Genomic DNA, 45,871 nt, shown 5'->3' with positions numbered 1-45,871 from the left:
CGACTGCCGATGAGCCCGCGGGCCGCCGCACCCGGTGGCCGGTTCGCGACCGCGCCGCCCACACGGTGACCCGTGGAGAGCCGGCGGTGAGCCCCACCTCACCGCCGGCTCTCGCCGTCCGGCAACCCGCAGCGCAACGGCCGGTCCCGCGAGCACCGGCGGGTCCCGCGAGCGCCCGTGGGACTCCCGGCCTCCTCGCCCCGCCGGCCCCGGCACCCGAATCCGGTACCGGGATCCGCACCGCAGTGCGAGAGTGTGCCGATGGATCAAGCCTGGGAAGACCGCGCCGCCGCCGCATGGGCCCGCTTCGACGACTACCCCGAGGACGAGGCGGCCGCGTTCCGCGCGGTGATCGACGCGCTCGTGGCGGAACTGCCCGAGGACAGCCCGCTCGGCCCCTTCGAGCAGGCCTGCGCCTGGGACTCGACCGGCCACTCGGACAAGGCCGTGCCGCTGTACCGGGAGGCGCTGGCCCGCGGGTTGGCCGGCTACCGCGGCAGGCGTGCCCGGATCCAGCTGTCCAGCTCGCTCAGGAACATCGGGCGGGCGGAGGAGGGCGTCGCCCTGCTGACGCCCGAACTGGACGGCCCGTCCGACGAACTGGACGACGCGGTGCGCGCCTGCCTGGCGCTGTGCCTGTCCAGCCTGGGGCGCGACCGGGAGGGCCTGTCGCTGGTGCTCGGCGCGCTGGCGCCCCACCTGCCCCGGTACCAGCGGTCGATGGCGAACTACGCCCGGCAGCTGGTCGAGCCGGAGGGCTGAGCGGGAGGGCGACCGCCCTCGAGGGCGGTGACCTCAGGAGAGTTCGCTCGTTCTGCTGAACGTGCAGTCACAGGATGTCGCCCCGCGCCCCCCGGCCTCCGCGGCCGGTCCCGTCGTCGACGTCGAGCAGGCCGAGGCCGCGCTCGTCGAGCACTACCCGCGACTGGTCCGGCTCGCCTACCTGGTGCTGCCGCCGGGCCCGGGGCGCGGCAGGCGGGTGATGACCGCGCACGCACTGGTCCAGCGGGCCCTGCCCCGGGGCCGGGCTTCGACCCCCGCGATTCCGGCCCAGTCGGCCGGACAGAACGACGACCCCGGCTACGCCCTGGTGCGCCTCCAGGTGGTGCGGGCGGCGCTGGAGGCCGGACTGCCGCTGCGCCGCCGGGCCTGGCCGCGCCGGGCCCAACTGCCGTCGGCGCTGCCCCGGGTGTGGGGCCTGAAGCTGTTCCCGCACTCGGGAGGCGCGGACGAACCGGCCCTGGAGCAGGAGCTGTCGGCCCTGACCGGACCGGCTCGCGCCGCCTACGTGCTGCGCGGGCTGGACGGGCTGGGGGACGCCGAGGTGCGCAGGGTCCTCACCGCCGCCGGGGTCGCCGACCCGGCGGCGGCGCTGCGTGAGGCGGACGGCGTCCCGGAGCGTCACCGGCTGCTGCAGTCCGCCGAATTCGACGCCTGCGCACTGCAGGCGAGGCCCACCGATCTGCTGCGCCGGCGCCAGCACACACGGGCGGCACTGGCCGCGGCGGCGGCTCTCGCGGTGTGCGGGGCGCTGGTCGCGCTGCCGGGTGGCGGCTGGGGCCGGGACGGCGCGGCCGCGCCGGTGTACGCGCAGAACCCGGCCGCCGAGGCCGCCCTGGACCCCGGGAAGCTGGTCCGGGTGGGTCCGGCCGCCTGGAAGTCCGCGACCCGCACCGGGTTCGCGGTGTGGCCGGCGCGCGGTGACCGCCTCGGCGACACGGCCCTGCTGCGGCGCGCGCTCGCGGTCTGGGCGCGCCCGGGCGAGAAGGTGCGCGTCTCGGTGACCCCGGGGACCGCAGCCGGCGGCCCGCCCGGCCCGCCCCAGCTGCTGTACGCGGGCACGGTGGACAACGCGCGCGTGGTCATCCTCTACGACGGTCTGCGCATCGCCCGGTACGCGGAGCCCAAGGAGAGCACCGCGGGTGCCGTGCTCGACCTGGCGCGGGTCGACGGGGCGACGGGTGCCGGGGCGGCCGCGGTCGTCCTGGGCCGCTCCGACGGCAACGTCCGCTATCTGACCGCGCCGTGGGTGAAGAGGACGGCGGAGCGGGACCTGCTGGAGCCGGACTCCGGGGCGATGGACCTGACGGTGACCGACGGGATCACCGCCCCGCTGGCGGGCCCGGCGGCCGGCGGGGCCTGCACGTCCTGGAACGTGCTCCAGGTGACCGACTCCTCGGGCACGCACCTGCTGTCCGACCTGGGGGAGCTGGTGCCGGCCCGGCTGACCGCGGGGAGCCCCGGGGACCCCCGGGAGGTGGCCGGGTCCCGGGCCCTGCACGACTGGGCCCCGTACGCCTGCTCGCTGGGCGCCGTGCGCGCGCGGGGGGTGCGGTCGGTGAACGCCTGGCGGTTCGCCGAGCAGCCGCTTCCCGGGGGTGCGGGGACGGCCGACTGGGTGTGCACCCGTGCCGAGACCTGGCGGGGTGACGGGACGCGTGCACTGGCGCAGATCCGTACGCCGGGCGGGCGGTTCGCGTCGATCGCGGCCAAGGCGGACGACGCGCCGGCCTGCGGGCCGCGTGATCCGCACGCGCTGGCCGGGGTGCTGTGGAAGGCGAAGTCGGGATCCTGGTACCTGCTCGCGGCCGGTGACGGGGACACGGCGTCGATCCGTGCCACGGGCGGGGTCGAGGCCACCGCCTCGGGTCACCTGCTGTCCGCCCGGGCGAAGCAGGGCGCGCAGGCCGAGCTGGCGGGCACGCTGAAGGACGGGCGGTCGGTGCAGGGACTGCACTGAACGGACGGGCGGTCGATGCGGGGACCGCACTGAACGGACGGGCGGTCGATGCGGGGACTACGCCGGGCGGCCACCGGCACGAAGGGGTTCCCCCGACGCGTACCCGTCAGTATATTGACGCCATGTCTAACAAGCAGGCCGCTCGGGCGCCCCAGCCGGTCGATGCCGAGCGGACGCCGCTCACGGCGCGCAAGGTGTCCTTCTCCTGGGAGGACACCCCGCTCCACTGGGTGCCGGACGATCCCTTCACCACGCACACCATCAACGTGCTGCACCTGCTGCTGCCCGCAGGTGAGCGGTGGTTCGTGCACGTCTACAAGCAGGTGCTGCCCCTGATCCGGGACGAGCGGCTGCGCGAGGACGTCATCGGGTTCATCGGCCAGGAGGCCATGCACTCCCAGGCCCACGACGAGGTCCTGCCGCACCTGAGGGAGCAGGGGCTCGACCCGACGCCCTACACCGCCCAGGTCGACTGGATGTTCGAGAAGATGCTCGGGGACCGCACTCCCCCGCTGCTCGGCAGGCGGATGCGGCGCTGGTGGCTGCTGGAGCGCGTCGCGCTGATCGCGGCGATCGAGCACTACACCGCCTTCCTCGGCGACTGGGTGCTCAACGCCGGGGAGCTGGACCGGCGCGGCGCCGACCCCACCATGCTGGACCTGCTGCGCTGGCACGGCGCCGAGGAGGTCGAGCACCGGTCCGTCGCCTTCGACCTGTTCACCCACCTCGACGGCGGCTACCGGCGCCGCGCCCGGACCTGGGCGACGGCGTTCACCGCCCTGGTGTTCCTGTGGCAGCGGGGGATCCGCTTCTTCATGGCGAACGACCCGACGGTCCGGCACGGCAGGGCCACCTTCCGGGACTTCCACCGGCGCGGGCGGCGCGGCCTGCTGCCCTCCACCTCAGCGGTGCTGCGGTCCGCGCCGCGCTACCTCAGCCGCGCCTACCACCCCTCGCAGGAGGGCTCGACCGCCCAGGCCGTCGCCTATCTCGCCGCCTCCCCCGCGGCGCGCGCCGCGGAGCGGAGGGCCGGCTGATGCCCGCGCCGGGACTGCGTACCGTGGCCGCCGCCGCGGGTGCGGCGCTGCTCGCCCGGCGGGCGCTGCGCCGCCGGATCCAGGCCGCCCCGCTGTGGCCGATGCCCGCACTGGCGGAGCCGATCTCCGGGCGCCCCCGGTCGCGTGCGCCGCGGCTGCTGGTGACCGCGCACGAGGAGATCGCCGACGGTGTCGTCCGGGTCCGGCTGGAGGGGCACGGCCTGCCCCGCTGGGAGCCGGGCGCCCACCTGGACGTAGTGCTCCCCTCCGGACTGGTGCGGCAGTACTCGCTGTGCGGCGACCCCGAGGACGGCTCCTCGTACACCTTCGCCGCCCGGCTGGTCGAGGACGGCCGCGGCGGCTCGCGCGAGGTGCACGAGCGGCTGCGGGAGGGCACGGAGGTGCGGGTGCGCGGCCCGCGCAACCGGTTCCCGCTCGTCGGGGCCGCGTCGTACGCGTTCGTCGCCGGGGGCATCGGCGTCACACCGCTGCTGCCGATGGTGCGCGCGCTCACCGGGCGGGGCGCGGAGTGGCGGCTGCTGTACGGCGGCCGCACCCGGGCCTCGATGCCTTTCCTGGAGGAGCTGGAGAAGCTGGACGGGGGGCGGGGCCGGGTCACCGTCGCCGCCGAGGACGCGGTGGGCCGACCGGATCTGGACACCTGGCTGGCCGGGGTGCCGGAGGGCGCCGCGGTGTACTGCTGCGGTCCCGAGGGGCTGATGGCGGCCGTGGAGGAGCGGGTGCCCGGGGTGCGGACCGAGCGGTTCGCGCCACGGGCCGCGGCCGGCGGGGACGGCGCCTTCGAGGTCGAGCTGCGGCGCAGCGCCCGGACGGTGACGGTGCCGGCGGACTCGACCGTGCTGGACGCGGTGCGCGCCGAACTGCCCGACACGGCCTACTCCTGCGCGCAGGGTTTCTGCGGAACCTGCCAGCAGCGGGTGCTGGAGGGCGAGGTGGACCACCGCGACGAGCTGCTGACGGACGCGGAACGCGCGGACTCGATGCTGATCTGCGTGTCCCGGGCGCGCGGGGACCGGCTGGTGCTCGACATGTGAGGGAACGGTGCGAACACCGTGGGCGGCCCGACAGGTTCACGGCCGGAATCGATCGGTAAGGTGTTCGCATGAGTACCGGGGTTCGCCGCAGAATGGGAGTCGACGAGCGACGGCAGCAGTTGATCGGCGTCGCCCTCGAACTGTTCAGCCGCCGCTCCCCCGACGAGGTCTCCATCGACGAGATAGCCTCCGCCGCGGGGATCTCGCGGCCGCTGGTCTACCACTACTTCCCCGGCAAACTCAGCCTGTACGAGGCGGCGTTGCAGCGCGCCTCGGACGACCTGGCGGCCCGGTTCAGCGAACCGCACGAGGGTCCGCTGGGGGCGCGGCTGCTCCGGGTGATGCGCCGCTTCTTCGACTTCGTGGACGAGCACGGGCCCGGCTTCTCGGCCCTGATGCGCGGCGGTCCCGCGGTGGGCTCCTCGACCACGAACGCGCTCATCGACTCGGTGCGGCAGGCCGCCTACGAGCAGATCCTGGCGCATCTGGGCGTGTCGGAGGCGCCCGCGCGGCTGGAACTGGTCGTCCGGTCCTGGATCTCGCTGGCCGAGTCGACCGCGCTGATCTGGCTGGACGGGCGGCGCATCCCGCGCGAGGAGCTGGAGGTGCAGCTGGTGCGCGACTTCGCCGCGCTGGCCGCGGTCAGTGCCGCCTACGACGAGGAGATGGCCGGGGTGCTGCGCCGGATGGCCGAGAACGAGCCGGCCGACGGCCCCTTCGCGGAGCTCGCCGGCCGGCTGCTGTCCCTGGCGCCCTGAGCGGGCCTCCTTCCCGAACGGGCGCTCGGACTAGCGCTCGAACTTCCGGTACGACGCGTCGAGGTCGCGGACCTCGGCGGAGGCGTGCAGCACGAAGTCCCCTTCCGGCGTGCAGTCGCGCAGCAGTTCCAGCGTCGCCTCCGCCAGCCGTGCCTTGGCCTCCTCGCTCCGACCGGCGAGGAGCCCGATCGTCACATGGACGACGATGTGCTCCTCGCCGTCGGAGTCCGGCAAGCCGACCAGGGTGCCCTCGCTGGCCCGGAACTGCGTCTTGCAGGTCTCCGACTTCGCTCCCGCGATCTCGACGGCCGCCTCGTGCAGTGCGTGGGCGAAGCTCCCGGCGTCGAAGCCGGAGTCCAGCAACTCGTCGGTGTAGTCGACGGTGATCTGCGGCATGAGCACTCCTGTTCTACGGCTGCGGAGGCCTCACCCTAGTCCGCCGCCCGGGTGAACACGGCGACGGTCCGTGCCGGGACGGTGAAGGTGCCCGAACCGGCCGCGTAGGAGGAGGTCTTCACCACCGGGTCCGCGCCGCAGGCTTGTACCGGGTGCAGCCGGTACCGGCTGCCGGCGAGGGCGGCGACGCGCTGCTCCTGCTGCTGCGGGGTGGCGTTGAAGACGACGACCAGGTCTCCCAGGCGCATGGTGATCACGCCGGGCGTCTCGTCCTTCCCCGACAGCGGGAAGGACAGCCGATCCTGCACCTGCCCGGCCGTGCCGAGGGAGAACGCGCCTTCCGTGGTGCGGATCCTCAGCAGGTCGCGGTAGGCGGCCGAGGTGGCGTCGATCTGCGGGCAGCCGACCCGGACCGAGTCCAGCAGCGGCTTGGCGTAGTCCCACTTGGACCGGTTGTCCGCGGCCATCGGCAGTCCGCGTCCGAAGCCGTTGCCGTCGGCGCAGTTCCAGTGGATGGCGTTGAACCAGTCGCCGCTGTCGAAGGAGTTGCGGTCCAGAGACTTCGAGCGCAGCAGGTCGGTGCCCGCCTGCGACAGGGACGGTCCCTGCGACAGGGCGGCCGTGGCCATCGCCAGTACCTGCATGCGGGCCCGGTCGGCGGGGCTCGTCGACACCGGCAGCTTGTAGGTGAGGGCGTCGAACAGGGACTCGTTGTCGTGCGCGTCGGCGTAGGCGAGGGCGTCGCCGGGGGCGTCCGCGTAGCCCGCCGGGGAGCCGTTGTAGTCGATCTCGGCGCCGGTGACCTCCTTGCCGTCGCTGTCGGTGAAGCGGTACTTCGCCAGGTTGCCGGTCAGCCCCACCTTGATGAGGTCCTGGTAGTGCAGCAGGCGGGCCTTCTGCTCGGCGCGCGTGCCGTTGGCGGTGGAGCCGTTGGGGTCGGTGTAGAGGCCGGAGGCGAAGCCCTGGATGCCGGGGTCGGCGTCGAAGGGACTGCCGCCGCGCACCGCGTCGCGGGCGCGGTCGGAGAAGGTCGCGATGCCGGTGCCGGCCATGTTCTTCTGGGTGGCCTGCACGAAGCGGGCGTCGTTGGCGACCTCGCCGAAGTTCCAGCCCTCCCCGTAGAGGATGATCTTCTTGCCGTCGACGCCGTCCTTCTCCGGGGTGAGCGCGTCGAGTGCCTTGCGGACGGCGAGGATGTTGGCCTTGGGGTGGTGGCCCATGAGGTCGAAGCGGAAGCCGTCGACCTTGTACTCCTTGGCCCAGGTGACGATCGAGTCGACGACCAGCTTGCCCATCATCGCGTTCTCCGGCGCGGTGTTGGCGCAGCAGGTGCTGTTGGCGACCGAGCCGTCGGCCAGCAGGCGCTGGTAGTAGCCCGGTACGACCTGGTCGAGCACGCTGGTGTCCGCCTCACCGGCGGCCGCGGTGTGGTTGTAGACCACGTCCATGACGACCCGGAGGCCGTCGCCGTTGAGCGCCTGGACCATCCTGCGGAACTCGACGGTGCGGGCGGTGCCGTCCGGGTCGGTGGCGTAGGAGCCCTCCGGGACCGTGTAGTGGTACGGGTCGTAGCCCCAGTTGTAGGCGTCCTTCGCGGCGACGTCGGCCACGCACTGCTGCTGCCGGTCGGAGTCGGCGGCGTAGGAGGCGAGGTCGCAGTCGGTGCGTTCCTGGTCGGCCTTCTTCTCGGGGATGGTGGCGATGTCGAACGCCGGGAGCAGGTGGACGTAGGAGGTGCCGGCCGCGGCCAGTTCGCGCAGGTGCCGGGAGCCGTCGCTGTTCTTGTCGGTGAAGGCCAGGTAGGTGCCCGGGTGCTTCGAGGTCGGGTCCGCCGCGGAGAAGTCGCGGATGTGCAGTTCCTGGATCTCGGCGTCCTTCAGCGGCACCGCCTTCGGCTTGGCCAGGTTCTTCCAGCCCTTCGGCGCGAGGGACCGGTCGTCGAGGTCGACGACGAGGCTGCGCTTGGAGTCGGCGGTGAGGGCGAGGGAGTAGGGGTCGGTGACCCTGTTGGTGACGATCTTGCGGACGCTGGGCGCCCACACCTTCACCACGTACCGGTAGGGCTTGTTCCTCCAGGAGGCCGGCCCGGTGACGGACCAGACCCCGGTGGCGGCGTCGCGGTGCATGCCGACGGTGCGGCGGCCGATCTCCAGGCGTACCGACTGCGCGGTGGGCGCCCAGACGGAGAGGGTGGGACGGCGGTGGTGGAAGACCGGGCCGAGCTGCGCCTCGGTGGCGCCGGGGTACAGGTCGTCCAGCACGCCGGCGATCTGCACGCCGGTCGCGGTCAGCACGGCGCCGTTGGCGGCGAGCTGGGTGGCGACGAGCTGGCCGCGCAGCGCCTGGCGGACGCGGTCGCGGTCCCGGGGGTCGACGGACCAGGCGGTGTAGTCCTTCAGGTGCGGGAACTTCGCCTTCTGCGCGTCGGTGAGCGAGGTCTTCGTCAGCCGCAGCCAGCGTTCGTCGTCACTGCTCAGCACGCCGTCCTCGGCGGTGATGGAGCCGTCGTGGGAGTAGCGCAGCTGGGTGGAGGCGGCGCCGTCGGCGCCGTTGAGGGCGACGGTGTCCCGGTCGATCCAGATCGCCTTGGAGGTGGTCAGGTCGACCGCGGCGGCGGAGCCCGCGGGCTGCGGCAGCAGGTACTCCTCCTGGCCGCTCAACAGCCACACCTCGTGCCCGTCGGCGGTGAGGTCGAGGGACTGGTCGGTGGGCAGGTCCTTCTCGTCGCCCTTGTGGACGATGTAGCTGAGACTGGTGGCACCGTCGCTGAGCGGCACCTCGAAAACCGCGCCATAGGAGTCGATCCTGACCGGCTGCAGCGGGTTCGACCAGTCGGTGGGCCGGGCGGCGCCGGTCCACACGTGCAGGCCCCAGCCGGTGTAGTCGCCGTCGGCGCGGTGGTAGTGCAGGACCGCCTTGCCGGGGTCCGGGGCGGGATAGGCGGGCCTCTGGGTCAGCACGTCGGGCTTGCCCTGCTCGATCCACACCTCACCGGTCCGGGTGACGTCGATGGTGCGGTCGGCGGAGACGTCCTTGTTGCCGTCGTGGTCGATGACGAGGAAGCCCACGCTGGAGGCGCCCGGCTTGAGCTTGACGTAGGCGAAGGCGCCGTAGGCGTCGCGGCCGGTGAAGGGGTGGCTGGCGGGCCAGGTGGTGGACTCGCCGTCGGCGAGGTCGCCCCAGGCGTACAGGCCCCAGTCGGCGTAGTCGCCGTCGGTGCGCTTGTAGTGCACGACCGCGTAGTCGCGGGAGGAGGCGGTGGGGACCTCGGGCGCGGGCGGGGTGCCGGTGGTGCCGGCCGCCAGGGCGCTCGCGGTGTGCCCGGCGGAGTCGGTGACGACGGCCTTGTAGCGCAGCGCGGTGCCGGCCGGCACGTCCGCGCCGATGGTCTGGGTGACCTTGTAGGGGGCGTGGTCGGCGGAGCCGAGCACGCGCCACTTCGCGTTGCCGACCTGCGCGGCGAAGACGACCCGGTCGAGCTGTCCGCCGCCCGTGACGTCGGCGGAGAGCGTGACGGTGCCGGTGGCGCCGGCGTCGGGGGCGTGCAGGGTGACGGTCGGGGCGGTCGCGGGCCGGGCGAGCGGGCCGGCGGCCTTCAGGACGATCGCGGACTCGGCCGGCACGGTGACGGTGGTCTTCCCGCCGGCGTCGGAGGTGACGGTGGCGTCGGTGCCGTGGATGCCGGTGTAGGCCATGTCCGCGGAGCCGGCGGCGAACGTCGCGGTCCTGGCCTGGCCGGCGTTGTTCAGGGCGACGACGTACTCGGTGCCGGTGCGGGCGTCGGTGCGGGAGAAGGCGTACACGCCGGGACCGTCGTCGGCGTAGCGCTCGGTCTGCACGCCGTCGGTCAGGGCGGGGTTGGCGCGGCGCAGCCGGGCGAGGTCGCTGATCTGCCGGTAGAGGGGTGCGGCGGTGTCGTAGGAGTCGCTCGCGTGGGTGCGGTCGGTGCCGATCTCGTCGTCGTCGAGGTAGTCGGCGACCTTCGAGGCGAACATCGTCTGGCGGGCGTCCTTGTCGCCGCCGGAGCCGGTGAAGCCCTGCTCGTCGCCGTAGTAGACGACCGGGTTGCCGCGGCTGAGGAACATCAGCTCGTTGGCGAACTCGTCCTTCTTCAGCAGCTCGGCGTCGGTGGCCTTCGGGTTGTCCTGCTTCAGGAAGTACCCGATGCGGCCCATGTCGTGGTTACCGAGGAAGGTGACCTGCTCGTAGGCGTTGGCCTTGTCGGTCGTGTACTTGTAGTCGTCGCCGAAGACGGCCGCGAGCTTGGCGGCGCTGCCGCCCTGGGAGGCGTACTCCCTGGCCGCCTCCTGGAAGGGGAAGTCGAGGGTGGCGTCCAGGCGTCCCCGGGTGACGTACGGGGACGTGATCGAGGTGTCGGCGGAGTACACCTCGCCGAACATGAAGAAGTTCCTGCGGCCGTGCCGTGCGGCGTACTTGTCCAGCGCGGTGGCCCACTGGGTCCAGAACGGCATGTCCACGTGCTTGACGGTGTCGATGCGGAAGCCGTCGACGTCGAAGTCCCGCACCCAGCGCTGGTAGATCTTCTCCATGCCCTTGACGACCTCGGGACGCTCGGTCCACAGGTCGTCGAGGCCGGAGAAGTCGCCGTAGGTGGCCGATTCGCCGGCGTAGGTGGAGTCGCCCCGGTTGTGGTACATCGTCGGGTCGTTGAGCCAGGCCGGGACCTTGCTGTCGCTGGTGACCGTCGGAGTGCGGGGGAAGGAGTCGGCGTCGACGGCGGGGAAGCGGTGCCGGCCGTCGGCGTAGTCGGCGTCGTCGAAGGGCCTGCCGTCCTTCGTCAGGTACGGGAAGGCGCCCTTGGAGAGGTAGTCGTAGGACTTCTCCCGGTAGTCGACGAGGTCGGCGGTGTGGTTGGTGATGACGTCGAAGAAGACCTTCATGCCCTTGGCGTGCGCCTTGGAGATGAGGGTCTTCAGGTCCTTGTTGGTGCCGAAGTGCGGGTCGACCTGGGTGAAGTCGGTGATCCAGTAGCCGTGGTAGCCGGCCGAGGCGTCCGCTCCGGTGCCCTGCACGGGGCGGTTCTTGAAGATGGGCGCCATCCAGATCGCGGTGGTGCCCAGGCCCTTGATGTAGTCGAGCCTGTCGGTCAGCCCCTTGAGGTCGCCGCCCTGGTAGAAGCCCTTGTCGGTGGGGTCGTAGCCGGTGCTGAGGCGGGAACCGGTGAGCCCGCCGCGGTTGTTGGACGGGTCGCCGTCGGCGAAGCGGTCCGGCATGACGAAGTAGAACTGCTCACGCGTGTCGTCGTGCCGGGCGGGCTGGGCGGCCAGCCTGGCGTCCGACGGAGGCGGGGGCGGGGAGGCCGCCTGCGCGGCGAGTGGCTGGATGAGCGCGGCGGCCAGGGCGAAGGCCGCGACGGCGGCGCTTCTTCCGCGGTGCGCGGGACGGCGTGTGCGGCGCGCCGTCCCTCTCGGTATCAGGTCCACAGGCGTGAACTCCTTGCTGAAACGGCTCGAAAGGGCCTTCCGCAGGCCCGTTGGGTCCGACCCCTGCGCCGCGGCACGGCTTCGCCGCCGGGCGCCCGCGTGACCGTATCGCCGACGAAACGATTACAGCAAGAGTCTTGAAAGCATCAGCAAGAACTTTCAACCAGTGTCTTGACGTTGCCGGGCCGGCTGCTCCACCCTCCTCGGAGGGAGGGGTGAACTCCGCTGCCCGGGGCCGCAGATGGCCGACTCCTCGGCCCGCTCCCCGCAGTCGGCGCCGTTCTGCGACCCCGGCCGCCGGCGCCGTCCGACCGCGCCCCGGTCGTCACTCGGCAGCGGTGTCACCGGGAGGGCCGGCGGCGGTGATGCGGGTCAGGAGTGCGCGGGCCGTCCCGGTCCGCGGATGGGAAGGATGCAGCGACCGCTCGCAGTCGGTCAGCGCCAGCCGGGCCGCCGCCTCCGCCTCGGCCCGTCGTCCCAGCCCGTGCAGGGCCCTGGCCCCGGCCTCGGCCGCTTCGAAGTCACCGTCGGCGACGAGCTGGTTGAGGCGTTTCAGCTCGGCCACCCGCCGGGCCCGCCACCAGGGTATCCATGTGATCTTCACGGTGCGCGAGGGTACGCGGGCGCCGGAAGGGCAGCCGGTGCGGGTGTAAGGCGGCGGCCCGCCGCCCGTTGCGGGCGGCGGGCCGCAGTCCGCTGGAGAAGGGCCGCGGTCAGGCCGTGGTCCACCACACGGTGGTGTCCGCGGGCAGCTTCGCCTCGCCGCCGGCCTCGGTCACCTCACCGCTGGCGAGCAGCACCCGGCCGTACGCCGGCGTGGTCACCGACTCCCCCGTGGTGTTCGCCACGCACACGAACGCCCCGCGCCGGAAGGCCAGGACGCCCTCGGGGGCGCGCAGCCACTCCACCGAGGAGCCCGCGCCAAGGTCCGGGTGGGCGCGGCGGGCGGCGAGCGCGGAGCGGTACATCTCCAGGGTGGAGCCGGCGACGCCGGTCTGCGCCTCGACGCTCAGCTCGCCCCAGCTGTCCGGCTGAGGAAGCCAGCTGCCGCCGCCGCCGAAGCCGTACGAGGATCCCGTGCGCGTCCACGGGATCGGCACCCGGCAGCCGTCGCGGAAGCCGTCCTGGCCCTCGCCGCGGAAGTAGGCCGGGTCCTGGCGGACCTCGTCGGGCAGGTCGACGACGTCCGGCAGTCCGAGCTCCTCGCCCTGGTAGACGTAGGCCGAGCCGGGGAGCGCCAGCATCAGCAGCGTCGCCGCGCGGGCCCGCCGCAGGCCGAGCTCGCGGTCGCCGGCCAGGCGGATCTGGGTGCCGAGGCCGGGCGGGTTGGCGAAGCGGGTGGCGTGCCGGGTGACGTCGTGGTTGGAGAGCACCCAGGTGGCGGGGGCGCCGACCGGGCGCATGGCGTCCAGGGTGCGGTCGACGACCTCGCGCAGTTCCGCGGCGTCCCAGGCGGTCCCCAGGTACTGGAAGTTGAAGGCCTGGTGGAGTTCGTCCGGGCGGACGTAGTTGGCGGTGCGCTCGATGGTCGGCGTCCACGCCTCGGCGACGAAGATGCGCTCCCCGGCGTACTCGTCGAGCACCGTGCGCCACTGCCGGTAGACCGCGTGCACGCCGTCCTGGTCGAAGAACGGCATGACATCGTTGCCCAGCAGTTTCACCTGGTCGTGCGAGCCCAGGTCCGGCAGGCCCTCCGCCTTCACCAGGCCGTGGGCCACGTCGATGCGGAAGCCGTCCACGCCCATGTCCAGCCAGAAGCGGAGGATGGAGCGGAACTCGTCGGCGACGGCCGGGTGCTCCCAGTTGAAGTCGGGCTGCTCGGGCGCGAAGAGGTGCAGGTACCACTCGCCGGGCGTGCCGTCGGGTTCGGTGACGCGGGTCCAGGACGGGCCGCCGAAGATGGACTCCCAGTCGTTGGGCGGGAGTTCACCGTTCTCGCCCTTGCCGGGGCGGAAGTGGTACCGGTCGCGCAGCGGCGAGCCGGGGCCCTCGGCCAGGGCGCGCTTGAACCACTCGTGCTGGTCGGAGGAGTGGTTGGGCACGAGGTCGACGATGACGCGCAGGCCGTTCTGGTGCGCGTCGCGGATCAGCGCGTCGGCGTCCAGCAGGTTGCCGAACATCGGGTCGACGGCGCGGTAGTCGGCGACGTCGTAGCCGGCGTCGGCCTGCGGGGAGGCGTAGAACGGGCTCAGCCACACGGCGTCCACGCCGAGTTCGCGCAGGTAGGGAAGGCGGGAACGGACGCCTTCGAGGTCGCCCATGCCGTCGCCGTTGTCGTCGGCGAAGCTGCGCGGATAGACCTGGTAGATGACCGCGTCCCGCCACCAGTCGCGGTGCTGGGCGACGGTGGCGAGGGCGGAGTGCGATGCCGGGTCGGCGGCGGAGTGCTGGGTCATGGCGTCCTTGATGCGGTTGGTCCCCCTGCTCGAACGACGCCGAGTGTGGGGGATCGGATGCGGTCGTCAGGTCGTGCTGCGCGGCGGTGTTTGCCAGGGCGGCCGCGGTGCCGGCGGGGTCGGATGGACACCGCGGCCGCCCACCCGCGCGGGACAGGCGCGCGGGAGCCGTGGGTCGGCGGGCGGGGCTCAGCCCTTGGTGCCGCCGGCGGTGAGGCCGGTCACCAGGTTCTTCTGCACGAGGTAGAAGAAGACCGAGACCGGTATCGCGATGAGCACCGCGGTGGCGGCCATCAGGTTGCGCTGGGCGTCGTGCTCGCTGATGAAGCTCTGCAGGCCGACCGCGAGCGTGTACTTCTGGTCGTCCAGCATGAACGTGGTGGCGAAGGCGACCTCGCCGAAGGCGGTGATGAAGCTGTAGAAGCCGGCGACCGCCAGGCCCGGTCGGGCCAGCGGCAGGATCAGCCGGGCGAAGGTGCCGAACGGGCTGAGCCCGTCGACGCGTCCGGCCTCGTCGATCTCGAACGGGATGGTGTCGAAGTAGCCCTTGAGCAGCCAGGCGCAGTACGGCACCGCGGTCGAGCAGTAGATGAGGACGAGGCCGAGGTAGCTGTCGATGAGCTGCAGCTCGGACAGGATCTGGTACATCGGCACCATCAGCACGGCCACCGGGAACATCTGGGTGACCAGCAGCACCCACATGAACTTGCGGTAGGCCGGGAAGCGCATGCGGGAGACCGCGTAGCCGGTGGTGGCGGCGATCATCACGCCGAGGAACGTGGTGCCGAGCGAGACGATCAGCGAGCTCTTCAGCCAGTCGAAGAAGTTGGTGTGCTGGATGACGAAGGAGTAGTTGTCCAGCGTCATCTTCCCCCAGATCTTCCCGGGGTGCAGGTAGTCGTTCTTGTCCGGGCCGAGGGACAGGAAGACCAGCCAGGCGACCGGGAAGAAGGCGATGACGCTCGCGGTGATCAGCAGGGCGTGGGAGGTCAGGGCGACGCCGGGGCGCGGCCGGCCGCGGCCGCGCGCCTTGCCCGGGAGGGCCGCCGCCGGGGTCCGGTCGGGCGCCGCGGCGGAGTTCTCGACGGTGGTGGTACTCATGGGGACTCCTGCCTCAGATCGCGAGCTGCTGCTCGTTGCGGTTCAGCCAGCGGCGGTAGAAGGAGGTGAAGACGATCAGGATGGCCAGCAGGAGGATGCCGTAGGCCGCGGACTGCGCGAAGTCGCGCGGCTGCTGTCCGAAGCCGAGGTAGTAGGCCCAGGTGACGAGGATCTGGGCGTCCGGCGCGGAGTTCTTGCCGAACAGCAGGAAGATCACGGCGAACTGGTTGAAGGTCCAGATGATACCGAGGAGCACGACGGTCGAGCTGACCGTGCGCAGTCCGGGAAGGGTGACGTAGCGGAACCGCTGCCAGGCGGTGGCGCCGTCCATCTCGGCGGCCTCGTAGAGGGTGGAGTCGATCGACTGCAGTCCGCCGAGCAGGGAGACCATCATGAACGGCACCCCGCACCAGGTGTTGACCATGATCGCGGAGAAGCGCTGCCAGAAGGTGTCCTCCAGCCAGGCGGGCGAGGGCAGGTGCAGCGAGTGCAGCAGGGAGTTGACGACGCCGCCGTCGGAGAGCATGATCCGCCAGCCGAAGACGGTCACGAAGGTGGGCACGGCCCAGGGCACGATCAGCACCAGGCGGTACAGGGTGCGGCCGCGCAGCTTCTGGTTGAGCAGCAGGGCGAGGCCGAGGCCGATGCCGTAGTGCAGGGCCACGCAGCCCGCGGTCCACGCGATCGTCCAGACGAAGTGCGACCAGAAGCGGTCGTAGGACGTCGGGCCGAACAGGATGTCCTTGTAGTTGTCGAGCCCGACGAACTTGTAGGTGGCGTCGATGTGGTTGGCGCCGATGGTGCGGGCCGTGTTGAGGCTGTCGGCGTCGGTGAGGGTGAGGTAGAGGCCGTACACCAGCGGATACAGCACGAGGACGCCGAGCACGACGACCACCGGCGCGATCATCGCGTACGCGTACCAGTGCTTCTGGAAGCTCTGCTTCAGGCGCTGCCCCGGCCCTGGCCGTGGGGCGCGGTCACCGCGGCGCTTGCCCGTCGCGCGGTCGATGGCGACTGTCATGGTTCGACAACCTTCGTGAGGTCCTGAGGATCAGCGGATGAAGGGGTACGGCACACGGCCGGTGGCCGCCGGGCCCCCGCCCCGCGGGGACGGGACGGCCCGGCGGCCACTCGGGCTCACTTGCTGAAGTCCGGCACCAGCTTCTGGATGGCCAGCTCGGCGTTGCTCAGGCCCTTGTCCAGGGACTCCTTGCCACCGGCGATCTTGGGCAGCTCGGTGTCGAGCGGACCCCACAGGGAGCTGTACTCCGGCAGCGCCGGGCGCGGCTGGGCGGCGGGCAGGACGCCCTGGTAGCCGGCGATGCCCGGGTCGGCCTTGACCTCGGCGGTGTAGGCGTCGTCACGGGTGGGCAGCGTGGAGTTCTTCAGCGCGATGGTCTCCTGCGACTTCGCGGAGGTCATGAAGTGGACGAACTTCAGCGCGGCCTTCTGGTGGGCGGAGTCCGAGCCGGCGTACACCGCCAGGTTGTGGCCGCCGGTCGGGGCGCCGGCCTTGCCGGCGGAGCCGGCCGGGACGGTGGCGATGCCCAGGTTGTTCTTGTCCTGGAAGGCCGAGCCCTTGTAGATGTTGGTGATCTCCCAGGGGCCCTGGATGATCGCGGCGACCTTGCCGTTGACGAAGGCGTCCTCGATGTGGGCGTAGGCGTCGGCGGTGGTGTCCGCCTTGTGCAGGCCCTTGCCGTCGAACAGGCTCAGCCAGGTGCCGTAGCCCTTCTTGGCGGCGGCCGAGTCGATGGTGATCTTCTTGGCGGAGGCGTCGACGGTGTCGGTGCCCGCGCCGTACAGGAACGGCTGCGCGAAGTACGCCTGGGTGGAGCCCCAGTAGCCGTCGACGCCGGTCTTGTCCTTGACGGTGGCGGCGTCGGCCTTCAGCTCGTCCCAGGTCTTGGGGGCCTCGGTGATGCCGGCCTTCTGGAACAGCGCCTTGTTGTAGACCAGGGCCAGGGTGTCGGTGACCAGCGGCACGCCGTAGGTCTTGCCCTCGTACTGGGCCTGGGTGATCAGGTTGGGCTGGAACTTGTCCTTGTCGGCCAGGGCCTCGGTGCCGTCCAGCGGCAGGAAGTAGCCCTTCTTGGCGAAGGCGGGCGTCCAGCCGACCTCGGAGCGCAGCACGTCGGGGGCGCCCTTGGAGCCGGCGGCGGTGTCGAACTTGTTCTGCGCCTGGTCGAACTGGACGTTGACGTACTTGACCTTGATGCCCTTGTTGGCGGCCTCGAAGTCCTTGATCAGGGCCTGGTACGTCGGCGCCTCGTTCGTGGCGTTGGACGTGTCCCACCACGTGATGGTGACCGGACCGTCGGCCTTGCCGCCGCTGTCGCTGCTGTCGCCGCTTCCGCCGCAGGCCGTCGCCGCGAGGGCGACGGACGCCACCAGCGCGGTGGCCGCTATGCCACGCCGCATGAGATCTCCTTGAGGGTGAAGCCCGTGTGGTGCAGGGGGCGGTCCCGTTCGCCGTCCTGCCGACTTGCCGACCGCGTCGAGTGGGGGCCCTCCCTCTCGGTCGGAGCCGAGAGTGGGGAACGCCGCCGGGCGACAGGGAACGTAACAGCGATGCAATCAGCGCGAAAGACCTTGCAGAAAAAAAGTGCAAGACATCTCCGAAGTTATCCGGGCGTGACCTGTCGTCGACCGCCGCGAGACCGCTCGATGACGCCGCATGACCCGCTGTTTGCGGGAACGGGGCAGCAGGGGGCAGGCTTGTGCAAGACTCTGCAAGCTCTTGCCATCGGTTTTCCGCGCGGTCATCATCCGTTGCGGACCGGACGCCCGACAGATTCACGAGGGAACGCGATGACGCAGCAGCGCGCCGGGGGCCGCAGAACGGTCCGCCAACGGCGTCCCATTGGTGTGCAGGGCGAGGTCAGACCGGTACAGTCCATTGCTGTGACCACACGGCTTGCCGATATCGCCGCGCAAGCGGGGGTGAGCGAAGCGACCGTCAGCCGGGTCCTCAACGGGAAGCCGGGCGTCGCCGCCACCACCCGCCAGTCGGTGCTGGCCGCCCTCGACGTGCTCGGCTACGAGCGCCCCGTGCGGCTCCGCCAGCGCAGCGCGGGCCTGGTCGGCCTGATCACCCCTGAGCTGGAGAACCCCATCTTCCCGGCCCTGGCGCAGGTCATCGGGCAGGCGCTGACGCGGCAGGGCTACACCCCCGTGCTGGCCACCCAGACCCCGGGGGGCTCCACGGAGGACGAGCTGACGGAGATGCTCGTCGACCGGGGCGTGGCCGGCATCATCTACGTCTCCGGACTGCACGCGGACACCAACGCGGACATGCAGCGCTACGAGCAGCTGCGTGCGCGGGACGTGCCGTTCGTGCTGGTGGACGGCTTCTCACCGAAGGTGCAGGCGCCGTTCATCTCGCCCGACGACCGCGCCGCCATGACGCTGGCGGTCACCCACCTCGCCTCCCTCGGCCACACCCGGATCGGGCTGGCGCTGGGGCCGAAGCGGTTCGTGCCGGTCCAGCGCAAGATCGACGGTTTCGTGCGCGCCGTGCAGGACCAGTTGGGCCTGGCGCCGGAGACGATCGAGACCGAGCTGATCCAGCACTCCCTCTACACCCTGGAGGGCGGCCAGGCCGCCGCGACGGCGCTGATCGACCGCGGCTGCACGGCCGTGGTCTGCGCCAGCGACATGATGGCGCTGGGCGCGATACGGGCGGCCCGCCAGCGCGGCCTGGAGGTGCCGCGCGACGTGTCGGTGGTCGGCTTCGACGACTCCCCGCTGATCGCCTTCACCGACCCGCCCCTGACGACCATCCGCAAGCCGGTCCCGGCGATGGGGCAGGCCGCGGTGCGCACGCTGCTGGAGGAGATAGGCGGGACGCCCGCGCCGCACAGCGAGTTCGTCTTCATGCCGGAGCTCGTGGTGCGCGGTTCCACCGCCTCGGCCCCGGGCGACCGCACCCGCCCCTGAGACGGGCGCGCCCCGGAGCCGCTGCCCGCTGCCGCGCTCCGGGGCACCCCGGGACGTCCGCCTCCGCGCCGGCCTCCCGGGCGCCCGTGGCGCTCCGGTCCCGTCCCCCGGCACGCGGGCCGGTTCGGTGCGCTCCGTACCGTCTCGTATTCCTGCGGTAGCCGGCCCCGGTACAACGGGCGCAGAACGTGCGAACCGGTTCCGACCAGAGGATGATCGGAGGAACACGGCTTTTCTGACAGACTCTGTGCTCATGGGTGAGACGACCGCGACGACACCTGAGGGCCGCGAGGAGCCCGTTCGGGGCCCTGTTGCGGTCCGGGGCGGACACGTACCGAGGCAGCGGTGGCGTACCCCGCGCCGGCCCCGGCTGTGGTTCGAGGTACTGCTCATCGGGGTGAGTTACTGGACGTACTCGCTCATCCGCAACGCGGTCCCGGAGCAGCGGGCACAGGCCCTGCACAACGCCGACTGGATCTGGCGGGCCGAGCACCGGCTGGGACTGGCCGTCGAGCAGTCCGTGAACCACGCCGTCAACTCGGTGTCCTGGCTGGTCGTGGCCATGAACTACTACTACGCCACCCTCCACTTCGTGATGACGATCGGTGTCCTGGTGTGGCTCTACCGCAGCCATCCGGGGCGCTACGCGGCGGCCCGGCTGGTGCTGTTCGCGACCACGGTGGTGGCCCTCGCCGGTTACTACCTGTATCCGCTCGCGCCACCCCGGTTGATGCCCGGCGGGCACTTCGTGGACACCGTGATGATCCACGGGACCTGGGGGTCGATGGCGTCCGGCAACCTCAAGAGCGTGTCGAACCAGTACGCCGCGATGCCGTCCATGCACATCGGCTGGTCCCTGTGGTGCGGGCTGACCATCTTCGCGCTGGCCCGCGTGAACTGGGTGCGCGTACTCGGCCTGGTCTACCCGGCGGTAACCCTCGTGGTGATCGTCGCCACCGCCAACCACTTCTGGCTCGACGCGGTGGGCGGCGTCCTGTGCCTGGCGTTCGGCTTCGCGGTGTCCTGGCTCTGGTACGGCAGACTGCCCTACTCGATGCCGCGGCGGGTGCCGCCCCCGGCACGGCGCGGGGCGCCGCTGCCGGACCGGGCGTAGCCGCCCGGGCCGCGCACATGTCCGCCCGGTGCGGTGCGCGGGCACCCGCGCGGGCGGGTGCGCCGGCAGTCCTGCGGGCCGGCGGGCGGGCACCCCCTCGGGCGGGTGGGCGGCTGCCGGGGTACGACCGGGCACGGCGGTCTCCCCGGGTCGCCGGGTGCCTCCCCCGGTGCTCCGGCGGACCGGGGCGTGAGAGGTTTCCACGGCTCCGGGACGGGCCGCGCGGGAACACCGGGGTGCCGCAGAGGCCGCAGGTGCGGCGGCGGCCACAGGCGGCGGCGAGGCAGCGGCAGCGGCGCGCCGGAGGCTCCGGCCGGCCGCTACTGCTCCTCCGCCCCGTAGAACAGCCGCTCGACCACGGCGCGGGCCAGCCGGGCGGTGCGCCGGTAGGCGTCCAGCATGTCGCCCACGTGACCGAGGCTGTGGCCCAGGTAGCGGCCGACGGCGCCCAGTTCCCGGGCGTCGGCGGGGAAGGTGTCGCCCGCGCGCCCGCGGACCAGCATGACCGCGTTGCGCACGCGGGTCGCCAGCACCCACGCCTCGTCCAGCGTGGCGGCGTCGTCGGCGTCGACGAGTCCGGCCTCGCGGGCGGCGACCAGGGCCTCGCGGGTGCGGGTCGTCCGCAGTCCGGGCACCTGGGCGGCGTGCCGCAACTGCAGGAGCTGCACCGTCCACTCCACGTCGGACAGCCCGCCGGGCCCGAGCTTGGCGTGCAGCTTCGGGTCGGCGCCGCGCGGCAGCCGCTCGGACTCCATGCGGGCCTTCAGCCGCCGGATCTCGCGCACGGCCTCCTCGTCCAGGCCGCCGGGGCGGTAGCGCAGCGGGTCGACCATCTCGATGAAGCGGCGGCCCAGGTCCTCGTCGCCGGCGACCGGCTCGGCCCGCAGCAGCGCGTGCGACTCCCAGATCAGCGACCAGCGCCGGTAGTACGCCCGGTACGACTTCAGGGTGCGCACGAGGGGACCGGTCCTGCCCTCCGGGCGGAGGTCGGCGTCGATCAGCAGGGGCGGGTCGGAACTGGGGATCTGCAGCAGCCGCCGCATCTCGGACACGACCCGGTTCGCCGCCTCGGCGGCCTCCCGCTCGTCGACGCCGTCGCGCGGCTCGTGCACGAACAGCACGTCCGCGTCGGAGCCGTAGCCCAGTTCGTGCCCGCCGAAGCGGCCCATGCCGATGACGGCGAACCGGGTGGGCAGCTCGTCCCCCCAGCCGCCGCGGACCACCGCGCGCAGGGTGCCCGCGAGGGTCGCCGCGGTCAGGTCGGACACCGCGGCGCCGACCCGGTCCACCAGCGCGCCCTGGTCGGCCTCGGCGGGCCGGGTCTCGGTGCCGTAGGAGTCGATGATGTCGGCGGCGGCGGTGCGGAACAGCTCGCGGCGGCGGACTCCGCGGGCGGCGGTGACCGCCTGCGCCGCGTCGTCGGCGCGGCCGACCGCGGCGAGGACCTCCTGTTCCAGGTGGGCCCGGCCGCGGGGCGCGAGTCCGGCGCCGTCGCCGAGCAGCGCCACCGCCTCCGGGGCGCGCAGCAGCAGGTCGGGGGCGAGCCGGCCGGCGGACAGCACGCGGGCCAGGTTCTCGGCGGCCGCGCCCTCGTCCCGCAGCAGGCGCAGGTACCAGGGGGTCTTGCCGAGCGCGTCCGACACCTTGCGGAAGTTCAGCAGTCCGGCGTCCGGGTCGGCGGAGTCGGCGAACCAGCCCAGCAGTACGGGCAGCAGGGTGCGCTGGATGGCGGCCTTCCGGGTGACACCGGAGGCGAGGGCCTCCAGGTGGCGCAGGGCGGCCGCGGGATCGGCGTAGCCGAGGGCGACGAGCCGCGCGCGGGCCGCCGCCGGGCTCAGCCGGGCCTCGCCGGTGGGGAGCTGGGCGACCGCGTCCAGCAGCGGACGGTAGAACAGCTTCTCGTGCAGGCGGCGGACGACGCCGGTGTGCCGCTTCCAGTCCCGGGTCAGCTCGGCGACCGGGTCGGCGCGCAGGCCGAGGGAGCGGCCGATGCGGCGCAGGTCGGCGTCGTCCTCGGGGACGAGATGGGTGCGGCGCAGCCGGAAGAGCTGGATGCGGTGCTCCATGGAGCGCAGGAAGCGGTAGGCCTCGTCGAGCTGGGCGCCGTCGGCGCGGCCCACGTAGCCGCCGGCCGCCAGCGCGTGCAGTGCGTCGAGGGTGGTGCCGCTGCGCAGCGAGGTGTCCGCCCGGCCGTGCACCAGTTGCAGCATCTGCACCGCGAACTCCACGTCCCGCAGACCGCCCGGGCCGAGCTTCAGTTCGCGTTCGACCTCGGCGGCGGGGATGTTCTCGACCACGCGGCGGCGCATGCTCTGCACGTCGGTGACGAAGTTCTCGCGTCCGGCGGCGGCCCAGACCAGGGGTTCGACGGCGTCGACGTACTCCTCGCCCAGTTCCGGGTCGCCGGCCACCGGGCGGGCCTTGAGCAGTGCCTGGAACTCCCAGGTCTTGGCCCAGCGCTGGTAGTAGGCGAGGTGGCTGCTCAGCGTGCGCACCAGCGGGCCGTTCCTGCCCTCGGGGCGCAGGTTGGCGTCGACGGGCCAGATGGAGCCCTCCACCGTCGTCTCCGAGCAGATCCGCATCATGTGCGAGGCGAGGCGGGTGGCGGCGCGCAGCGCCTTGTCCTCGTCGGCGCCCTCGACGGCCTCACCGACGAAGACGACGTCGACGTCGGAGACGTAGTTGAGCTCGTGTCCGCCGCACTTGCCCATCGCGATCACGGCGAGCCGGCACAGCGCCGCGTCCTCCGGCGCGGCGGTGCGGGCGAGCGCGAGGGCGGCGCGCAGGGTGGCGGTGGCCAGGTCGGCGAGTTCGGCGGCGCACTGGGCGACGTCCGTGGTGCCGCAGACGTCGCGGGCGGCGATGGACAGCAGGCAGCGCCGGTAGGCCACGCGCAGGGAGACGGGGTCGACGGCCTCGGCGAGGCCGTGTTCGAACTCGGCGATGCCGGGGTGCAGGTCCTGCGGCTCGTAGGTGACCAGGGCCTGCCAGTCCTGCGGGTGCCGGGCCAGGTGGTCGGCGAGCGCGGTGGAGGCGCCCAGCACGCCGAGCAGCCGGTCGCGCAGCGGCTTGGCCGCGGTCACCGTGTCGAGCAGTTCGCGGTGGGCGGTGGTGTCGGGCTGCGCCTCCAGCAGCCGTACCAGGCCGTGCAGGGCGAGGTCGGGGTCGGCGGTGGCGCCGAGTGCCTCCAGCAGCACCGGGTCGTCGCGGACCGGCGCCAGCTCGACGCTGTCCAGCAGCCGCTCGGCGGCGGACGGGGCGGTGAAACCGTGCCGCAGCAGCCGCGTGAAGGTACTGCTCCTGCGTCCCGGCGCCGTCATGCCCCGCCTCCCTCGGATCAAGGTCGTACGGGGTTGAGGGTAACCCGCGGGGGCCCGGCGGCGCCCCGGCCGACCGCGGTCGGCGCGCGGGTCCGGGGGCCGCGGCGGCCGGGGCCGGGGGCTGCCGTTCACCCGGTCTTCATCCGCCGGGGCGGGTACGGCCGAACCTTCGATTCTTGGCGTGTGCATGCTCTACACGCTCCTCCAGCCCTGCCCGTTCCCCCCTCCCGGAGGTAGATGTGTCCGGCAGTTCCGGCAGTTCCGGCACCTCGGCGCACCGCGAGTCCGGCACCTCGGTGCACCGCAGGTCCGGCACCTCGGTGCTCCGCCGCGGCCGCACCGCCCTGGCATCCGCACTCGCCCTGGCCGGCGCGGCCGTCGGCCTGTGGAGCGGACTCGACGGCTCCGCCGCCCAGGCCGCGACCGGGGTTCCCACCCCGGACCACGTGATCGTCGTCGTGTTCGAGAACCACGCCTACAGCCAGGTGATCGGCTCCTCCCGCGCCCCCTACATCAACTCGCTGAAGTCCGGCGGCGCCAACCTGACGCAGTCGCACGCCGAGACCCACCCGAGCCAGCCGAACTACTTCGCCATGTTCTCCGGCTCCACCCAGGGCATCACCGACGACAGCTGCTTCACCCCCGGCTTCTCCTCGGCCCCCAACCTCGCCTCCGAGCTGATCGCCGCGGGCCGCAGCTGGGCCAGCTACAACGAGGGCCTGCCCGGCCAGGGTTCGACCACGTGCAGCAGCGGACGGTACGCCCGCAAGCACAACCCGTGGTTCGGCTTCAGCAACGTGCCGACCTCCACCGGCAAGACCTTCGACCAGTTCCCGAGCGACTTCGGCACCCTGCCGGACGTCTCCTTCGTCATCCCCGACCTGTGCAACGACATGCACGACTGCTCGGTGAAGACCGGCGACCGGTGGCTGAAGAACAACCTGGGCGCCTACGCGACCTGGGCCCGCACCCACAACAGCCTGCTCGTCGTCACCTTCGACGAGGACAACCGGCTCAGCGGCAACCGCATCCCGACCGTGCTCTACGGCGAGCCGGTGGCCGCGGGCTCCTCCACCTCGACCACGTACGACCACTACGACCTGCTGCGCACCCTGGAGGACATGCAGGGGCTGGGCAGCCACGCGGGCAACGCGGCCTCCGCCCAGGACATCACCGGCATCTGGGCGTCCTGAGATGTACGTCGCGGACAGCCGTGCCGGCACCCCCGGCGCGCCCGCGTCCGCGGACGGCGCCGTCCGGTCCCCCGCCGGGCGGCGCCTCGCCGCGGTCGGGCCCACCGTCCTCGCGCTCGGCACCGTCAGCCTGATCACCGACGTGTCCTCGGAGATGGTGACGGCGGTGATGCCGCTGTACCTGGTGGCGGGACTCGGCCTGTCCCCGCTGGGCTTCGGCCTGCTGGACGGCGTCTACAACGGCTTCTCGGCACTGGTCCGGCTGGCCGGCGGGCACCTCGCCGACCGGGGCGGCGGCCGGCACAAGCGGGTGGCGGTGCTCGGCTACGGCCTGTCGGCCCTGTGCAAACCGCTGCTGCTCCTCGCCCACACGCTGACCCCGATCGGCCTGGTGCTGGCCGCCGACCGCACCGGAAAGGGCCTGCGCACCGCCCCGCGCGACGCGCTGATCTCGCTGTCCGGCCCGCCGGAGACCCGCGGCCGCGCCTTCGGGGTGCACCGCGCGATGGACACGGCGGGCGCGCTGCTCGGCCCGCTCGCCGCGTTCTGGATCCTGCGGGTCACCGTGGACGGCTACGACGCGGTGTTCACGGTGAGTTTCTGCGTGGCCGCCACCGGGGTGCTGGTACTGCTGCTGTTCGTACCGTCCGGCAGCTCCGCCGGCGGCAGCGGCAGCGGCAGCGGCAGCGGCAGCGGCAGGATCGGCCGTACGGGTGGCACCGGCAGTGCCGTTCGCACCGGCGGGCCGGCCGCCGATCACGCCACGCTGCGAGCGGCCGTCGGGCTGCTGGCCGACCGCGACCTGCGCCGGATCACCGTCTGCGCGGTGCTGCTGGGACTGGCGACGGTCAGCGACTCCTTCGTGTACCTGCTGCTGCAGCGCCGGCTCGGTGTCCCCGACCGCTGGTTCGCGCTGCTGCCGCTGGGCACGGCGGCGGCGTTCCTGCTGCTCGCCGTGCCACTGGGCCGGCTGGCGGACCGGATCGGCCGGCGGCGGATGTTCCTCGCCGGGCACGGCGCCCTGTTCGCGGCCTACCTGCTGCTGCTCACCTCCTGGCACGGCACCGCACTGCCGTACGCGGTACTGCTCCTGCACGGCACCTTCTACGCGGCGACCGACGGCGTCCTGATGGCGGCGGCCTCGCGCCGTGTGCCCGCGGCGCTGCGCTCCTCCGGACTGGCGGTGGTGCAGACCGGCCACGCCCTGGCCCGGTTCGCCTGCTCGCTGGCGTTCGGCGCGGCCTGGACGCTGTGGGGCGACCGCACGGCGCTGCTCGCGTCGACGGCGGCACTGGCGGTGTGCGCGGCCTGGTGCACCGTCTCCCTGCGTCCGGCCCGGGAGACCGCCTCGTGACGGCCACGCTCCGCACCCGCCTCCTGGTCCTGGCGTCGGCCCTGCTCGTCCTGGCCGCCGTCGCACTGGCGTCGGTGCTGCACGCCTCGGCGCGCGCCGAGCGCCGCGACCGGGCGCGGCCGGACGGTCCCGAGATCACGTCCGGCGCGGTGGTCCTGACCGAGCCGGGCAGGATGGTGTTCCGCAACATGGCGTGGGGTCCGCACCGCGACGAGCTGGTCTCGGTCCCCGCCTCCGACCCCTCGGGCCCGCGCACCGCCTCACACGTCAAGTGCCTGCGCTTCCACGCGGCCGCGGGCACCGGCGTGTGCCTGCAGGCGGTGCACGGCCCGCTCTCGGACACCTATCGCGCGGTGCTGCTGGACGCGCGGTTGCACGTGACGCGGCGGTACGACGTACCCGGCATCCCCTCCCGCGCCCGCGTGTCGCCCACCGGCCACCTGGCCGCCTGGACGGCGTTCGTCGGCGGCGACTCCTACGCGGGCACCGACTTCTCCACCCGGGCGGCGGTCGTCGACACGCGGACCGGGACGCTGATCCCGTCCCTGGAGTCCTTCCGGATCGTGAAGGACGGCCGGGAGTACCGCTCCTCGGACGTCAACTTCTGGGGCGTCACCTTCGCCGACGACGACCGCACTTTCTACGCGACCATGGCCACCGGGGGGCGGACCTACCTGGTCCGCGGAGACCTGCGGGCGCACACGCTCACCACGCTGCGCGGCAACGTCGAGTGCCCGTCACTGTCCCCCGACGGCACCCGCATCGCGTTCAAGAAGCGCGTGCCGGGCCTGCCGAAGGACGCCCCCTGGCGCCTGTACGTGCTCGATCTGCGCACGATGCGCGAGACCCCGCTCGCCGAGCCGCGCAGCGTCGACGACCAGGCCGCCTGGGCGGACGCCCGCACCGTGGTGTACGCGCTGCCCGGCGACTTCGGCGCCGACCTGTACCGCGTCCCGGCGGACGGCACCGGCGCCCCGCGCCGCATCAGCACCGCGGCACTCTCCCCCGCGTATCCGTGACGCCACGTCCCTGACGCGTGCTGTCTCCGACGCCTCTTGTCCCTGGCGGCTCTTGTCCCTGGCGGCTCCGGACCGGCCCCCGCGGGCGTCCGCCCCGGGCCGAACGGGCGGGGGCGGACGCCCGCGGAGCGGGACCTTCAGTCGTCCGACCAGCCCGGTCGGCCGCGCCGCAGCTCCAGGCCGTCGAGGATGAGGTCGAGACCGATGCCGAACTCGTCGGCGTAGGCGTATCCGGGCCGCAGGACGTGCCCCACGACCATCTCGGTGAAGTGCGGGAAGTCCCCGGGGGCCGCCCGGTCGACGATCCCGCGGGCCAGCTCCTCCAGATCGTCGCCGGCGGTCTCGAAGGGAAGACCGGCCTCCTGCAGGGCGAAGCCGTAGACGTAGCTGTCCAGCAGCGAGAAGGCGTGCGCCGCGCCCGCGACGGAGAAGCCTCCCGACCGCAGGCTGCCGAGGACCGCGTCGTGGTGGCGGAGCGTGGCGGGGCCCGGGTCGGACCGGGACTCCATCAGTCCGATCGCCCAGGGGTGGCGGGTGAGCGCATCCCGCAGGGACACCGAACGCCGCCGCATCGCGGCCTTCCAGCCCAGGTCGTCCGGCGGCACGTCGACCTCGCCGAAGACCGCGTCGACCATGCCGTCCAGGATCGCCTCCTTGCCGGGCACGTGGTGGTAGAGCGACATCGCCTCCACACCGAGCCGCTCGGCGAGCTTGCGCATGGTCAACGCGCCGACGCCGGCCTCGTCGGCCAGGTCGACCGCGGCGCTCAGCACCTCGGCGGCGCTCAGCGGGGTGCCGCGGCGGGCCTGGGTGCGGTTCTCCTGTGCGGCCAACGGTGCCCTCCTCGACTGGTCCTCCACTCAGGCTTGACCATCTTACGCCGTAAGGTAGCCTTACCACGTAAGGCAGCTTACGGAGTAAGGCTGATTCACGGCGCAAGGCCGGGCGGACGGGCAGGGAGCGAGCAGAGGCCATGGAGCGGAACGGGCAGAACGGACCGGGCAGGGCGCCCTCGGCGCACACGGGGCAGGACGGAGAGGAGCGCGCCGCAGAGTCCGCGGCGGAGACCGCCGCGGACATCACCGCGCGGAGGAAGGTGTGCATCGTCGGAGCCTCCGGGAAGCTCGGGCGCTACATGGTGCGGCACGCGCTGGACCGGGGCTACGAGGTCGTGGGCGTCTGCCGGGAGCAGAGCACCGGCAAGCTCGCCGAGTTCGGCGACCGGATCACCGTGCTGCCCGGGGCCACCGACGACCGGGCGGTCGTCGCACGGGCCGTCGAGGGATGCGACGCGGTACTCACCGTCCTGGCCCCCTGGGGCATGCACCACTACGCGTCCGGCACCGCGCAGGCCGTCCTCGACCTCGCGCCCCCCGGCGCGCGCCTGGTGTTCTCCTGCGGGTGGCACATCACCCGGGACGGCAAGGACCGGTACCCGCTGCGCCTGCGGGCCTTCGTCGCGGCGTTCGGGCGACTGGCGAAGCTCGCCCGGGTCGTGGACCTGGACGACCAGGTCGAGGCCTGCCGGAGGATCTTCGCCAGCGACACCCGCTGGACAGTCGTGCGCGGCAGCGACCTCGAGGAGGGCGAGAGCCAGGGACTGCCGGTGTGGAGCCGGCATGTGGGCGATCCCGTGCTGGCCAGCAATCTGACCCGCCGGGTCGACTTCGCCCTCTTCATGGTCGAGGCGGTGGAGGACGAAAGCCTCGTCCGGGAGGCCCCGGCGATCGTCGGCCGCCTCACCCCCTCCGCCCTCGCTCACGCCCCCGCCGGACAGGCCCACTGACACCCGGTGAGGACGCGACCCGGACACCCGGCAGCGGATCGGCGGCACCGGGGCCGGAAAGGAAGAGCGGCGGGCTGCGGCGCACCCACCAAGCACCTGCACCGACAGCAGCCGGGAGGATGCAGGGTAGGATAGGTGGCATGAGTGAGCCTACCGGCAAGTACTCGATCACCATGCCGCGTGACATCGCCGAGGCCGCCAAGGCCCGCAGCGGCCCCTCCGGACTGTCCGCGTACGTCGCCGCGGCCGTCGCCCGCCAGATAGAGCGGGACAACCTCAACGAACTCATCACCGTGGCGGAGGCCGAGCACGGCCCCATCACCGACGACGAGATCCAGGCTCTGCGCGACCAGCTCCACCAAACCCGGGAGCAACAAGTACACGGCGGGGCGAACGCTGCGTGACGGCCTCCCAGGCCGCTCCCGGCGGCACCCTGGTACTCGACAGCGAAGGACTGGCCAGGGCGGTCCTGCGGGACCGTACGGTCACCGGCTGGCTCGCCCTCGCACGCGCCGAAGACCTACGGGTGATCACTTCCGCGGCCACCCTCGTGGAAGTGATCCACCCACGGATCAACCGCCCGGCCCTGGAATGGACGCTTTCCCGGCTCGTCATCGAACCGATCACCGAGCCCGTCGCCCGTCGCGCCGCCGCCCTCCTCGCCGACGCCGGCCGGCACGGCCACAAGCACGCCATCGACGCCCTGCTCAGCGCCACGGCACTGGCCGCGCCCGGCCCGGTGACCGTTCTCACCTCCGACCCCGAGGACCTCACCGCACTCTGCCGGGGACGCGCCACCGTCATCAAGATCTGACGGGCCCCCGCAAGTCCCGCAGGCAGCGCACCCGTTCCCCTTCGACCGGCGGTCCGCGACCCTCGGCGCAGCCGCCCAGCCGTGAGAGGTCCGCTCCAGCCTGCGCCTACAGCACCGGCAGGCTCTTGCGGAGCTCGAAGGCGGTGACCTCGGAGCGGTACTCCTCCCATTCGCTCTTCTTGTTGCGCAGGAAGAAGTCGAAGACGTGCTCGCCGAGGGTCTCGGCGACGAGGTCGCTGCGCTGCATCAGGGCGAGCGCCTCGCCGAGGTTCTGCGGCAGCGGCTCGATGCCCAGCGCGCGGCGCTCGGCGTCGGACAGGGCCCACACGTCGTCCTCGGCGCCCGGCGGGAGCTCGTAGCCCTCCTCGATGCCCTTGAGGCCGGCGGCGAGCAGGACGGCGTAGGTCAGGTAGGGGTTGGCGCCGGAGTCGATGGAGCGGACCTCCACGCGGGCGGAGCCGGTCTTGCCGGGCTTGTACATCGGGACGCGGACCAGGGCCGAGCGGTTGTTGTGGCCCCAGCAGATGTAGGACGGGGCCTCGCCGCCGGCCCCCGCGGTGCGCTCCGAGCCGCCCCAGATGCGCTTGTAGGAGTTGACCCACTGGTTGGTGACGGCCGAGATCTCGGCCGCGTGGCGGAGCAGGCCGGCGATGAAGGAGCGGCCCACCTTGGAGAGCTGGTACTCCGAGCCCGACTCGTAGAAGGCGTTCCGGTCGCCCTCGAACAGCGACAGGTGGGTGTGCATACCGCTGCCCGGGTACTCCGAGAACGGCTTGGGCATGAAGGTGGCCTGCACGCCCTGTTCCAGTGCCACCTGCTTCATGACCAGGCGGAACGTCATGATGTTGTCGGCGGTGGACAGCGCGTCGGCGTACCGCAGGTCGATCTCCTGCTGGCCGGGGGCGCCCTCGTGGTGGGAGAACTCCACCGAGATGCCCATCGACTCCAGCATGGTGATGGCCTGGCGGCGGAAGTCCATGCCGACGGCCTGCGGGGTGTGGTCGAAGTAGCCGGAGCTGTCGGCCGGCGTCGGACGGGAGCCGTCCACGGGCTTGTCCTTCAGCAGGTAGAACTCGATCTCCGGGTGGGTGTAGAAGGTGAAGCCGAGGTCGGAGGCGCGGGCCAGGGCACGCTTGAGGACGTAGCGCGGGTCGGCGAAGGACGGGGAGCCGTCCGGCATGAGGATGTCGCAGAACATGCGGGCGGTGCCGGGCGCCTCGGCGCGCCACGGCAGCACCTGGAAGCTCGACGGGTCCGGCTTGGCGATCATGTCGGACTCGTAGACCCGGGCGAAGCCCTCGATGGCGGAGCCGTCGAAGCCGATGCCCTCGTCGAAGGCCTGCTCCAGCTCGGCCGGGGCCACGGCAACCGACTTGAGGAAGCCCAGCACGTCGGTGAACCACAGGCGTACGAACCGGATGTCGCGCTCCTCCAACGTCCGGAGCACGAACTCCTGCTGCTTGTCCATCTTCCGCTTCCCCATCCTTGCTGGTCAGGCCGCCTGCCCCCGGTCCCGCGGGAGGCGGTCGGGCACCTGAGCATCCCACCACAACACCGTTTCACGCGCGTTGCGGACCATGATCGGCCGACCGCCGAGGGCGTGAACGCCGCACTCCGGCGAGTAGACCGCTCCTCTGCCCATCTTGCCTGTCCAGCTCCGCGTTTGTAACGGCCACCCCCTCCGGTCGACCCCGACCACTTTAATTTGCATTTTAGATGCAAGTTTCAATACCGTACCGGCGTCCACCGAGACCCTCAGGAGAGCCGATGCTGTCCGATTCGTCCGCTGCCGTCGTCCGTGCAACCCTGCCCGCCGTCGGCGCGTCCCTCGACGAGATCACCGAGCGCTTCTACTCCGGGATGTTCGCCGCCCGCCCGGAGCTGCTGCGCGACCTGTTCAACCGCGGCAACCAGGCCGCCGGGACCCAGCGCCGGGCGCTGGCCGCCTCCATCGCCGCCTTCGCCGCACACCTGCTGGACCACCCGGAGCAGCGGCCCGACGCGATGCTGTCCCGCATCGCGCACAAGCACGCCTCACTCGGGGTGCGACCGGAGCAGTACGCGATCGTCCACGAACACCTCTTCGCCGCCATCGCCGACGTCCTCGGTGACGCGGTCACCCCCGAGGTGGCCGCCGCCTGGGACGAGGTCTACTGGCTGATGGCGCACGCGCTGACCGCGCTCGAGAAGCGGCTGTACGAGGAGAGCGGCGAGCCGACCTGGCGGCGGTGGGAGGTCGTCGAGCGGGTCGCGGAGACCGCCGACGTGGCCACCTTCCGGCTGCGGCCCGCCGACGGCGGCCCGGTGCCCGGTTTCCGCGCCGGCCAGTACGTGTCGGTGCGGGTGCCGCTCGCCGACGGCGCCCGCCAGATCCGCCAGTACAGCCTCTCCGGCGCTCCCGGCGCCGGGCTGCGTCAGATCAGCGTCAAGCGGGTGCGCGGCGAGGCCGCGGCCCCGGACGGCGAGGTCTCGAACCACCTGCACGCCCACCTGCGCCGCGGGGACGCGCTGGAGCTGTCCGCCCCGTACGGCGACCTGGTCCTCGGCGACGCCCCCGGGACGCCCCTGCTGCTGGCCTCCGCCGGCATCGGGGTGACCCCGGTGGCCGCCATGCTGGCCCGGCTGGCCGAGGACGGGCACCGCGGACCGGTGACCGTGGTGCACGGCGACCGCTCCCCCGCCGAGCACGCGCTGCGCGCCGAGCAGGAGGCGTACGCCGGCAAGCTCGCGGACGCCGCCGTGCACCTCTGGTACGAGCAGGACGCCCCCGCCGGCGCCCGCACCGGCTACGTCGACCTGGCCGAGGTACCGGTGGCGCCGGGCACCCGCGCCTACCTGTGCGGCCCGCTGCCCTTCATGCGCTCGGTCCGCGCCCAGCTGATCGACAGGGGGGTCGCACCGGCCGACATCCACTACGAGGTGTTCGGGCCGGACCTCTGGCTCGGCGCGAACTGAGCGAGGGCGCCCCTCAGGGCACCGCCGGCAGGCCCAGGAGCAGCGGCCCGGTGGGATCGGCGACGACGTCCGCCAAGGTCACCGGGTCCAGCGTCGCGAAGAACGCCTCCTGGGCCCTGCGCAGCGCGCCGCGCAGTCGGCAGCCGGGGCTCAGCGGGCAGGGTGTGGCCCCCTCGCACTCGACGACGTCGCCGTCGCCCTCGAAGGCGCGCACCACCGCGCCGACCGATGCCGTGCGGCCCTGCTCGCTGAGCGCGAGTCCGCCGCCGCGGCCGCGCCGGGCGTCGACCAGCCCCAGGTGCTGGAGTTCGGCGACGACCTTGGCGGTGTGCGTGTAGGGCACACCCATGACGGCGGCGACCTCGCGGGTCGTCGGAGTGGAGGCACCGACCACGGCGAGCCGCATCAGGACGCGCAGGGCGAGGTCGGTGGAGCGCAGGAGCCGCATACCGGCCAGCGTAAATAATGCGCATCCCGTATTCCACTTTTCGCGGCCGGCATCCCGCACCGTCCACTCCCCCGCGGGGTGGGGACCCGACTCCGGCCGCTCCCCCGCGGGGCGGGGACCCGGCTCCGGCCACTCCCCCGCGCGGAGGGGGCGCCGACTCCGGCCGCTCCCCGCCGGGGCCGCTCCCCGCTCCGAGCCCCCGCAGCCCGGAACCCCGCCCCGGCCCCCTCCACCCCCAGGAATGCGTCACGCCCTCCACCCCCAGGACGGCGTCACGACCCGCCCCCTCCACCCCCGGGACGGCATCGCGGCCCGCGCCGCCCCGCCGCCCCGCCGCCCCGCCCCGCCGCGCCGCCGCCCCGCCGCGCCGCCGGGGCGGCACCCGGGCTCCGGCGGACTCCCCCGCGGGCCCCGACGCGGACGCCTCCGCTCCGGCCGGCGCGCTCCGCGCGGTCCGGGGTGGCGCACATGCCGGGCAGATCGGGCGATGAGCGGAGCAAAGATCCGAATCAACCGAGGCCCCCTCAAACTCCTTTCTACACCGCTTACTTGGGCTCTTCTTGGGTTTCACATTTCCCTGACATGAACGGTTCATCGACAGAGTGGCCCCGGCGGGTGATCCACTCGCGACGAACCACGCAACAGGGGGTTTCATGAGAGCGAACCGCGCCAAGGTGCGCGCCGGAGTGAGCCTGGCGGCGACCCTGCCCATGCTCGCCGGCGCGCTGGCGCTCGGCATACCCGCGGCGCACGCGGCGGGGAACCCGAACCACCGGGACACGCTGGCCGGGACCAAGCCGGCGTGGGCCACGCCCAGGGCGGACAAGGGTGCGGCCTCCGACCGCGCCGCGGTGTCCGCGCGCGTCTACCTCGCCGGCCGGGACGCGGCCGGCCTCGCGGCCTACGCCCAGGCCGTGTCGGACCCGCACTCGGCGCAGTACGGGAAGTACCTCAGCGCCCGGCAGGCGCAGGACCGTTTCGGCGCCACCAAGGCCCAGGTCTCGGCGGTGAAGTCCTGGCTGAGGTCGGCCGGTCTGAAGGTCACCGGCGTGACCCGGCACTACGTCTCCGTCAGCGGTGACGTGGCCGCCGCGGAGCGGGCCTTCGGCACCCAGCTGCGCACCTACGCGAAGGGCTCCGCGACCTACCGCGCCCCGGAGCGCACCGCTTCTGCGCCGTCGAGCCTGAAGGGCGCCGTGCTGACCGTCACGGGCCTGGACAACGCCCCGCACAAGGCGGACCACAAGGACCAGCTTCCGCCGCCGGACGCGGTGTTCAGGAACGCCGGGCCGTTCTCGTCCTACTACGGCTCGCGCATCGCGAGCACGCTGCCGGACGCGTACGGCACGAAGGCCCCGTACACCGTCAAGGGCTACACCGGGCGCCAGCTGCGCGCCGCCTACGGCGCGGGGCACCGCACCGGCAAGGGCGTGCGGGTGGCCATCACCGACGCGTACGCCTCGCCGACCATCGCCTTCGACGCGGCCATGTACGCCAGGAACCACCACGACGCGGCCTGGAAGACCCGCCAGCTGCACCAGGTGCTGCCGGACGCGTACACCAAGACCAAGGAGTGCGGGGCGGCCGGCTGGTACGGCGAGGAGAGCCTCGACGTCGAGGCCGTGCACGCGGTCGCGCCGGCGGCCGACGTCACCTACGTGGGCGCCGCCTCCTGCTACGACGACGACCTGCTGGACTCGCTCGGCAAGGTCGTCGACAACCACCTGGCCGACATCGTCTCCAACTCCTGGGGCGACGTCGAGGCCAACCAGACGCCGGACCTGGCCGCCGCCTACGACCAGATCTTCCAGTTCGGCGCGGTGGAGGGCATCGGCTTCTACTTCTCCTCCGGCGACAACGGGGACGAGGTCGCCAACACCGGCACCAAGCAGGTCGACGTGCCGGCCAACTCCGCCTGGGTGACCTCGGTCGGCGGCACCTCGCTGGCGGTCGGCAAGCACAACAAGTACAAGTGGGAGACCGGCTGGGGCACCGAGCGTGCCGGGCTGTCGGACGACCGCGCGAGCTGGACCGGCTTCCCCGGCTCCTTCGTCTACGGCGCCGGCGGCGGCACCAGCCGCACCGTGCCGGAGCCGTACTACCAGAAGGGCGTCGTCCCGGACTCGCTGGCCCAGGCCAACAGCGCCGCCGGCAACCGTGTCGTTCCGGACATCTCGGCCATCGCCGACCCGAACACCGGTTTCCGGATGGGTCAGACGCAGACCTTCCCGGACGGGACGCAGCGCTACAGCGAGTACCGCATCGGCGGCACCTCGCTGGCCGCACCGGTCATCGCGGCCGTGCAGGCGCTCGCCCAGGAGGCCCACGGCGGCAAGCCGCTCGGCTTCGCCAACCCGGCGATCTACGCCCGGTACGGGTCGAAGGCGTACCACGACGTCACCGACAACCCGACCGGCTCCGGCCTGGCCGTGGTGCGCGTCGACTACGCCAACGGCTTCGACAAGGCCGACGGCCTGGTCACCTCCGTGCGCAGCCTCGGCAAGGACAGCTCGCTGCAGGCGGTCAAGGGCTACGACGACGTGACCGGCGTGGGCACTCCCGCGCGGGGCTACGTGGAGTCGTACCGGCGCCACTGACCCGGCACCGGGCGGCCGCGCGCCGCAGCCGCCGGTGAGGGGTGGCGTGGGGTGGCACACACCCCGCGCCACCCCATCGCGTCGATTTGACGATTACACTGGGCCCGTGCCTCAACTTCGACTCGCCCTGAACCAGATCGACTCCCGCGTCGGCGACCTCGCCGGGAACGTCGAGACGATCGTCCGCTGGACCCGGCGCTCCGCCGAGCAGGGGGCGCACCTCGCGGCGTTCCCGGAGATGGCGCTGACCGGCTACCCCGTCGAGGACCTGGCCCTGCGGCCCTCCTTCGTCGAGGCCTCCCGCACCGCGCTGCGGGACCTGGCCGCGCGCCTCGCCGACGAGGGACTCGGCGAGCTGCCCGTCCTGGTCGGCTACCTGGACCGCTGCGAGACCGCCCAGCCGAAGTACGGGCAGCCGGCCGGCGCCCCGCAGAACGCGGCCGCGGTACTGCACCGCGGCGAGGTGGTGCTGACGTTCGCCAAGCACCACCTGCCCAACTACGGCGTCTTCGACGAGTTCCGCTACTTCGTGCCCGGCGACAGCATGCCGGTGCTGCGGCTGCACGGCGTCGACATCGCCCTCGCGATCTGCGAGGACCTGTGGCAGGACGGCGGCCGGGTGCCCGCGGCCCGCTCGGCGCGGGCCGGGCTGCTGCTGTCGGTGAACGCCTCCCCCTACGAGCGCGACAAGGACGACACCCGTCTGGAGCTGGTCCGCAAGCGCGCCCAGGAGGCCGGCTGCACCACCGCCTACCTCGCGATGACCGGCGGCCAGGACGAGCTGGTCTTCGACGGCGACTCGATCGTGGTGGACCGGGACGGCGACGTCGTCGCGCGGGCCCCGCAGTTCGCCGAGGACTGCCTGGTCCTGGACCTGGAGCTGCCGGCCGCGGCCGGCGAGGCGCCGTCCGGAGTGGTCGACGACGGGCTGCGCATCGACCGCGTGGTGCTGTCCGGGGAGCCGCTCGCCGCCTACCCGCCGGAGCGGACCGGGGGGTACGCGGACCGGCTGGAGGACGAGGAGGAGGTCTACTCGGCGCTGGTGGTGGGCCTGCGCGCGTACGTGCGCAAGAACGGCTTCCGGTCCGTCCTGGTGGGCCTGTCCGGCGGGATCGACTCCGCGCTGGTCGCGGCGATCGCCTGCGACGCGCTGGGCGCGGAGCACGTGCACGGCGTGTCGATGCCCTCGAAGTACTCCTCCGGGCACTCCAGGGACGACGCGGCGGAACTGGCCCGACGTACCGGACTGAACTTCCGGACCACCCCCATCGCCCCGATGTTCGACGCCTACATGGCGTCGGCGGAGCTGACCGGTCTGGCCGAGGAGAACCTCCAGTCCCGGCTGCGCGGCACGCTGCTGATGGCGCTCTCCAACCAGGAGGGCCACATCGTGCTGGCCCCCGGCAACAAGTCGGAGCTGGCGGTGGGTTACTCCACGCTGTACGGCGACTCGGTCGGCGCCTACGGGCCCATCAAGGACGTGTACAAGACGTGGGTCTGGCGGCTGGCCGAGTGGCGCAACCGGGCCGCCCGGGAGCGCGGGCAGACCCCGCCGATCCCGGAGAGCTCCATCACCAAGCCGCCCAGCGCCGAGCTGCGCCCCGGGCAGGTCGACACCGACTCGCTGCCCGACTACCCGGTGCTGGACGCGATCCTGGAGATGTACGTCGACCGGGACCGGGGCGCCGACGCGATCGTGGCCGCCGGTTTCGACCCGGCCCTGGTGACGAGGACGCTGCGGATGGTGGACACCGCCGAGTACAAGCGCCGCCAGTACCCGCCGGGCACCAAGATCTCGGCGAAGGGCTTCGGCAAGGACCGCCGCCTGCCGATCACCAACGGCTGGCGCGAGACGGCCTAGTCCGGGCCGGTCCGGCGGATCGGGGCGGGGCGGCCGGCGGGCGCCGCCCCGGCGCCCGGACGACCGCCCCGCCCCCTCCCGTGCCCCCACCCGCGCCCGGCGCCCGGCGTGCGAGGTCGCTCGGAGGTCGCGGGTCGGACGGTTGACGCGGTCCGGGCCGGGTGACGCGGTCCGGGCGGTGGATGCGTGCGCCGCGCCGGACACGGGTCAGCGGTGCAGGGCCTCCCGCGCCGGCTCCGAAGGAACGCGTGCCGGCGCCGGAGGAACGTGCGCCGTGACGACGCGTTCACGTCCGGCGTGCGGGGCGCGGCGGGTGTCCACCGCGTAGGCCACCGCGGCCACCGCGAGCCCCAGCACGGCCAGCAGGGCACCCGCGGGGGCCGGCGAGGTCGTGCCGAGGCCGGAGGCGAGGGCGAGGCCGCCGATCCACGCGCCGCCCGCGTTGGCGAGGTTGAAGGCGGCCTGGTTGGCGGAGGAGGCCAGGGCCGGTGCCGCGGCGGCCTTCTCCATGACCGTCAGCTGGAGCGGGGAGCCGGTGACGAACGCGGCCGTGCCCAGCAGCGCCACCGCGAGGGCGGCGCTCCACCGCGCCTGCATCAGCAGCGGGAACAGGGCCAGTACCGCGGTGAGGGCGGCGAGTCCGCCGAACAGGGTGCCGCGCAGCGAGCGGTCGGCGAGGCGCCCGCCGAGCAGGTTGCCCGCGGTGGCCCCCACCCCGAACAGCGCCAGCAGCACCGTCACGCTGGTCTCCGCGTACCCGGCGGAATCGGTCAGCATCGGCGCGATGTAGCTGTACGCGGCGAACAGGGCGCCGAACCCGGCGACCGTGGTGCCGAGCGCCAGCCACACCGGCAGCGAGCGCAGGGCGGCCAGCTCGCCGCGCAGGCCGGCGGCGGGAGCGGCGTGCCCGGGCGTGCGCGGGACCAGCAGGGCCAGCGAGGCGACGGCGGCGAGGCCGATGGCGGAGACCGCGAGGAAGGTGGCCCGCCAGCCGAGGTGCTGGCCCATCAGGGTGGCGGCCGGCACCCCCACGATGTTCGCGACGGTCAGGCCGAGGAACATCAGGGAGACCGAGCGGGCCCGCCGCTCCGGCGCGGCCAGGCCGGTCGCGACCACCGCGCCGACCCCGAAGAAGGCGCCGTGCGGAAGTCCGCTGAGCAGGCGTGCGGCGAGCAGCCAGCGGTGGTCGGGGGCGAGGGCGGACAGCGCGTTGCCCGCGACGAAGAGGCACATCAGGCCGATCAGGACCGTGCGGCGGGGCAGCCGGGCGGTCGCGGCGGCGAGCAGCGGCGCGCCGATCACCACGCCCAGGGCGTAGGCCGAGACCAGGTGGCCGGCGGTCGGGATCGAGGTGTGCAGGTCGTCCGCGACTTCGGGCAGCAGGCCCATCATCACGAACTCGGTGGTACCGATGCCGAACGCGCCCACGGCGAGGGCGAGCAGGGCGAGTGGCATGGGGGGCCTTTCGAGACGGTGGTCCGCGACCTTATGTTCAAGTACGGAACAAAGTCTGCCAGGCCCTGTGTTCCCGCACACCGCGGGGCGCCGCACGCCCCCGCGCGACCAGGGCTTTCAGGAGTCCGGTGTGGCGACCTTCACACGGGCCGCCACCGGCAGGTGGTCGCTGCCCGTCTCCGGCAGGGTCCAGGAGGTCTCCGGTTCGACTCCGCTGACCAGGATCTGGTCGATGCGGGCCATCGGGAAGGCGGCCGGCCAGCTGAAGCCGAAGCCGTCCCCGACCGCGCCCTGCGTGGAGCGCAGTTGGGAGGTGACGGCCCGCAGGGCACGGTCGTTCATGGTGCCGTTGAGGTCACCGAGCAGGATCTTGCGCGTCAGCCCCTCGTCGGCGATCGCCTCGCCGAGGGCGTCGGCGCTCTTGTCGCGCTGCCGGGCGGTGAAACCGGCCTCCATCTTCACCCGCACCGACGGCAGGTGGGCGACGTACACGGCGACCGCCCCGTCCGGGGTGTCGACGGTGGCCCGCATCGCGCGCTTCCAGCCCAGCTCGATGTCGACCGCGCGCACCGCCGTCATCGGGTACCTGCTCCACAGCCCGACGGTGCCGACGACCGCGTGGTACCGGTACACCGGCTTGAGCGCCCGTTCGTAGACCGGCACCGCGGACGCCTTCAGTTCCTCCAGGGCGAGCACGTCCGCACCGGAGGCGGCGACCTCGCGGGCGGTGCCGGACGGATCCGGGTTGTCGGCGTTGACGTTGTGCGTGGCCACCGTCAGATCTCCGCCGGAGCCGGTCTTGTCGGTGAGCAGCCCGCCGAACAGGTTCAGCCACACCACCGCCGGCAGCACCACCGCGAGGAGCGCGGTCGCGGACCGGCGCAGCAGCGCGAGGACCAGCAGGACCGGGACCAGCACCCCGAACCAGGGCAGGAAGGTCTCGGTGAGACTGCCCAGGTTGCCCACGTCGTTCGGGATGTGCGCGTGCACCACCAGCACCAGCGCCAGCAGCACCGCGAGAGCGGCGAGGACGAGGCCGCGCCGCCAGATCCGGGGGTCGCCGCGCCACGGACCGGCCAACCGGCCGGCCAGGCGGCGGAGTGGGGACCCCGGTCGCTCGCCCGCCGAGCCGCCGTCGTCCGTCTCCCTCAGATACGCCTGCTGCGCCATGCCGCCGCCTCACCTGCCTGCCGTGCACACCGTCGCCCCCAGCAGCTAGACCCTAGGGGATGAACGGTTCCGTTCTCCGCCGCCGCCCTGCGGCAACCGTACGGTCAGAAGGACGTGCGGGGCGGCGGCGCGGGTTCCGGTCGCGGCCGACCCTGCGGGCTCTGTGACGAAATCCGCATATCCCGCCTCCCGACTAGGGGCTGACGGGGCGTAGACCGGCCATGACGGTGTCCAGGATCTGCGCCGGGAGATCCTCGGGCAGGTCCGCCTCCGGGCGCATCACGGTCCGGGTCAGCATCGGCCCGAAGATCAGGTCGTTGGCCAGTTCCACGTCGACGTCGGCCCGCAGTTCGCCGTCGCGCTGGCCGCGGCGCAGCACCTCCAGGGCGATCCGGCGGCGCGGGACGATGACGCTCGCGTGGTACGCGGCCCAGATCCTGGGGCTGCTCTTGGTCTGCGCGTAGACGTTGTGCAGGATCGCCGAGGCACGGCTGGCCAGGCCCCGCTGCCGCAGCGACTCCAGCATCACGAGCAGGTCCTCGCGCATCGAGGTGCCCGGGAGCTCGGGATCCGGCGGTTCGGCCGCCCGCAGCATGTCGACGAACAGCTCCTCCTTGCCGCTCCAGCGGCGGTAGATGGTGGCCTTGCCGACGCCCGCGGTGCGCGCGATCCGCTCGATGGACAGCTCGGCGAGCGGGACGCCGTCCTCCAGCAGCTTCATGGCCCCGTCCAGGATGGCGCGCTCCACCGCCTCGCTGCGGGGGCGTCCCCGGGCGGGCGTCCGGGCACAGGGGCCGGGGCTGTCGGCAAGGCTCACGTGGTTGGTCCCTTCGGTCGTGCTGAGGCATTCTGCCCCGCTACCCGGCCCCCGCGCGCCGCCCCCTCCGGCCGTTGGCCGGCCGGCCCGCGGCGCCTCGGCCGCCGACCGGGGGCCGCCGTCGGGGGGCGTCGTCCGGGGGCGTCGTCCGCCGGCACCGCCGCTCCCCCGGAGCGGTTTCCTACTCTCCCGCGGTCACCAACTCGGCCTCCTCCCGGCCCTCCTCGGGCTGGACCGGACGCCCCGGAAGGAACACGGCCACCACGACCGCGCCGAGGAGGGCGACGACCGAGCCGCAGACCGCGGTGACGTGCATGGCGTGCAGGAAGGCGTCGTTGGCGGGGCCCACCAGCGCCTCACCCCGTCCGCCGAGGCGGGCGGCGACGCCGAGGGTGGCCTCGATCGACTCCCCTGCCGTCTGGCGCAGGCCGACCGGGAGCGCGGTGAGCTTGTCCTCGATCCCGTTGCGGTAGGCGGTGGACAGCACCGAGCCGAGGACGGCGATACCGAGGGCGCCGCCGACCTGGCGGAAGGTGTTGCTGAGCGCGGAGGCGGAGCCGGCCTTCTCCCGGGGCAGCGCCTGCATGATGACGACGCTGGTCGGGGTCATGATGTGGGCCATGCCGGTGCCCATGAAGAAGAAGATGACCTCCAGGATCCAGATCGGTGTGTCCGCCTCCAGCGCGGCGAACGCGGCGAGCATCGCGGCGAGGAGGGTCATGCCGGCAGCGGTGGTGGCCCGGTTGCCGAACCGGTCGACGAGCAGCCTGGCCCGCGGCGCGAAGATCAGCTGCGCGACCGCCAGCGGGAGCATCAGCAGACCGGTCTGCAGCGGGGAGTAGCCGCGCACGCTCTGGGTGTAGAAGACGGAGAAGAAGGTCACGCCCATCAGTGCGAAGAAGACCAGCGTGATGGCGGCGATGGCCGCCGAGAACACCTTGTTCTTGAAGTAGGTGACGTCGATCGAAGGATGGTCGCTGCGCTTCTCGTGCACCACGAAGGCGGTCAGCGCGGCGAGTCCGGCGGCGACGGTCAGGAGCACCGCGGGGTCGGTGAAGTCGGCGAGCTGACCGCCCTTGATGATGCCGTAGACGAGCAGGACCAGGCCCACGACCGAGAGCACGACGCCGAGCGGGTCGACGCGCCCGGGGTTCGGGTCGCGGGAGTCGGGCACCAGCCACAGCATCAGCCCGAGCGCGAGAACCACGATCGGCACGTTGACCAGGAAGACCGAGCCCCACCAGAAGTGGTTCAGCAGCACACCGCCGGTGATCGGCCCGATGGCGATGGCGAGGCCGACGCCACCCGCCCAGATGCCGATGGCCTTGGGCTGCTCCTCGCGTTCGAAGACGTTCATCAGCACGGCGAGGGTGGCGGGCATCACGAAGGCGGCGCCCAGCCCCATCACCGCACGGAAGGCGATCAGCTGGCCGGGCGATCCGGAGAAGGCGGCCAGCGCCGAGCCGAGCCCGAAGACGGCGAGACCGCCGAGGAGGACCTTCTTGCGGCCCAGCCGGTCCCCGAGCAGGCCGGCCGTGAACAACAGGCCCGCGAAGACGAGGGTGTAGGCGTTGATCGCCCACTCCAGCTCGCTCTGCGTGGCTCCCAGGCCGGTCGGGGCCGGGGTCGAGATGGTCTTGATGGCGACGTTCAGGATCGAGTTGTCCAGGACGACGATCAGCAGGCTCAGCATCAGCGCGCCGAGAATCGCCCAGCGGCGCCGGTGCACCGCTTCCGGAATCCGGCCGGAAGGCACGACAGGGTTGGTCATGGTGCCACCCTAGAGCATTTCCGATACGGAACCGTCTCGTATCGAAACGCTTTGCCGAGACGTTACCCGCCCCCGCCCCCGCTGCGGGGCCGGCCCCGGCCCGGACCCCGACCCCGTTCCGGGGTGCCCGGTCCCGGTCCCGCCCCGGGGAAACGGACCCGGACGGGCATCGCGTTCACCACAGGCCCTGGCACCGCGTGGCACGAGGTGCCACCATGTAAGGGATCCGGGGACGCCGTCAGGGTGCCTCGAGATGACGTAAGGAGCCGTTGCAATGACGCAGCTTTCGGCTGCCCAGCCTGCGCAGCAGCAGAAGCCCTCCGACGCCGGCAAGGCGCTGTACGGAGGCAGGAGCACCCGCCGCATCACCGTGCGGGACATCGCCGCCGCCAAGGACCGCGGCGAGAAGTGGCCCATGCTCACCGCCTACGACGCGATGACCGCCTCCGTCTTCGACGAGGCCGGGATCCCGGTGATGCTCGTCGGCGACTCGGCGGGCAACTGCCACCTCGGGTACGAGACCACCGTCCCGGTCACACTCGACGAGATGACCGTGCTCTCCGCGGCCGTGGTCCGCGGCACCACCCGCGCCCTGATCGTCGGCGACCTGCCCTTCGGCTCCTACCAGGAGGGTCCGGTGCAGGCGCTGCGCTCGGCGACCCGCCTGGTCAAGGAGGCCGGGGTGGGCGCCGTGAAGCTGGAGGGCGGGGAGCGCTCGCACGAGCAGATCCGGCTGCTGGTGGAGTCCGGCATCCCGGTGATGGCGCACATCGGACTCACCCCGCAGTCCGTCAACGCGATGGGCTACCGCGTACAGGGCCGCGGTGAGGAGGCGGCGCAGCAGCTCCTCCGCGACGCCAAGGCCGTCCAGGACGCGGGCGCGTTCGCGGTGGTGCTGGAACTGGTGCCGGCGGAACTCGCGGCCGAGGTGACGCGGGTGCTGCACATCCCGACGGTCGGTATCGGCGCGGGCCCGGAGACGGACGCCCAGGTGCTGGTGTGGACGGACATGCTCGGGCTGACCTCCGGCCGGGTGCCGAAGTTCGTCAAGCAGTACGCCGACCTGCGCGGCGTCATGGGCGACGCGGCGAAGGCGTTCGCCGAGGACGTGGTGGGCGGGACGTTCCCGCTGGAGGAGCACAGCGTCCACTGACCGACCCGCGCGGAGGGCACCACGCGATGCCCTCCGCGTCCCGCGGCGCCGGGACAACGCCCCCGCGGCCTGCTCGGCGCCCGGCACACAGACCATCGCGGCACCACCCGGGCAGCCCCGCCGATCTTCCCCCGTCGGCGGGGCTGTCCGCCGCGTGCCGGCCCCGCGGGCCCCGCAGGCCGCGCGGAGGGCTCGGCCGGACACCGTCGACGGCCCGCCGGCAGCTCGTCGGTGGCCTGCCGGTGGTCTGTCGCCTGCCGGTGGTCTGCCGCCTGCCGGTGGTCTGCCGCCTGCCGGTGGTCTGTCGCCTGCCGGTGGTTTGTCGGCGGCCTGTCGGTGGGTCCGCGTTGCGTCGGTGGCCTGTCGGCGGTCTGTCGGCGGCCCCTGGCAGCGTCTTCGGCATGACGCGAATCGACGACGACCCCGGCGGCGCGGGAAGCGCCGTCACCGTACGGGGACTGGTCAAGCACTACGGCGAGACCAAGGCACTGGACGGTGTCGACCTGGACGTGCGCGAGGGCACGGTGATGGGGGTGCTCGGGCCGAACGGCGCCGGGAAGACCACCCTCGTACGGATCCTGTCCACGCTGCTCGCCCCCGACGCAGGGCAGGCCACGGTGGCCGGCTACGACGCCGTGCGGCAGCCGCGGCACCTGCGCAAGGTGATCGGACTGACCGGGCAGTACGCCTCCGTGGACGAGAAGCTGCCCGGTTGGGAGAACCTGTACCTGATCGGCCGCCTGCTCGACCTGTCCCGCCGGGCGGCCCGGGCCCGCGCCGACGAACTGCTGGAGCGGTTCTCGCTCACCGAGGCGGCCCGGCGACCGGCGAAGACCTACTCGGGCGGCATGCGGCGGCGCCTCGACCTGGCGGCCTCGATGATCGGGCACCCGGCGGTGCTGTTCCTCGACGAACCGACGACCGGCCTGGACCCGCGCACCCGCAACGAGGTGTGGGACGAGGTCAAGCGCATGGTGACGGGCGGCGTCACGGTGCTGCTCACCACCCAGTACATGGAGGAGGCCGAGCAGCTCGCCTCCGAACTGACCGTCGTGGACCGCGGCAAGGTCATCGCGGGCGGCGGCATCGACGAGCTGAAGGCGAAGGTCGGCGGACGCACCCTGCGGATCAGGCCCGCCGACCCGCTGCAACTGCGGCCGCTCGCCGGCTGGCTCGACGAACTCGGCATCACCGGGCTCGCCACGACCACCGTGGACAGCGAGCGCGGCGCGCTGCTCGTGCCGGTCCTCAGCGACGAGCAGCTGACCGCCGTGGTCGGCGCGGTCACCGCACGCGGTGTCACCCTGTCCTCCGTCACCACCGAACTTCCCAGCCTGGACGAGGTGTTCCTGTCCCTCACCGGCCACCGCGCCGGCGCCCCGCAGGAGACCCCGACCGCCGACACCCGACAGGAGGTCGCCGCATGACCGCCACCGCTCCGGCACCGGCACCGGTCGCCGACGCCCGCATCCCGCTGCGCGGACACCTCCGCCACACCGGCGCCCTGGTCCGCCGCAACCTGCTGTGGATCCGGCAGGACCCGGAGTCGATGTTCGACGCGCTGCTGATGCCGATCGTCTTCACGCTGCTGTTCGTGTACGTCTTCGGCGGCTCGATCGGGCAGGCCCTGGGCGGCGGCCAGGACCGGTACGTGCAGTACGTCATCCCCGGCATGCTCGCGATGATGAGCATGACGCTCTCGCAGGGCGTGGGCACCGGCTTCAGCCAGGACTTCAACAGCGGGGTCATGGACCGCTTCCGGTCGCTGCCGATCGGCCGCGGGTCCGTGCTGTTCGCGAAGATCACCGTCGAGCTGGTGCGGATGCTGTTCGCGACGGCGGTGCTGATGGCCGTCGCCGTACTGGTCGGCTTCGACATCACCGACTGGCCCGGCCTGCTCGCGGCCGTGGGGCTGTCCGTGCTCTTCGCCTCGTCGATCATGTGGGTGTTCCTCACTCTCGGCGTGATGCTGAAGAACGCCCAGTCGGTGCAGGCGATGGGCTTCCTGGTGCTGTTCCCGCTGCAGTTCGGCTCGTCGATCTTCGCGCCGACCTCGTCGATGCCGGGCTGGCTCCAGGCCTTCACCGACTACAACCCGCTGTCCACGCTGGCCGACGCGGCGCGCGGCCTGACGGTGGGCGGGCCGGTCGCGCACAGCCTGTGGGTGACCCTCGCCTG

General features: G+C 72.8%; 34 protein-coding genes (1 of these 34 only partly in view). 19 read left to right on the top strand and 15 right to left on the bottom strand.

What is annotated here, in order from left to right:
• The first annotated feature begins 261 nt into the window (after positions 1 to 261).
• The 5 genes from ACL02U_RS03000 (at position 262) to ACL02U_RS02980 (ending at position 5,590) form a co-directional block, all read left to right on the top strand.
• Positions 262 to 762, top strand: a complete 501-nt coding sequence (locus tag ACL02U_RS03000; protein ID WP_412788994.1) for a tetratricopeptide repeat protein — start codon at positions 262 to 264, stop codon at positions 760 to 762.
• A 61-nt stretch (positions 763 to 823) separates the two neighbouring features.
• Positions 824 to 2,740 (top strand): hypothetical protein, encoded by a 1,917-nt coding sequence (locus ACL02U_RS02995; RefSeq protein ID WP_412788993.1) that lies wholly within the window; start codon positions 824 to 826, stop codon positions 2,738 to 2,740.
• 122 nt (positions 2,741 to 2,862) lie between these two features.
• Positions 2,863 to 3,777, top strand: a complete 915-nt coding sequence (locus ACL02U_RS02990) for a metal-dependent hydrolase (RefSeq protein WP_412788992.1) — start codon at positions 2,863 to 2,865, stop codon at positions 3,775 to 3,777.
• Positions 3,777 to 4,832: a PDR/VanB family oxidoreductase gene (locus ACL02U_RS02985; RefSeq protein ID WP_412788991.1), complete on the top strand. Its 1,056-nt coding sequence runs from the start codon at positions 3,777 to 3,779 to the stop codon at positions 4,830 to 4,832. The genes ACL02U_RS02990 and ACL02U_RS02985 overlap by 1 nt, the downstream gene beginning before the upstream one ends.
• Before the next feature lie 68 nt (positions 4,833 to 4,900).
• Positions 4,901 to 5,590 (top strand): TetR/AcrR family transcriptional regulator, encoded by a 690-nt coding sequence (locus tag ACL02U_RS02980; RefSeq protein ID WP_412788990.1) that lies wholly within the window; start codon positions 4,901 to 4,903, stop codon positions 5,588 to 5,590.
• A 30-nt stretch (positions 5,591 to 5,620) separates the two neighbouring features.
• On the opposite strand, the gene ACL02U_RS02975 is transcribed toward ACL02U_RS02980, so the two are convergent.
• From ACL02U_RS02975 to ACL02U_RS02945, 7 genes are all read right to left on the bottom strand, one after another.
• A complete protein-coding gene (locus ACL02U_RS02975; RefSeq protein ID WP_412788989.1) occupies positions 5,621 to 5,986 on the bottom strand; it encodes a 5-carboxymethyl-2-hydroxymuconate Delta-isomerase in 366 nt (121 codons plus the stop codon).
• A gap of 35 nt (positions 5,987 to 6,021) precedes the next feature.
• Positions 6,022 to 11,424 (bottom strand): pullulanase-type alpha-1,6-glucosidase, encoded by a 5,403-nt coding sequence (pulA, locus tag ACL02U_RS02970; protein ID WP_412789004.1) that lies wholly within the window; start codon positions 11,422 to 11,424, stop codon positions 6,022 to 6,024.
• A gap of 331 nt (positions 11,425 to 11,755) precedes the next feature.
• Positions 11,756 to 12,034 carry a hypothetical protein gene (locus ACL02U_RS02965; RefSeq protein WP_412788988.1) on the bottom strand — a complete coding sequence of 93 codons (279 nt, stop codon included), beginning with the start codon at positions 12,032 to 12,034 and terminating at the stop codon, positions 11,756 to 11,758.
• A 109-nt stretch (positions 12,035 to 12,143) separates the two neighbouring features.
• Complete coding sequence (locus tag ACL02U_RS02960; protein WP_412788987.1) at positions 12,144 to 13,826, bottom strand: glycoside hydrolase family 13 protein; 1,683 nt, start codon at positions 13,824 to 13,826, stop codon at positions 12,144 to 12,146.
• A gap of 189 nt (positions 13,827 to 14,015) precedes the next feature.
• Complete coding sequence (locus ACL02U_RS02955; RefSeq protein WP_412788986.1) at positions 14,016 to 14,927, bottom strand: sugar ABC transporter permease; 912 nt, start codon at positions 14,925 to 14,927, stop codon at positions 14,016 to 14,018.
• Between the two features lie 13 nt (positions 14,928 to 14,940).
• On the bottom strand, positions 14,941 to 15,948 hold the full coding sequence (locus tag ACL02U_RS02950; RefSeq protein ID WP_412788985.1) for a carbohydrate ABC transporter permease: 1,008 nt from the start codon (positions 15,946 to 15,948) through the stop codon (positions 14,941 to 14,943).
• A 116-nt stretch (positions 15,949 to 16,064) separates the two neighbouring features.
• Entirely contained in the window at positions 16,065 to 17,348 is a 1,284-nt protein-coding gene (locus ACL02U_RS02945; protein ID WP_412788984.1) for an extracellular solute-binding protein, read from the bottom strand.
• Positions 17,349 to 17,831: 483 nt separating this feature from the next.
• Here ACL02U_RS02945 and ACL02U_RS02940 point away from each other — a divergent pair, with 483 nt between their 5' ends.
• Together ACL02U_RS02940 and ACL02U_RS02935 are read left to right on the top strand one after the other, a co-directional pair.
• Positions 17,832 to 18,866: a LacI family DNA-binding transcriptional regulator gene (locus ACL02U_RS02940; protein ID WP_412788983.1), complete on the top strand. Its 1,035-nt coding sequence runs from the start codon at positions 17,832 to 17,834 to the stop codon at positions 18,864 to 18,866.
• Between the two features lie 253 nt (positions 18,867 to 19,119).
• Positions 19,120 to 19,980: a phosphatase PAP2 family protein gene (locus ACL02U_RS02935; RefSeq protein WP_412788982.1), complete on the top strand. Its 861-nt coding sequence runs from the start codon at positions 19,120 to 19,122 to the stop codon at positions 19,978 to 19,980.
• 320 nt (positions 19,981 to 20,300) lie between these two features.
• Here the strand turns inward: ACL02U_RS02935 and ACL02U_RS02930 are convergent, their stop codons facing one another.
• A complete protein-coding gene (locus tag ACL02U_RS02930; protein ID WP_412788981.1) occupies positions 20,301 to 23,300 on the bottom strand; it encodes a bifunctional [glutamine synthetase] adenylyltransferase/[glutamine synthetase]-adenylyl-L-tyrosine phosphorylase in 3,000 nt (999 codons plus the stop codon).
• Between the two features lie 320 nt (positions 23,301 to 23,620).
• Between ACL02U_RS02930 and ACL02U_RS02925 the strand changes: the two genes are divergently transcribed.
• Genes ACL02U_RS02925 through ACL02U_RS02915 form a run of 3 tightly spaced genes read left to right on the top strand, consistent with a single transcriptional unit; the run spans position 23,621 to position 26,866 of the window.
• A complete protein-coding gene (locus ACL02U_RS02925) occupies positions 23,621 to 24,493 on the top strand; it encodes an alkaline phosphatase family protein (protein WP_412789003.1) in 873 nt (290 codons plus the stop codon).
• A 1-nt stretch (position 24,494) separates the two neighbouring features.
• Positions 24,495 to 25,847 (top strand): MFS transporter, encoded by a 1,353-nt coding sequence (locus tag ACL02U_RS02920; protein ID WP_412788980.1) that lies wholly within the window; start codon positions 24,495 to 24,497, stop codon positions 25,845 to 25,847.
• Entirely contained in the window at positions 25,844 to 26,866 is a 1,023-nt protein-coding gene (locus tag ACL02U_RS02915) for a TolB family protein (protein WP_412788979.1), read from the top strand. Before ACL02U_RS02920 ends, ACL02U_RS02915 begins: the two co-directional genes overlap by 4 nt.
• A 137-nt stretch (positions 26,867 to 27,003) precedes the next feature.
• Here the strand turns inward: ACL02U_RS02915 and ACL02U_RS02910 are convergent, their stop codons facing one another.
• A complete protein-coding gene (locus tag ACL02U_RS02910) occupies positions 27,004 to 27,699 on the bottom strand; it encodes a TetR/AcrR family transcriptional regulator (protein WP_412788978.1) in 696 nt (231 codons plus the stop codon).
• 140 nt (positions 27,700 to 27,839) lie between these two features.
• Between ACL02U_RS02910 and ACL02U_RS02905 the strand changes: the two genes are divergently transcribed.
• From ACL02U_RS02905 to ACL02U_RS02895, 3 genes are all read left to right on the top strand, one after another.
• On the top strand, positions 27,840 to 28,652 hold the full coding sequence (locus ACL02U_RS02905; RefSeq protein ID WP_412788977.1) for an NAD(P)-dependent oxidoreductase: 813 nt from the start codon (positions 27,840 to 27,842) through the stop codon (positions 28,650 to 28,652).
• A 140-nt stretch (positions 28,653 to 28,792) separates the two neighbouring features.
• Positions 28,793 to 29,056, top strand: coding sequence for a CopG family transcriptional regulator (locus ACL02U_RS02900; protein ID WP_412788976.1), 264 nt, complete (start codon positions 28,793 to 28,795; stop codon positions 29,054 to 29,056).
• Complete coding sequence (locus ACL02U_RS02895) at positions 29,053 to 29,466, top strand: PIN domain-containing protein (protein ID WP_412788975.1); 414 nt, start codon at positions 29,053 to 29,055, stop codon at positions 29,464 to 29,466. The genes ACL02U_RS02900 and ACL02U_RS02895 overlap by 4 nt, the downstream gene beginning before the upstream one ends.
• Positions 29,467 to 29,572: 106 nt before the next feature.
• Here ACL02U_RS02895 and ACL02U_RS02890 read toward each other — a convergent pair whose 3' ends face one another.
• Positions 29,573 to 30,934, bottom strand: a complete 1,362-nt coding sequence (locus ACL02U_RS02890) for a glutamine synthetase family protein (RefSeq protein ID WP_412788974.1) — start codon at positions 30,932 to 30,934, stop codon at positions 29,573 to 29,575.
• A 299-nt stretch (positions 30,935 to 31,233) separates the two neighbouring features.
• On the opposite strand from ACL02U_RS02890, the gene ACL02U_RS02885 reads away from it, so the two are divergent.
• Positions 31,234 to 32,421: a globin domain-containing protein gene (locus ACL02U_RS02885; RefSeq protein ID WP_412788973.1), complete on the top strand. Its 1,188-nt coding sequence runs from the start codon at positions 31,234 to 31,236 to the stop codon at positions 32,419 to 32,421.
• A 13-nt stretch (positions 32,422 to 32,434) separates the two neighbouring features.
• Here ACL02U_RS02885 and ACL02U_RS02880 read toward each other — a convergent pair whose 3' ends face one another.
• A complete protein-coding gene (locus ACL02U_RS02880; protein ID WP_412788972.1) occupies positions 32,435 to 32,869 on the bottom strand; it encodes an RrF2 family transcriptional regulator in 435 nt (144 codons plus the stop codon).
• Positions 32,870 to 33,522: 653 nt separating this feature from the next.
• Between ACL02U_RS02880 and ACL02U_RS02875 the strand changes: the two genes are divergently transcribed.
• On the top strand, positions 33,523 to 35,466 hold the full coding sequence (locus tag ACL02U_RS02875; protein WP_412788971.1) for a protease pro-enzyme activation domain-containing protein: 1,944 nt from the start codon (positions 33,523 to 33,525) through the stop codon (positions 35,464 to 35,466).
• A 106-nt stretch (positions 35,467 to 35,572) separates the two neighbouring features.
• Complete coding sequence (locus tag ACL02U_RS02870; RefSeq protein ID WP_412788970.1) at positions 35,573 to 37,327, top strand: NAD+ synthase; 1,755 nt, start codon at positions 35,573 to 35,575, stop codon at positions 37,325 to 37,327.
• Between the two features lie 207 nt (positions 37,328 to 37,534).
• Here ACL02U_RS02870 and ACL02U_RS02865 read toward each other — a convergent pair whose 3' ends face one another.
• From ACL02U_RS02865 to ACL02U_RS02850, 4 genes are all read right to left on the bottom strand, one after another.
• Positions 37,535 to 38,782, bottom strand: a complete 1,248-nt coding sequence (locus ACL02U_RS02865; RefSeq protein WP_412788969.1) for an MFS transporter — start codon at positions 38,780 to 38,782, stop codon at positions 37,535 to 37,537.
• Positions 38,783 to 38,899: 117 nt separating this feature from the next.
• Positions 38,900 to 39,952 (bottom strand): endonuclease/exonuclease/phosphatase family protein, encoded by a 1,053-nt coding sequence (locus tag ACL02U_RS02860; RefSeq protein WP_412788968.1) that lies wholly within the window; start codon positions 39,950 to 39,952, stop codon positions 38,900 to 38,902.
• 193 nt (positions 39,953 to 40,145) lie between these two features.
• Entirely contained in the window at positions 40,146 to 40,769 is a 624-nt protein-coding gene (locus tag ACL02U_RS02855) for a TetR/AcrR family transcriptional regulator (RefSeq protein ID WP_412788967.1), read from the bottom strand.
• Between the two features lie 181 nt (positions 40,770 to 40,950).
• Positions 40,951 to 42,540 (bottom strand): MFS transporter, encoded by a 1,590-nt coding sequence (locus tag ACL02U_RS02850; RefSeq protein ID WP_412788966.1) that lies wholly within the window; start codon positions 42,538 to 42,540, stop codon positions 40,951 to 40,953.
• A gap of 274 nt (positions 42,541 to 42,814) precedes the next feature.
• On the opposite strand from ACL02U_RS02850, the gene panB reads away from it, so the two are divergent.
• From panB to ACL02U_RS02835, 3 genes are all read left to right on the top strand, one after another.
• Positions 42,815 to 43,693, top strand: coding sequence for a 3-methyl-2-oxobutanoate hydroxymethyltransferase (gene panB / locus ACL02U_RS02845; protein ID WP_412788965.1), 879 nt, complete (start codon positions 42,815 to 42,817; stop codon positions 43,691 to 43,693).
• Positions 43,694 to 44,094: 401 nt separating this feature from the next.
• Positions 44,095 to 45,120, top strand: a complete 1,026-nt coding sequence (locus tag ACL02U_RS02840; RefSeq protein WP_412788964.1) for an ATP-binding cassette domain-containing protein — start codon at positions 44,095 to 44,097, stop codon at positions 45,118 to 45,120.
• Positions 45,117 to 45,871, top strand: partial view of an ABC transporter permease gene (locus ACL02U_RS02835; RefSeq protein WP_412788963.1) — the 5' portion only. 61 nt of this gene lie beyond the right edge of the window; the window shows 755 of its 816 coding nt (coding positions 1-755); it begins with the start codon at positions 45,117 to 45,119; its stop codon lies beyond the right edge, outside the window. The genes ACL02U_RS02840 and ACL02U_RS02835 overlap by 4 nt, the downstream gene beginning before the upstream one ends.

Source organism: Streptomyces sp. MS06, from assembly GCF_047200655.1.
In the GTDB taxonomy this organism is placed as follows: Bacteria; Actinomycetota; Actinomycetes; order Streptomycetales; family Streptomycetaceae; genus Streptomyces.
This window is presented reverse-complemented; position numbering and strand designations above follow the sequence as displayed.

Excerpts from the sequence above, each read along its gene's own strand:
- ACL02U_RS02880 (WP_412788972.1), bottom strand. The coding sequence starts at position 32,869 with ATGCGGCTCCTGCGCTCCACCGACCTCGCCCTGCGCGTCCTGATGCGG.
- ACL02U_RS02930 (WP_412788981.1), bottom strand. The coding sequence starts at position 23,300 with ATGACGGCGCCGGGACGCAGGAGCAGTACCTTCACGCGGCTGCTGCGG.
- ACL02U_RS02955 (WP_412788986.1), bottom strand. The coding sequence starts at position 14,927 with ATGAGTACCACCACCGTCGAGAACTCCGCCGCGGCGCCCGACCGGACC.
- ACL02U_RS02960 (WP_412788987.1), bottom strand. The coding sequence starts at position 13,826 with ATGACCCAGCACTCCGCCGCCGACCCGGCATCGCACTCCGCCCTCGCC.
- panB (WP_412788965.1), top strand. The coding sequence starts at position 42,815 with ATGACGCAGCTTTCGGCTGCCCAGCCTGCGCAGCAGCAGAAGCCCTCC.
- ACL02U_RS02840 (WP_412788964.1), top strand. The coding sequence starts at position 44,095 with ATGACGCGAATCGACGACGACCCCGGCGGCGCGGGAAGCGCCGTCACC.
- ACL02U_RS02850 (WP_412788966.1), bottom strand. The coding sequence starts at position 42,540 with ATGACCAACCCTGTCGTGCCTTCCGGCCGGATTCCGGAAGCGGTGCAC.
- ACL02U_RS02885 (WP_412788973.1), top strand. The coding sequence starts at position 31,234 with ATGCTGTCCGATTCGTCCGCTGCCGTCGTCCGTGCAACCCTGCCCGCC.
- ACL02U_RS02975 (WP_412788989.1), bottom strand. The coding sequence starts at position 5,986 with ATGCCGCAGATCACCGTCGACTACACCGACGAGTTGCTGGACTCCGGC.
- ACL02U_RS02920 (WP_412788980.1), top strand. The coding sequence starts at position 24,495 with ATGTACGTCGCGGACAGCCGTGCCGGCACCCCCGGCGCGCCCGCGTCC.
- ACL02U_RS02890 (WP_412788974.1), bottom strand. The coding sequence starts at position 30,934 with ATGGACAAGCAGCAGGAGTTCGTGCTCCGGACGTTGGAGGAGCGCGAC.
- ACL02U_RS02875 (WP_412788971.1), top strand. The coding sequence starts at position 33,523 with ATGAGAGCGAACCGCGCCAAGGTGCGCGCCGGAGTGAGCCTGGCGGCG.
- ACL02U_RS02865 (WP_412788969.1), bottom strand. The coding sequence starts at position 38,782 with ATGCCACTCGCCCTGCTCGCCCTCGCCGTGGGCGCGTTCGGCATCGGT.
- ACL02U_RS03000 (WP_412788994.1), top strand. The coding sequence starts at position 262 with ATGGATCAAGCCTGGGAAGACCGCGCCGCCGCCGCATGGGCCCGCTTC.
- ACL02U_RS02905 (WP_412788977.1), top strand. The coding sequence starts at position 27,840 with ATGGAGCGGAACGGGCAGAACGGACCGGGCAGGGCGCCCTCGGCGCAC.
- ACL02U_RS02985 (WP_412788991.1), top strand. The coding sequence starts at position 3,777 with ATGCCCGCGCCGGGACTGCGTACCGTGGCCGCCGCCGCGGGTGCGGCG.
- ACL02U_RS02990 (WP_412788992.1), top strand. The coding sequence starts at position 2,863 with ATGTCTAACAAGCAGGCCGCTCGGGCGCCCCAGCCGGTCGATGCCGAG.
- ACL02U_RS02950 (WP_412788985.1), bottom strand. The coding sequence starts at position 15,948 with ATGACAGTCGCCATCGACCGCGCGACGGGCAAGCGCCGCGGTGACCGC.
- ACL02U_RS02860 (WP_412788968.1), bottom strand. The coding sequence starts at position 39,952 with ATGGCGCAGCAGGCGTATCTGAGGGAGACGGACGACGGCGGCTCGGCG.
- ACL02U_RS02935 (WP_412788982.1), top strand. The coding sequence starts at position 19,120 with ATGGGTGAGACGACCGCGACGACACCTGAGGGCCGCGAGGAGCCCGTT.
- ACL02U_RS02900 (WP_412788976.1), top strand. The coding sequence starts at position 28,793 with ATGAGTGAGCCTACCGGCAAGTACTCGATCACCATGCCGCGTGACATC.
- ACL02U_RS02980 (WP_412788990.1), top strand. The coding sequence starts at position 4,901 with ATGAGTACCGGGGTTCGCCGCAGAATGGGAGTCGACGAGCGACGGCAG.
- ACL02U_RS02945 (WP_412788984.1), bottom strand. The coding sequence starts at position 17,348 with ATGCGGCGTGGCATAGCGGCCACCGCGCTGGTGGCGTCCGTCGCCCTC.